The organism is Pseudomonas sp. LBUM920, assembly GCF_003852315.1.
GTDB lineage: Bacteria > Pseudomonadota > Gammaproteobacteria > Pseudomonadales > Pseudomonadaceae > Aquipseudomonas.
The window spans coordinates 1,128,826-1,186,496 of the sequence record NZ_CP027762.1 but is presented as its reverse complement, the minus strand read 5'-3'; the positions used below and the strand labels follow the sequence as shown (position 1 = coordinate 1,186,496).

Here is a 57,671-nt window from a genome sequence, read left to right as displayed (position 1 = left end):
GAGCGCCAGGGCGATCCGCACGCGGTATGACGAAGTGGAGCGGTAATAAGTGTAGAGTTCCATCGCCCTGCCCTCTTAACGCGCCGCGACGACGGTGCCACGGCACTCGCCGAACCCGATGGAGGCAAACCCTTCGCGGCTGCAACGCGCGCGCAGGATGATTTCGTCGCCGTCTTCGAGAAACTTACGGACCTCGCCCGAGGCCAGTTCAATCGGCTTTTTACCGCCTTCGGTAATCTCCAGCAGGCTGCCGAACTGCCCCGGCTGCGGGCCAGACAATGTGCCCGAACCAAACAGATCACCGGCCTGCAATTGGCAGCCGTTGACGCTGTGGTGCGCAACCATTTGCGCCACAGTCCAGTACATGTGCTGGGTGTTGCTCAGGGTCAGGCGATGGGCCGGCAGGTTTTGCTCACGCATCGCGGCGGTGGTCAGCAGCACTTCCAGTTCGATGTCGAAACCGCCTGCGGCCTGGTCACGCTTATCCAGCAGGTACGGCAGCGGTTGCGGATCGCCCTCGGGGCGTGCCGGTTGGTCTTTGCGGAACGGCTCCAAGGCTTCGGCCGTCACCACCCAGGGCGAAATGCTGGTGATGAAACTTTTCGACAGGAAAGGCCCCAGCGGCTGGTATTCCCAGGCCTGGATATCGCGCGCCGACCAGTCATTGAGCAGGCAGAAACCAGCGATGTGCTCGGCCGCATCGCCAATCGCGATCGCGTCGCCCATGGCATTGCCCTGGCCGATCCAGATGCCCAGTTCCAGTTCGTAATCCAGGCGCGCGCAAGGGCCAAACGTTGGCTCGGTTTGGCCGGCCGGCAGCGTCTGGCCTTTAGGCCGACGCACCTCGGTGCCCGACGGGCGAATGGTGGAGGCACGGCCGTGATAACCGATCGGCACGTATTTATAGTTGGGCAGCAGAGGGTTGTCGGGACGGAATAATTTGCCAACGTTCTGCGCGTGTTCGATGCCGACGTAAAAGTCGGTGTAATCATTGATTTTTGCCGGCAAGTGCATCTGGCAATCAGCGGCGAAGTGCAGCACCTGCGCCTCACGGGTTTGCAGTTTGCTGCCTTCGGCAAGCAGCTCCAGCAGGCGTTCGCGCAAGGCCAAACGCGGGCCACGGCCAAGCTCGAAGAACGCATTCAACTGGCCGCCGACAGTCGCCTCGACCGCGCGGCGGGCTTCGCCGTCAAACTCATCCAGGGCCGCGTGCAGGTCGAGAATGCAGTCGCCAATCGCCACGCCGCTGCGCGGTGCCGAGCCATTGATACTGAACACGCCCAGCGGCAGGTTCTGCAGGGGAAAGTCCTGGTGACCGTTGGCGGAGGCCACCCAACTGCGGGCTAGGGTTGGTTGAGTCATGGGTTATCTCCGGTTCGGGTTGAAGGTGGCAGGCAGTGAGGCCCAGCACGCGTCGTAAGCGGGTTGCAGTTGCGGGCATTCCAGGGCGAACTGTGTGGGGCGCAGCACTTGGCTGGTCTCGAACATGAAGGCCATGGTGTTATCAATCTTGTGCGGCGCCAGCTCGACATTGATCGCCTTGGTGCAGGTTTCACCGTCCGGGCCGTGCGCGCTCATGCAGCTGTGCAGCGAGGCGCCGCCGGGCAGGAAGCCTTCGGCCTTGGCGTCGTAGGCGCCCTGGATCAGGCCCATGTATTCGTTCATCAGGTTGCGGTGGAACCACGGCGGCCGGAAGGTGTTCTCGGCCACCATCCAGCGCGGCGGGAAGATGACGAAGTCGAGGTTGGCCAGGCCGTGCACGCTGGTAGGCGAGGTCAATACGGTAAAAATCGACGGATCCGGATGATCGAAGCTCACGGTACCAATGGTGTTGAAACGGCGCAGGTCGTATTTGTACGGCACGTTATTGCCGTGCCAGGCGACCACGTTGAGCGGTGAGTGATCGAGTTCGCAGCCCCACAGCTCGCCGAGAAATTTCTGCACCAGCGTTGTCGGCTTTTTGAGGTCTTCGTAGTGGGCAACCGGTGTGAGGAAGTCACGCGGGTTGGCCAGGCCGTTGCTGCCAATCGGGCCAAGGTCGGGCAGGCGCAGCGGCGCGCCGTGGTTTTCCGCGATGTAGCCGCGTGCGTGCGCGTCCAGCAGTTCGACGCGAAATTTCAGGCCCCGCGGCAGTACGACAATTTCCAGCGGCTCCACGTCCAGCACGCCCAACTCGGTGGCGATGCGCAGGCGACCCTGCTCGGGGACGATCAACAGTTCACCGTCGGCGTTGAAGAACACGCGCTCCATCGAGCGATTGGCGCGGTAGGTGTAGATGCTGATGCCAGATGGCTGTTGCGACCCGGCGTTGGCGACCATGCCCACCAGGCCGTCGATGAAATCGGTGGGCTCACTCGGAATATCCAGAGGGTTCCAGCGCAAGCGGTTGGGCGTCACTGCGCCCAACGGCCCACCGGCCAACTGCCGCTCAAGCTTGACGAACGCCGGGTGATTGGCCGACGGCTGAATGCGGTACAGCCAGGTGCGGCGGGCTTCGCTGCGCGCCATGGTAAAGGCTGTGCCGGAGAACAGTTCGGTGTACAGGCCGTACGGGGCTTTTTGCGGGGAGTTCTGGCCAATGGGCAGCGCGCCAGGCAGGGCTTCGCTGGCGAATTGATTGCCAAAGCCCGATTGGTATTCGAGGTTCATGGAGCATCCTCTGAGCGGAAGTTGTTTTTATCGTAATCCAGTTACGCATAACGTAATTTGATCACTGTCGACCGTCAAGCTATAAAGACGCCCATTCCCCCTCTCGGATTCTCGCTCCTCCATGGAAAAGCCCCGCGACACCGGTAAACAGAAAGTCCGCTCGGCCGAAGTGGGCACCGATATTCTCAAGGCCCTCGCCGAACTGTCGCCGGCCACGTCGCTGTCGCGCCTGGCCGAGCATGTGCAGATGCCGGCGAGCAAGGTTCACCGCTATTTACAGGCGCTGATCGCCTCGGGTTTTGCTGAACAGAACACCGCCACCAACCATTACGGCCTGGGTCGCGAGGCGTTGCGCGTGGGGCTGGCCGCGCTGGGCAGCATGGATGTGCTGAAAGTCGGCGCCCTGCCCCTGGCCGAACTGCGCGATGAATTGAATGAAACCTGCTTTCTGGCGGTGTGGGGCAACCAGGGCGCGACTGTCGTGCACATCGAGCCGGCTGTGCGCGCGATCACGGTGGTGACGCAGCTGGGTTCGGTGTTGCCGCTGCTCAGCTCGTCCACCGGGCTGGTGTTCAGCGCTTACCTGCCATCGAGGGAAACCGTGGAATTGCGCGAGCGCGAGATCCAGGCGGGTATCGCCCATGCGTTGGCGGACGATCAGGCTTACGCCACCGCGTGCGAGCAGATCCGCAGCCGTGGCCTGCACTTTGTGCACGGTTTGCTGATGCCCGGCGTCGACGCGTTGTCGGCACCGGTGTTCAACGCGGTCGGCCAGGTGGCGGCGGTGATGACCGTGGTCGGCCCGACCTCACTGTTCCACGCCGATGAAGATGGCCCGGCGGCGCAGCGCTTGCTGGCGGCGACCCGGGCGGTGAGTTGGCGGATGGGCTATCAGCCCTGAATCAATCGTCCCAGCGTGACAGGGCCACGGCCACGCGGTTCTCCAGCGCCTTGACCTGCGCACCGGCCACCACGTAGTTATTGCTCAGCATCGAGAACACCAACATGCGCCCATGGGCGTCGTTGAGGTAGCCGCTTAATGACGAGACGCCGCCCATGGAGCCGGTTTTGGCATGCAGGTTGTTTTCAGCAGGCGTGCCGCGCAGGCGATAGCTCAGGCTGCCGCCGGTCATGCGGTCAGTGTTGCCGGCAATCGGCAGCGCGTTGTACCAGGCGTTGAACCACGGCTGTTTGCGCGCGGCCAGCAGCAGGTCGGTGAGGGTTTGCGACGACACCAGGTTCTGCCGTGACAGCCCGGAGCCGTCGACCTGGCGCAGCGCCGTGGTGTCCAGGCCCTGGCGCTTGAGGAAACCGGCGACAGCCACCACACCCGCCGCCGCCGTGCCGCTATTGGCGGTCTGACGGCCCATGGCCTTGAGCAAGGCTTCGGACATGTTGTTGTTCGAGAGTTTGAGCAGCGGCGTGATCAATTCCTGTAACGGCGCCGATTGATGCTCGGCCAGCACGGTCGCCGCAACCGGGCTTGCACCGCCCATCACCCGCCGCCCGAGCACCGTGATGCCCTGCTGCGCCAATGCGTGTTCAAACAGGTTGGCCACCAGTTGCGTCGGCTCCCATACACTGACCAGCTGCGGGCTCTGCCTGCCCGGCGCCACCGCGCCGCTGAGCTGCAGAAGATTGGTGCCATGGCGGCGGTTGATGCCATACGTATTGCCCGGCCCACTGACGGCGCGGTTGCTCAATTGCAGGTAGTCGGTGGGCGGAAAGATCTCGACACTCACCGGTTGGCCGACACGCGCCGGTGCCTTGGCCGTGACCAGTACGCTGCCCGCATCAAAATCCGCATTGGGTGACACGGTCAGCGCCGAAATCTGCGCGCCATAGTAGGTGGTCTCATCATCGTGGGACCAATCGACACCGAGCCGCTCGGCGTCAAACCAGGTGTCGTCAAACACCAGTTCGCCCTGGACCTGACGCACGCCCTGGCTGGCCAACTGCGCGGCCAGGGCCTGGTAGTCGGCGAATTGGATCGTCGGGTCGCCGAGGCCACGCAGGTACAGATTGCCAGTCAGGCGATCGCCCTGGCCTATGCCGTTGCTCAGCAGTTGCGTGGAGAACCGGTATTGCGGGCCCAGCACGTCCATCGCCGCCGCCGTGGTCAGCAGCTTGAGATTGGACGCGGGGACCAGACGCGTGCGCGGGTTGTGCTGATAAAGCGTGGCGCCACTGCGCGCGTCACGCACCGTCAGCGAAACCGTGGCGCCGTGCAGCGCCGGGTCGGCCAGCAGTTGGTTCAGGGTCGCCTGGGTGGAGGTCTGCGAAACGCTCGCGCAGCCGCCCAGCAAGAAGCTCAAGCCAACCAGCATCGCGCTGGTGTGTATCCATCTGCCCAAGTGCATCAGTAGCGTTTTCCCGCGAAGTTTTCAGTGGCGGCAACGCTACCAGCTCAATGCCGTTGTGGCGAGCGGGGCTGTCGTGGCCAGTGGGCTTGCTGCGGCCACCGGGTTTGTTGTGGCGAGCGGGCTTGTTGTGGCGAGCGGGCTTGCCCCGCGATGGGCTGCTAAGCGGCCCCTGGCAAGGCCACCGCGTATTTCCTGGCACACCGCAGTGCTTGGTTTTGGGGCTGCTTCGCAGCCCTACGCGGGGCAAGCCCGCTCGCCACAGCAGCCCGCCCGCGACTGAATGCCCGCCTGGCACGTTAAAACTGCAGCGTGCTGGACACCGACACCTGCCGCGCATCGCCGAGCGACACAAACACCCGGCTCGCGGCCGAGGTGTAGTACGTGCGGTCGAACAGGTTCTTCACATTGAGCTGGAACTTGACCTTCTGGCCTTCGATCTTGGTGTCGTAGGTGGCAAACGCGTCGGCAACGGTGTAGCCCGGCAGGTTGAAATCGTTGGCGGCATCGCCTGCACGCTCGCCGACATAGCGGGCACCTGCGCCCAACCGCAGCTGATCACCACCAAAAATAGTGCCGAAATCGTAGACCGCCGACAGCGAGCCCGTGTGCTTGGCCACGTTTTGCAGGCGGTTGCCCTCAAGCGTCGGGTCTTTGTCCTTGGTGTCGAGTGCATCGGTGTAGGCGTAGCTGCCGATCACGCTCCATTGGTCGGTCAACTGGCCGGTGGCGTCCAGTTCCAGGCCACGGGAGTGCACCTGACCGGCAATGCTGTAAACGGTGTTGGCCCCTGATCCCACCGAGACCAGCACGTTGCGTTTATCGATATTGAACAACGCCGCGCTGGCGGTAATACGCCCTGGGATGTCGAGCTTGGCCCCCAGTTCCCACGACTTGGATTCCTCAGGCGTGAGGTCGCCGGTCAAGGTGCTGCCGTCAGCCAAGGCGGCGATGGTGGAGTTGGGTTTGAACGACTCGGTATAGCTGCCGTAGAACGACAACTCATCCGTGTAGCGGTACACCAGGCCGGCGCGCGGCACCCACGCCTGGCCATTGCCGTTGGTGTTGGCCGTGAATGGCACACCCTTGCCGGCGTACTGGTCGTACATCTGATAGCGCACACCGCCCACCAGGATCCACTGATCGGTCAGGTGAATGGCGTCCTGGAAAAATAGTGAGTCGCTGCGCAGCAGGTCCGTCTGGGCGCTGTCCTTGGCACTGACGGTGGTGCCTTGCACGTCCTTGCCGTAGACCGGATCGAGGTAGCTGAAGGCGCTGCGTTGCGCCTGGCGGATCAAGTCGGCGCGGTAGATCTTGCGGTACTCATCGTCCAGGCCGAACACCAGGTCATGCTGCATGCCACCGACGTTGACGCTGCCTTCCAGGCTCATCGTGGCGAAGCGATCGGTGGTCAGCGCACCCCGTGTGCCGTCCATGCTGCGGGTCAGGGTGCCATTGGGATTAACCGAAACCGTGCGCACCTGGCTGGCGTCATAGGTCTCGCGATTCCAGCTGTAGCCGAAGTGCGCCTTCCAGTCGTCGTTCAAGTCGTGGTCGACTTCCAGGCGATACAGGTCGGAGCGGCCTTCCATAGTGTTGAACGGCTCATCCAGGCGACGGGTCGTGGGGATGTTCAGCGGGTGATTGGTCTTGGGGTCGATGGCGGTGCCCCGGTCGAACGGCGAGAGGAATTCGCGGTGCTCGTAGGCGAAGACCACTTTGGTGGTGTCGCCGTACCAGGCCAGGGACGGCGCCACCAGCGTCTCGCGGTGGGTGCCGAAATTGCGCCAGTAATCTTCGTCTTCATGGTCGACGATCAGTCGGTACGCCAGGCCGCTGTCGCCAATCGGGCCGGTGGTATCGAGGTTACCGCCACTGCCGTTCTTGCCATCGCCGAAGGTCGAGCCACGGGCGGTCAGGGAGGTGGATTGGGTCAGTTCCGGCTTTTTGCTGACGATATTGACCACGCCGCCCGGGTCCTGAATACCGTACAACAATGAAGATGGCCCCTTGAGCACTTCAACGCGCTCAGCGGTGGAGTTCAGCGCACGCCCCTGCACCACGGGCATGCCGTCTTGCATGATCGAGCCATTACGGTTATCGCCAAACCCGCGCAGCATCACCGCGTCCTGGGTACTGGCCAAGGTGTTGGCCTGGGTGATGCCGCTGATATTGGCGAGAGCGTCGTCCAGGTTACGCGGGGTCTGGTCGCGCAGCGCCTGGGCGGGCACCACGTTGACGGTTTGCGGGGTTTCCAGCAACAGGCCATGGGAGCGCATCACCGAACTGGTGGGTGGCGGCTGGTAACTGGTGCTGTCCTGGGCCTGGCCGGCGCCGCTGATGGTGGTGGCGCCGAGGTTGACCGCGCCGTCGGTGGGCACAGGTTCAAGGGCCAAGGTGCGGGCGTCGATCTGGCGGAAGGTAAAGCCTGAGTGGCCGAGCAGGCGTTGCAGGGCCTGGGTCGCGCTCATCTGCCCGCTGACGGCAGGGGCGCTGAGACCGTAGGGCGCTTCATCGGTATAGATCACGCTGATTCCGGTGACGCGGCTGAAATCACTCAGGGCCTGAGGCAGTGGCTTGGCTGCCAGCGCAAAATTGAACTGGGCGCTTTGCTGCTCCTGCGCCTGCGCGACGGCCAGGGGCAGCAACGCCAGCCCCGACACCGCCAGTACCGAGGCTCCCAGCCACTGTTTTACCCAACCGCCCGCCGTCGATTTCATGCTCTGAGAACCCGTGTAGAAAACGCTGTTAATGCGAATAGATCGCAGTTTCAAGCACTACACGGATGGGCGGTGGATTTACCTCACGTTATTTTGAAAATAATTTGGTTTACTGCGCCTGAATGCGAAACCCCAACCGTGGGAAATGCACATGCACGGTGCCGCCGCGTTCGTCGGTACGCCGCAGGATCAATTCCTCACGCCCGGCGAACAGCAACTCGCCGGCCACCAGGTCGGTGCCGTAATCGGTGGCGCAAATGGTCACCTGCTGGCCAGGCTTGAAGCCGTTCAAGTCCTCGAACAGTTCATCCGGCAAGGCCGCAGGTGTTGCGTTACGCGCCACGTCCAAGGCCTGTTCGGCGCTCATCTCGCTGGCGGTGCCATGGCCAAAGCTCAGTACACGGTCCAGCCAGGCAGCGACGGCGGGATAGGCATCCACCAGCGGCGCCGTCACCGTGGAGCCCTTGAGGAACCACAACGGATGCGCCAGGGCGAAGTCGGCAATCGACGGCTCGCCGAACAGGAAATCCCCTGCCTGGTGCTGCAATTGCTGATCGATGCGGCTGATGATCGTCGGCCATTGGTGCTTGGCCCGATCCAATTGCACGCGGGTCGCAGTGCCGCCGCTGAACAGTTTGGCGCGGTCCGCCACCAGCACGTCAAGCATCTGCGGCGGTACCTTGGCGAACTTGACGGCCAGGGATTCGGGCTGGAACACCAGCGCAACGGCATGCGAGAACACCAACGAATCGGCCCACGCGGCGACGCTTTGCGTGACCAGCTCCAGGCCTTGGGGAAACAGCGCCGGCGCGGACTTTTCCTGCTCCAGGCGGTGGGCGATTAAGGCAGTGTCGCAGTAGATATCGGCGCCGACTTGCAGCACCGGCGTCTTGCGATAACCGCCGGTGAGGGCCGTGAGGTCAGGCTTGGGCATCACCGGCGAGATAAACACCGAGCGCCAGGACAAGCCCTTGAAGCCCAGCATCAGGCGGGCTTTTTCAGCAAAGGGGGATTGCGGGTAGTGGTGCAGGATCAACTCAGACATGCCAGGCTCCGCTCAAGTAAGTGAGCCGCTAGCTTAGCCTGCAACACCCCACGTGCGGGCGATGGGAACCCATCAGTCAAATCAATGAACCGCTCGCCGCCAGGCACTCCTTGGCACTCTTCTTGAGCTTTTTGATCAGCCGCTCCTGGCGCAGCGCCTCGCCCTTGCTCGCGCATTGCTCGGTGTACACCAACGCCACCGCAGGGCTGGACAAAAAGAACCGCGCGCCCTTGCCGCTTTGGTGAGAAGCAAATCGGCGCACCGGGTCATTGCTGATGCCGCAATACAGCGAGCCATTGGCGGCGCGCACCAGGTACACGAACCAGGGTTTGAGTTCAGTCGATTCAGTCACAGGGCAATTCGGCAAACCAGAGGAGCGCCAATCTTATCAACGACCGGCCTGAAATGCCTTCAGGCCTTTAAGCGCCTGGGCGCGCACGGCGTTTTTCAACGCAGGCGACCAACCCAGCAACAACCCCTTGAGGCCCAGCGCCTGGCGCGACCAGCGCCACAGGTCGAAGTGATCGTGGTGCTCGCAGATCCTGCCATCGCGAAACACAAACCGCGCGCCAATGTCGTTGACTACCGTGTTGCCGGTGGCGCTGAACAGGTACGTCGCCACCCAATGCGCGCTGCCGGTGGTTTCATCGCTGCGCACATGGTCGAAGGTCAGGGAAAAATTCTTCGCGCGGGTGGTGAGCATGCGCCACATGTCACCTGCGTCACGGCCACGCAGCTCGCCGAACGCGGGGTCGCTGAACACCACATCGTCGGTGTAGTAGGCGGCCATGGCTTCGGCATCCAGGCGCTGGAAGGCACTGTAGAACTCGGTGATCAGGGCGTTGTGGGCATCACTCATGGGCAGGCTCCGCAGGCGTCGAAAAGGTAGGCGCACGATAAGCCGCCAGCGCCGGTAAGGCTACCGACATTCGCCGCGCAAATGACCACGCTTACGGCACCATGCCACTGCTGCGGGCATAGGCGAACAAATCCACGTCGGTGGAGATGCACAACCGGCTCATGGCCGTGCTTTTTTGTTTGCTGATGGTCGAGATGCTGCGATTGACCCGGGCGGCAATCTGGCTGACGGTCATACCGCTGGCGAGCATGCGCACCACCTCGCGTTCTTTGCCGGACAACTGCGGCACGGCTTGCTGGTCGCCGGGGCCAGCTTCCACCAACTGCACCCGCAGGCTTTCGCTGACGAAGGTATGGCCTTCGCTCACCGCCTTGATGGCCTGGGGCAACTCCCTGGCCGAGGCACTCTTGGCCACGATGGCCCGCGCGCCCTGTGCGAAGGAAGCGCGCAGCGTGGCGATGTTGGCGAACATGGTCACCAGAATCACAGGCAATCGCGGGTATTGACGTTGCATCAGGCTCAACAGGCCGTACCCATCAGCCTGCTGATTGCCCGGCATGGCAAAGTCGGTCACCAGCAGGTCACACGGCGTGCTGTCGAGCACCGCCAGCAGTTGATCGGGGCCATCGGCCTCGCCGACCACCTTGCACTTTCCACTGGCCTCGATCACGACTTTTTGGCCGATACGCACAATCGGATGATCGTCAGCAATTATTACGCGAAGCATGAGACCCACCATGATGGCAACTTGACCTACGCAAAATAGCGCCGGATGTGGCCGGCAACAACCGCCAAGAAAAGCAGCCAGGGCAGCCCGTGCAGCATTCTTGGCTACCGAGATTTATACCTACAAAACAAACAGAGCAGGCCGTCAGAAAGGAGCTACAGCTCAGGGCGAAATCTTCCTTCACCCCAGATGAAAGCCTGCGTCTTCACAGTGCCGACAAGTACGCCAGGTAACGCATCAGGTCCTGGCGCAACCGGATCAAGTCGCGCGCATGCGTGGCTACGCCGTCGCCACTTACCCGTGTCATCAGTTGCAGGCCGCGTTTTTCCAGCGAGGTGACGCCCAGAAAGGCCACGCTGCCAATCAACCGGTGCAGGTGTTGAACGGTGTCGGCGCCATCGAGGCGCACCACCGCGCCCGAGAGCGCGCGCAGGTCTTGCCGGGCTTCATGGATCAGGCTGCCAAGCATGCTGTCCACCACTTCGCTGCGGCCAAACATCTGCACCAGCGTCGTACGGGTTGGCCAGCCTTTTTGCCCGACCAATGCCTGTGCCTTCGTGCCCTGCTCGAATGCGCCCACGTGGGCTTGGTCCAGCCAATAGACCAGGACGTGGTGCAGCTGCAAAAAAGTCAGCGGTTTGATCAGCCACGCGTCCATGCCGGCTTCCAGGCATAGGCGGACTTCGTCAGGGCCCAGGTTTGAGGTCAGGCCGATGATGGGCAGTCGCGTCGACAGCGCCTCACGTTCGCGGCGGCGGATTTCGCGCGTCATGGCATAGCCGTCCATGAGCGGCATCTGGCAGTCGGTCAGGATCAGATCAAAGTGCTGCACGTCCATCGCAGCCAGTGCGGCACGCCCATCCCTGCACGCTTTGTGGCCCAGGCCGAGGCGGTCGAGAATTCCGCTCATCAGCAGGCAGTAGGCCGGATGGTCGTCAACGACCAACACCTTGAGCCGTTGCCAGCAGGCAGGCGCGGTGGTCAACGCCCGCGGCTCATCCCCACCCATGCTGCCTGGGGGAGTGCCTGATGACATGACTACCTCAACTTACCGTATCGACGGACGATGATGGCACGCCATGCGTGCAGGAAACGGCCGCGCTCTGGCCGATCGGGCGCGGCATTCTGAAGCATCTTTTTGATGTTTTTATGACGGTTCAGCGGCGCAAAACGTATTCGAATGACTGCGCCTGGACGATACAAAAACTACGAAACTTCACAATTCCTACGTAAACAAAAGCCGGTTCTGACATGAGCGAATACTCCTTTGCCCTATCCGCTTACTCTCGTATTTGTTGTATTTCCCCAACTCGCCCCCCTCTATAAATTCGCCGCACCCCAACAAGGGGCGCGGCCTGTCCTCTCCATGGGTCGCAACACACATGGCTGTTTGCCCCAAGGCACAGTCAGCAATCCTTGCACCGGAACCTCACGACATGAATAAGTCCCTAGCAGCACTCGCCCTCTTTTTAGTGGCCGCTCATCAAGGCCAGGCTGTTGCCGCAAGCTCGGTGGAGTTGATCGTCAAAGGCCTGATCACCCCGAGTGCCTGCACACCGACCTTGTCCGCCAACGGCATCGTCGATCACGGCAAGCTTTCCGCCAAGGACCTCAATCAAGGCACCCCCACTGATCTGCCAGCCGTGACCTTGCAGATGAATGTGAACTGCGATGCCCAGACCTTGTTTGGCTTGAACGGCAACGACAACCGGGCGTCCTCAGCCATCGTCGCGACGGGCTATGGGCTGGGCTTGATCGATAACACGCAGAAAATCGGCACCTACCACCTTGAGCTTGTGAACCCGGTTGCGGACAACGTCGCCGTCATACCCCTGGAGTCCAACAACGGTGGGCAAACCTGGAGCGCGATTGATGGTGAATATTGGTACAGCGGCAACCTGGCCGGTTTTGGCGGTGTTTCCGGTGGCCTGTATGTACCCGTGCCGATTCAGGACCTGACCACTGACTTGGCCGTCATGACCCAGATCGCGCCCGCGCAAGACTTGAACCTGAGCAATGAAGTGTCCCTCGACGGCTCCGCCACGATCGAAGTGAAGTACCTGTAAACAAGGCTCGCTGACCCGGTGCCACGACGCATCGGATCAGCCTCGCGCGTATCGCCCTACTTGGAGGTTTTACATGATCCATCGCACCCTCGCCCCAGTGTTCATGGCGCTGATGGCCGTCATTCCCCAGGCATTTGCCTCCAGCGCCACTGACCTTAGGATCACCGGCCTGATCACGCCCAGCGCCTGCATGCCCAACCTGTCCAGTGGCGGTGTGGTCGATCATGGCAAGTTGACGGTGAAGGACCTCGATCCCCAACTGCCTACCCGCCTGGAGACCGTCAACCTGCAATTGGAGGTCACCTGCGAGGCAGAAACCCTGTTCACCCTGACCACCGTCGACAACCGCTCCGGCACCTCGGCCATCCACCCGGCGAGCCATGGCCTGGGCCGGGTCAATGACGACCAGATGCTGGGCAGCGTGGCGTTCAACGTACTGGATGCGGTTGCCGACAATGTGCCGGTGCGCACCCTCTTATCCAGCAACGGCGGTGCCGACTGGCGTCCTTCGACGTACCTGGGCCATGCCGGGCTGACCGCTTTCGCCGCCGCCGACAACCTCAACGTCCCGATTGCGGTGAAGGTGTTGACCGCCCGACTCAGCGCCTTCACCACCCTGGTAAAAGCCACCGACCTGACCCTGGTGGATGAAATGCCCATCGATGGTCATGCCACGCTGCAAGTGAAGTACTGGTAAGCCCGACCTTGCTCTTTTACCTGCCAAATCAGGAGTGGCCCGCACGATGAAAAGCCTGCGCAATGCCCTTGCTATCGCCCTGCTGCTGGGCACCAGCACCAGTACCTTCGCCGCCTCCACAATCGACCTGACGGTCAAGGGCCTGATCACCCCCAGCGCCTGCACACCCACTCTGTCGGCCGCAGGAACCGTCGATTACGGAAAACTCTCGGTCAACGATCTGCACCCGACCTACAGCACTGACCTGCCGCAGGTCACCCTCAACCTGCAGATTGCCTGCGAAGCCACCACGCCAATGGCCTTCAAACTCATCGATAACCGCCCTGGCACCCATACCATCGGCGCCAACATGGGGCTTGGCCTGACGGACGCGGGGGAAAAGATCGGCTCTGCCTGGCTTTACTTCCAGAACCCGGTGGCCGACGGCACCCCCGCCGACGTGAGCGTTTCGCTCACCAATGGCAGCAGCTGGATCAGGGCCATCAACCTGGATACGCGTGGCCTGTATGCCCCCAGCTCTGCCGCCGATTTCAGCGTGCCGATCGCCGTCAAGCACTTCGCCACTGAACTGCAAGTGGGCGGCGTCATTGCGCCCACCAGCAGCATGACGTTAACCCGCGAAGTGGTCATCGATGGCAATGCCACCGTTGAAGTGCTGTACCTGTAACTGGCGCCACCCAACCCCCACGGTGATAACGACGCAATGAACCCATCGACCATCACCCGGGCGCTCACGCTGTTCGCCTTGCACCTGACGCCGGCCTTCGCCGCGTCAACCGTGGACCTGAGCGTTACCGGCCGGATCACGCCCCAGGCCTGCACTGTGTCGCTGTCCGACAGCGGCCTGATCGATTACGGCAAGATCCCGGCGCGCACCTTGAGACCGAGTGAGTTCACGCCACTGCCCAGCCGGCAAATGGGCCTGGGCATCAACTGTGAAGGGCCGACGCTGTTTGCACTGGTGGGTATCGACAATCAGCCGGATTCCTCTGTGAACCCCGAGGTTCTGTACGGCTTGGGCATGAACATTCACGCGCCGAGCGAACGCCTGGGCTCGGTAGGTTTGTCATTGCGCGGGCCGGTGGGCGACGGCAGCGCCCTGCAGGTGATCAGCTCCGCGGACGGCGGGAGCACCTGGCACCCAGAGCCCAATGCACATCCCAGGCACTACATGGGTTTCGCCCGGCTCGACACGCTGCTGCCCATCCCCATCAGGCAACTGGTTGCCAGCCTGCGGGTGGACACCGCCATCAGCCCGGCCAATAGCCTGACGCTGAAACAAGAAGTGCCTTTGCAAGGTTCGATCACCCTGGACCTCAAGTACCTGTAACCCTTAGTGAATGAGTCCTCAGATGACGATGCATGTTTCCTGGATACGCGCCGGTTGTGCCGGCCTCGCTGTATGGTGCTCCGCCGCGGCGCTGGCCGATGGAATGGTGCCAGACACCTCGGTGGTGATCGTGCACGAGGCGGACGGCGAAGCGGCCGTGTCTGTGACCAATACCGACAGCAAGCTGGCCCTGTTGCACGTGACCCTCGAAGACGTCCCCGAAGACCGGGCCACCTTGCTGTTCGTCACTCCGCCGCTGTCACGGGTGGAGCCCGGCAAGCGTCAGCTGGTGCGGTTCATCCTGCAATCGGACGAGCCGCTTAAAACCCAACGGCTCAAACGGGTGGTCTTCGAAGGCATGCCCCAGCAACGCACCGGCGCCGAAGCCGGGCGTGCCCAAGTGGGCGTCACGGTGCGCCAGAACCTGCCGGTGATCCTGCACCCCAAGGGTCTGGCACCCAACCGTGAGCCGTGGCTGGGCCTGACCTGGCACCTGGACGGCGACCGGCTCAGCGTGCGCAACCCCACACCGTACGTGGTGCGCCTTGCGCAGGCGTTGCGGCTGTTGCCCGGCAACGGCTCGACCTTGCTGCCGCGCACGTATGTGTTGCCGGGAGAAACCCTGACGGTCGCGGCCCAGGGGACGGGGGCGACGTCAGTGCGCCTGCAGCCGGCCACGGTGTATGGCTTTGCTGTCGCGCCCTACGAGGCCCCCATCACGCCTTGATCCAACCGCGTCGAACCCTGCCGACGCCTCTATAAAACGAAGTGACCCCTGCGAAGGTCACCGGGAAGGCCGCCTGGCGCGTCCGCAAACCTTGCCTCGGGCTTCCCTCAAAAGAGTGTAATTGTGTGAACACAGTCATGAATTACCGTGACGGCGAAGCCCTGTCCGGCGTTATGCCGCGCCCGTCACTCGTGCAACTGGGCGGCATCGCCTGGGCGCTCAGCCATCTGCTGCTGGCCGAAAAGGCCTGGGCAGACGACGCGCCGTCAACCGGTTCGTTCGACCACCAGACCCTGCACCAGCGTGGCATCGACCCGCAACTGGCCAGCCTGCTGCTGGAAACGCCACGCTTTACCCGCGGCCGCCACGCCGTCAACCTGGAGGTCAATGGCCAACGGCGCGGTCGGGTCGACGTCAGCTTCGATGACCACGGCGCGGTGTGCTTTGACGCTGCTTTATTGCAAGCCGGTCAGCTGGTCGCACCGCCACGCCGCGTCGACGCCTGCCACGCCTTTGTCGAGCACTACCCGCAAACGGTGATCGAACCCGACCCGGCCAGCCTGGCCCTGTCACTGGTAGTGCCTACGCAGGCGTTGCGCATTGCGCCGCAGGACGTTTCCGGCTACAGCACCGGCGGTTTCGCAGCCTTGCTCAACTACGATGTGACCGGCCTGCACAACGAATACGGCGACAGCAGCAGTCGGTTCGGCTCGGCCAACACCGAAGTCGGCTTTAACGCCGGCGACTGGATCGTGCGCAGCCGCCAGGTACAGACCTGGCAGGACGGCGTCTCGCGCAGCAACCACCTGGATGCCTACGCCCAACGGACCTTTGCCAGCCAGCAGGCGGTGTTGCAGGCCGGGCAGATCAACCTCTACAACCCGGTGCTGGCGGGAGCCCCGATCACCGGCGTGCAAGTGCTCACCGAGCAGGCTCTGCAAGACCAGGATCAGGGCGCGACGATCGATGGCATCGCCAACGGCCCGGCCCAGGTGGAGGTGCGGCAAAACGGTGCGTTGGTTCACTCCACAGTGGTCCCCGCGGGGCCGTTTTCCCTCAGCCAAGTGCCGCGCTTGAACGGGCGCTCCGATGTCGAAGTGACGGTCAAGGAAGCGTCCGGCGAAGAACGGCGCTTCAGCGTGCCGGCGGCGATGCTGGGGCTGGGTCTGCCGGCGCCGGGTTACGCCGTGGCCGCCGGCACAGTGCGCAACATCGGCGACAGCAATGGCGCCGACCCCTGGGTGGTCAGCGCCGGGTGGACGGCTGCAGTCCACCCACTGATCACGCTGGGCAGCGGCCTGCTGATGGCCCAAGACTATCGCTCGGCCGGGGCCAACCTCGGTGTGCTGCCCTGGCAGGACAGCCAGTTGCAATGGGCGGTGGTCGCCGCCGAGGCAACTCGCCAGGCGCAAGCGCGCGGCGTGCAGGTGGACCTCTCGTGGTCCCAGCAAATAGGTGAACGCTGGGCCATCAGCGCCGCCAACACGTGGCGCAGCGAAGGCTATCGCGACCTCACCGAATCGACCTACGCCGCCCATACCCGCGAGCAGCAGCGCTCACGCTACCGCGACCAGCAAAGCGCCACGGTCTCCTGGGCGCATCCATGGCTGGGAGCCTTCAGCGCCGGCGTGTCGCGCGCCGCCTCCTTTGCCGGCGACAGCAGCCGTCGCGCACTGGCGTCGTGGGGCACGCAAGTGGGCGGCGTATCGCTGTCCGCCACCGCCGAATGGCAAATGGGCGGCCGCCGTTACAACGATGACAGCCTGTACCTGAACCTCAGCCTGCCCTTGGGCGAAAACCGTCGAGGCCGCGCCTGGGTGCGAAACTCCGGGGGCGAGCACCGCATCGGCATCGGCGTCAACGAACCGCTCAACGATCAACTGGCCTATCGGGTGGGCGTTGAACATGACAGCCGCGACCGCGAGGTGGAGTCATCCCTCGGAGTTTCGGCCCTGCCGTTCTACAGTCAGCTGGACTTCAACTACAGCCGCTCCAGCGACGCGCGTTCCAGCTACCAGGGCGGCGCGCGCGGCGGTGTGGTGGTGCATGGCGACGGTGTGACCTTGTCGCCCTACCCGGTGCGCGACACCTTTGCGCTGCTGTCGGTGGGGCAGATGCCCGGCGTCAAGGTCAGTACGCCAAGCGGCCCGGTGTGGACCGACTGGCAAGGCCAGGCCGTGGTGCCGCAGGTCAACGCCTATGGCCGTAGCCCGGTGGAAGTGCAGACGCGCTCGTTGCCGCGCAATGCCGACATCAGCAATGGCCTGGCCGTGGTTGCGGCAGGGCGCGGCGCCGTCGACCGGCTGGCGTTCGGCGTCGCCCTGACACGTCGGGCCTTGCTGACCCTTGACCGGCCGGTGCCGCGCGGCGCGACGGTCACCACCGGCGACGGCGAGTTCGTCACGCTGGTGCAGGAAGGCAACCAGGTATTCCTGCCCAACGTGCTCGACCCTCGGCCGCTCTGGATCCAAGGCCCCGGGCAGCCGCGTTGCGCCCTGCGCTTTGACCTGCCGCAAAAGGCCGACCCCGACGTGTATTTCGAAACCGCACCCGCCCGTTGCGTGACTCTGTGAGGACTCTCTTGAAACGTCATTACTGCCTCGCCGCCCTGCTACTGACGGGCGCCGCCCACGCCCACGCCCAGGACGATTGCCGACTGGACGTGAGTGAGTCGCTGCTGGATTTTGGCTCGATCCGCCGCGCCATTGACCCGGCACCCGGCCCTGAACGGCTGCTGGGTGAACGGCGCCTGAGCATGACCTTGGACTGCCCGCAGAGCAGCGACCTGAGCGTGTTCTACCGCGGCCTGGCCGCCAGCGCCGAGCGTTTGCGCTTCACCCAGGGCGGCAGCTACCGCGTGCACGTACACGCTGGCCTGCTGGACGGCCGCGCTGTAGCGCTGGGATTGCTGGCGGCCAGCGGCCAGCCGCCGATTGCCAGCGCCCAGGCCCTGGACTGGCGCCCCGAGCATGGCATCGTACCGATGCTCAACGGCCTGCCCGCGCATGGCCGCAGTTTCTCGTTGCAACTGGCAGTCAGTGCCTATGCCGAGGAGCGCGCCACGCCTGTGCGCGATGCCGTTACCTGGGACACCACCGGGCGGATCGAGGCTGCCGGTTCCGGGCGCTCGCGGGCGCTGCGCCTGCAAGCGCATTTTGCGCCGGCGGCCTGCACGCCCGGGCTGTCCAACGGGGGTACGGTGAGCTTTGGCAAGCTGTCGATCAACGACTTGAGCCGCGATCAGGACACACGCCTGCCAGCCCGGCCGCTGACGCTCACGGTGGCCTGTGACGGGCCGACGCCGTTTGCCCTGGTCATGAAGGACAACCGCGACGGCTCCGCCACCGGCGGCCTGGATGAAACCGCCTATGGCTTGGGCGTGGATGCACGCGGGCAGAAAATCGGGCGCTACTACCTGACGGTCGACCCTGCCCAGGTCAGCGCCGACAACTTCTCCCGGGTGTATCGCACCGACTCCACCACGGGCGGCTCGGCCTGGAGCATTGCCAACAGCAGTCCCATCGACGTCGGCGCGCGCAGCCTTCTGGGGTTTACCCCGGCAGCCGGCAGCACCCAGGGCCCCGAGGCCCTGCAAAACCTCAGCGCTTTACTGAGCCTGAAGGCATTTATTGCACCACTCGACAGCCTGGACCTGAGCACTGAGGTTCGGCTCGACGGTTCGGCCACGCTCGAAATCACCTACCTGTAAGCGCTCCCGGAGCCCTCATGACCCTTCGATATCTGATTCTCGCGCCCTTGATCTTCTTCAACCCGCTGAGCCTCGCCGCTTCCAGCGTAGAGCTGAGCGTCGATGGGCTGATTACGCCGATGGCCTGCACGCCAACCCTGTCAGCCGCAGGGTTGGTCGACTTCGGCAAAATCTCCCAGCAGGACCTTAACCTCACAACCGGCACACGGCTGCCGCTCAAGTCCCTGAACCTGACCGTCACGTGCAACGGCGCCGCGCGCTACGCCTTGCGCATGCGCGACAACCGCGACGGCACGGCGCACGTCAACAGCGAAATTTACTACGGGTTGGGCCTGGACGGCAGCGGCAACAAGGTCGGTGTGTATTCGGTCAAGTTCGACCCCAAGCAGACCGTGGCCGATGCCGTGCCTTATCTGTACGGCACCGAGTCCACCACCGGCGGCGTGGCCTGGCGCACCTCCAACCGCAACCCGATCGACATCGGCGCCAACAGCCTGTTGGGCTTTACCGATCTGGAAGGCAGCACCGCGGGCCCCTCCGGCATCCAGACCCTGAACAGCACACTGACCCTGGAAGCGGTGATCAACGCCAAGCAGAACCTGGACTTGAGCAGCGACATTCGCATGGATGGCTCCGCCACCCTGGAAGTGACTTATCTGTAGCACCGACGTTTTCCAACCCAAGGAGTACCCGCTAAATGAACAAGCTTTTCCCTGTCTTGACCACCGCGCTATTACTGGCCGCCTCCACAGGTGCCTGGGCGGCATCCACTGCCGAGTTGACCGTCAAAGGCCTGATCACGCCCAGCGCGTGTACGCCGAGCCTGTCCAATGGTGGGGTGATCGACCACGGCAAGATTTCCGCCAAGGACCTGAACCCGACCCAATACACCATCATCGGCAACCATACGCTGAGCCTGACCGTCACCTGTGAGGCCGCAACGGCATTCGCCCTGTATGGCGTGGATAACCGCGTCGGCTCGACCGACAACCCCAGCGACTACGGCCTGGGGTTGATCAATGGCGATCAGAAGCTTGGGCATTACGTTTTGATGCTGAGTAACCCGCTCGCCGACAATGTGCCGGTGCAGACTATCGGCTCCACTGACCAGGGAAGTTCGTGGAACAAGGAAAGGTTCCTCGATCCGGGTCTGTACATGTCCATCGCCGCCATGAGCGACGCCAGCCAACCGCTGCCGACCAAAGACCTGGTCGCCGACCTGGAGGTGCAAACCCTCATCAACCGCACCGACGGGATGGACCTGAGTAACGAAGTGCTCATCGACGGTTCGGCCACCCTGGAAATGCGCTACCTGTAACGCCTGAAAGCGCGGAGCTTGGGGTGACGCCCAAGCTTGCCTGGCACGGGAGCAGGTTTACTGCCCCTCACAGGCTATCTCGCTATACCTTCTCGCTGCGCACGCCCACGTACAACGCACGGCCCGCGCCCAACCCGGCGACGATGGCGCCCAGGCCGATCACGGCAAAAATCCAGCCTACGGCCGTCCAGCCGCCCGTCCAGTCATGCACCAGCCCGACCGCAAACGGCCCGAGGGATGCCAGGGTGTAGCCAAAGCCCTGGGCCATGCTCGACAGGTTGGCCGCGACATGTGAGTCGCGCGAGCGCAGCACGATCAAGGTCAGCGCCAGGCTGAAAGTGCCGCCCTGGCCTAGGCCCAGCAGGATCGCCCAGCCCCACAGACCATCAATGGGCGCGTACAGGCAGCCGAACAAGCCGCCGAGGGTCAACACCATCACCACTACAATCGCCAGCCGCTGGTCCTTGCCGCGCGTGGCCAGCCAAGGTGCGGCGAGGGAACTGGCCAACTGCACGATGACCGAGCCGGACAGCACCAGGCCCGCCTGGGTCGCCGTAAGGCCGCGACCGATCAGAATCGACGGCAACCAACCGAACACGATATAGGCCAGCGACGATTGCAGGCCCATGTACAGCGTTACCTGCCAGGCCAGCGGATCACGCAGCAACCCCCTCACGCGATACGCAACTTGATGGGCGCCGTGTTTTTGCCCCACCTGTGGCAACCAGAACGCCGCCGCCACCAGCGCTGGCAGAATCCAGAAGCCCAGGCCGATGCTCCAGCTATCCCCGAAATGCTTGCTCAGCGGCACCGTCGAGCCGGCAGCCAGGGCGGCGCCCAGGCATAGCGCCATGGTGTACACGCCGGTCATGGTGCCGGCCTGTTTGGCGAAATCACGCTTGACGATGCCCGGCAGCAACACGCCGATGATGCCGATACTTGCACCGGCAATCAGGCTACCGGCGAACAGCCCGACCTCGCCGAAAGCACTGCGCAAAATGATCCCGGCAGCCAACGTCAACAGAATCCCCAGCACCACGCGCTCAGCACCGAAGCGCCGCGCCAGGATCGGCGCCATCGGTGCGAACAGGCCCAGGCACAGCACCGGCAAGGTGGTCAGCAAACCGGCCTTGGCTGCCGACAACCCCAGGCTCTGGGAGACTTCAGCCAGCAGCGGCGACATGCTCGACAATGCCGGGCGCAGGTTCAGCGCCACCAGAATCAGGCCCAGCAGTAACAGCCACGGCCGCGCAACGACCGGCGGGGTGTGCTGCACCAGGTCGTCATCGGCTTCGGCGTCGATTAATAACTCTTCGAGTTCAGTGGCGCGTTTGGTTTCAAGGTTCATTGATCAACTGCCGGCAGAGGGATTTGGCGCGTTCCGGATCTTGCTGTTCCACGGCGTCGAGCAGGGCGATATGCAGATCAAACACGGCCTGGCGACGCGGTGAAATGTTCAGGGTCTGGCGCAACTGGGCGGCGACGATGGCAGAGAAGTACTGGTACAGCTCGCTCAATGCCGGGTTGTGCGCCGCGTCCACCAAGTGCTTGTGGAACACCAGGTCGGCGCTGATATAAGCCTCCAGGTCGCCGTGATACAGCTCGGCGCTGGCCTTGAGTGCGTCACGCATTGCACTCAGATCAGCCTCGGTACGGCGCACCGCCGCAAGCCCGATGGCCTCCACTTCGAGAATCTGCCGGGTCTCCTGCGCCTGCTCCAGGGTGCAATGGGACAACGCCCGCATTGCGCCCAGCGGATCGGTCATCGAGCGCAAATAACTGCCGTCGCCCTGACGAATGTCGATCAAGCCGGAAAACGCGAATACGCGCATGGCCTCGCGCACGGTATTGCGGCTGATGCCCAGCTCGGCAGACAGCTCGGGCTCGGTGGGCAGGCGCTCGCCGATGGCCCATTTGCCTTCAGTGATGCGCCGACGCAACTGCTCCAGGGCCTGATCGACCAGCGAGCGTTTGATCAAGGGGGCGATGTCTGTCATGGATTTTGCGCTTTCGTCCAATCATAGGATGAATTTTCCTACAGCCTATTCGGACTTGCCTACAAAGGCAACGCACTAGGGTTTTGAGGCAGCAGAAGGAACTGAATTTTCGATTGGTAAAATTACCCTTAGAGGGTAATTATTGGACTTGGGTGTCTTATGGAAAAGTACACACCTCATTACGATCTGGCGGTGATAAAAGCGGATGTCATCAGGTTGGGCGAGAGAGCATTTACGGCCAGCGCGCGCGAGGGGGCACGACAACTTGAATTGAGCATCGGCCAGATGCGGCTTGTGATCTGCGCTCTTGAGCATCGTATGTTGTACAAATCGATGACGACCTATTCAGACCACCGGGTGTGGCAGGACGTCTATTTGATCAAAATTTTCGGTACGGAGATTTACATCAAAGTGACTTACCGCCCTAGCGGTGGGGCTCCCGTAATCTCCTTCAAGGAGAACACCTTATGAAAACCCAGCAATGTATGAGCTGCGGATCTCATGACGCAATGCAGCATTTCGAAGGACGTACCTTCACGATCAACACTCGCGGCATGACCCGCGATATTCCAGGCATTGCGGGCTGGGAATGCCAGGCCTGCAAGGAAATCGAATTCGATCACGACGACGACAGCGCAGAGCGTTATTCCGTCGCCAGTGACCAATTGTTGATCGACGCGAGGAAAATCATTGCCGCCGAAATGAAGCGGATCCGCCGAAAACTGCACCTGACGCAAAAGGAAGCGGTGAAAACATTGATCGGACGCGGGCACAATGCATTTTCCCGCTATGAAAGGGCTGAGATTTTTCCGCCCGAGCCGCTGCTCACACTGATGCGCCTGCTGGATAAACATCCGCACCTGCTGGCCGAGATAAAAACCCTCAATGTCGGCGAAGACCTGAACCAATTGCTTATTGCACAAGACGCGCAACAGCTCGCAACTAAAGCCTTCGCATAAAACCAGCAGGCAAAAATAAACCCGGCACCAGGCCGGGTTTATCGTTTCAAACATCGATCAATGCAAAATTTGGCTCAAGAACAACTTGGTCCGATCATTCTGCGGGTTGTCGAAGAAGTCATTCGGCGCCGCCTGTTCGACGATCTCGCCCTTGTCCATGAAGATCACGCGGTTGGCCACGGTGCGGGCAAAGCCCATTTCGTGGGTCACGCACAACATGGTCATGCCGTCTTCGGCCAGACCGATCATGGTGTCCAGCACCTCTTTCACCATTTCCGGATCGAGTGCCGACGTCGGCTCATCGAACAGCATGATTTTGGGCTTCATGCACAACGCACGGGCAATCGCCACGCGCTGTTGCTGGCCGCCGGAGAGTTGGCCCGGAAACTTGTGGGCCTGCTCCGGAATACGCACGCGCTCCAGGTAATGCATGGCAATTTCTTCAGCCTTGCGCTTGGGCATCTTGCGCACCCACATCGGCGCCAGCGTGCAGTTCTGCAGGATGGTCAGGTGCGGGAACAGGTTGAAGTGCTGGAACACCATGCCGACTTCGCGGCGGATCGCTTCGATCTGCTTGAGGTCGTTGGTCAGTTCCACGCCATCGACCACGATGCGGCCTTGCTGATGCTCTTCCAGACGGTTGAGGCAGCGGATGGTGGTGGACTTGCCCGAACCCGACGGGCCGCACAGCACGATACGCTCGCCCTGCTTGACGTTGAGGTTGATGTCTTTCAACACGTGGAACTGGCCGTACCACTTGTTGACGCCCTGCATCTGGATAATGCCTTCAGGGCTCACAGGCTGTTTGATCGCTTCGCTCATAACAACAACTCCTAACGCTTGTGGCCTGTGTCGAGCTTGTGTTCCAAATGAATGGAATAGCGCGACATACCAAAACAGAAAATCCAGAACACCAGGGCGGCGAACACGTAGCCTTCAGTGGCCATGCCCAACCATTTCGGGTCGGCGGCGGCTTGCTTGACGCTGTTGAGCAGGTCGAACAGGCCGATGATAATCACCAGGCTGGTGTCCTTGAACAGCGCAATAAACGTGTTGACGATGCCGGGAATCACCAGCTTCAGGGCTTGCGGCAGAATCACCAGGCCCATGCTGCGCCAGTAACCCAGGCCCATCGCCGCGGCCGCTTCGTACTGCCCCTTGGGAATCGCCTGCAAGCCACCGCGCACCACTTCCGCCACGTAGGCCGACTGGAACAGGATCACGCCGATCAGCGCCCGCAGCAGTTTGTCGATGCTCATGCCCTCGGGCAGGAACAGCGGCAGCATCACCGAGGACATGAACAGCACGGTGATCAACGGCACGCCGCGCCAGAACTCGATGAAGGTCACGCACACCACTCGAATCGCCGGCATGTTCGATCGCCGCCCCAATGCCAGCACAATGCCCAGCGGCAACGCACCGGCAATACCGACGGTGGCGATGACCAGGGTCAGCATCAGGCCGCCCCACTGGCTGGTGGCTACGTTGGTCAGGCCAAAGATGCCGCCGTGCAGCAGGAAGTACGCAATGATCGGGTACAGCACCAGAAAGCTCAGGCCGTAGACCGCCTTGCGTTGAAAACGCGAGATGAACAACGGCGCCACGCCGACGATGGCCAGCCACACGGTCAGGTCCACACGCCAGCGCAGGTCGCCGGGGTAGTAGCCGTACATGAACTGCCCGAAACGCTGTTGGATAAACACCCAGCAGGCACCCTCTTTGGTGCAGTCTGCGCGCGTGGTCCCGACCCAGTTCGCGTCCAGAATCGCCCAGTGCAGGATCGGCGGCACGATCAGGTAGATCAGGTAAAACGCCAACAAGGTCAGCAAGGTATTCAGCCAGCTGGAAAACAGGTTGGCGCGCATCCATGCCATCGGCCCGAAGACTTTGTTCGGCGGCGGCATATCAGGTTTGAAAGTATGCGAAGTCATGTGCGTTTCCTCACCGCTCGATCAGCGCAATGCGCTTGTTGTACCAGTTCATCAGCAGGGAAATGCTGATGCTGATCGCCAGGTACACGCTCATGGTGATGGCAATAACCTCGATGGCCTGGCCGGTCTGGTTGAGCACCGTACCGGCAAACAGCGACACCATTTCCGGGTAGCCGATACCGGCGGCCAACGACGAGTTCTTCGCCAGGTTCAGGTATTGGCTGGTCAGCGGCGGAATGATCACCCGCAGGGCTTGCGGAATGATGACCTTGCGCAGCGTCGGCCCAGGGCGCAGCCCCAGAGAGCGCGCGGCTTCGGTCTGGCCGTGGCTGACGGACTTGATGCCCGAACGCACGATCTCGGCAATAAACGCCGCCGTGTAGACGGTAAGCGCCAGGGTCAATGCCAGCAGTTCGGGGATCAGTACCCAGCCGCCCACGAAGTTGAAGCCTTGCAGCTTGGGCATTTCCCAATGCAGTGGCGCGCCGAAGATCAGGGCGCACAGCGCCGGGATCAGAATGAACAACGCCAGACCCGCCCAGAACTTATGGAAGGGTACGCCGGTGGCTTCAAAGCGCTTGTTGGCCCAGCGAGCCATCAGCACGATTGCCACGATGGCGACCACGACGCTGACCACAAACGGCCAGAAACCGTCGGCGGCAATCGCTGCCGGCATGTTCAGGCCACGGCTGCTGACAAAGAACGTGTCACCAAAGTTATGGCTGTTGCGCGGCCCCGGCATGGTCAGGAACACCGCGAAGTACCAGAACAGGATCTGCAACAGCGGTGGGATGTTGCGGAAGACTTCCACATACACCGTCGCCAGTTTGTTGATCATCCAGTTGGGCGACAAACGCGCCACGCCGATGATGAAGCCGAGCAGGGTCGCCAGGACCACACCGATCACGGTCACCAGCAAGGTGTTGAGCAGACCGATCACAAAGACGCGGGCATAGCTGTCCGATTCGGTGTAGTCGATCAAGTGCTGAGCGATGCCGAAGCCGGCACTGCGCTCAAGAAAGTCGAACCCCGAGGTAATGCCCCGGTGTTGAAGGTTGGTCTGTGTATTGTTGAAGAGGTACCAGCCCAGCGCGACGACCGCCACAATCGTGATGATCTGGAAGAGCCACGCACGCACTTTAGGGTCGCTGAAGCTGAGCTTCTGCTTGGGTGCGCCGATTTGATTTTGCATGAAGTGCCCCGCAAATAATGGAACAGAACATCACCCGGTGGTTGGCCCACCGGGTGATAGAACCATCAGCGATCAGCGCACAGGGGGTGCGTATTGAATGCCACCGTTGGTCCACAGTGCGTTCAAGCCACGGTCGATTTCCAGTGGTGTGCTTTTGCCGAGGTTTTTCTCGAACACTTCACCGTAGTTACCGACCTGCTTGACGATCTGGACAACCCAATCTTTCTTCACTTTCAGGTCTTTGCCGTATTCGCCGTCAGCACCCAGCAGACGCGCAACGTCCGGGTTCTTGGTGGACTTGGCTTCAGCTTCGACGTTTTTCGAAGTGATACCGGCTTCTTCAGCGTTGAGCATGGCGTAGCCAACCCAGCGCACGATGGCCAGCCACTCGTCGTCGCCGTTACGCACGACCGGGCCCAGAGGTTCTTTGGAAATGGTTTCCGGCAGCACCACGTAGTCTTTCGGCGAGGCCAGCTTGCTGCGCTGTGCGTAGAGCTGGGACTTGTCGGAGGTCAGCACGTCGCAACGACCGGATTCCAGCGACTTGGCGCTTTCATCGGAGGTGTCGAAGGTGATCGGGGTGTATTTGAGGTTGTTGGCGCGGAAGTAGTCCGACACGTTCAGCTCAGTGGTGGTACCGGCCTGGATGCAGATGGTTGCACCGTCCAGTTCCTTGGCACTTTTCACGCCGAGCTTGTTGTTAACCAGGAAGCCAACACCGTCGTAGTAGGTGATGAAGCCCGGGAATTTCAGGCCCATGCCGGCATCGCGAGAGCTGGTCATGGTGGTGTTGCGCGACAGGATGTCGACTTCGCCGGACTGAAGCGCGGTGAAACGCTCCTTGGCGTTCAACTGGCTGAATTTGACCTTGGTCGCATCACCGAAAACGGCAGCGGCCACAGCGCGGCAAACGTCAGCGTCGATCCCCAGGATCTTGCCGCTGGCATCCGGCACCGAGAAACCCGGCAGGCCGTCACTCACGCCACATTGCACGAAGCCTTTCTTCTGCACAGCGTCCAGGGTTGCGCCGGCTTGGGCGAAACCACTGACACCCAATACGGCGGCCGCGCACACGATGGCCAGGGTGGATTTCAATACCTTCATTCAAACCTCCAGTTTTGCTCTTGTTGTGTCGGAGCTCGAACCTCAGCGCACCCTTATGAGGCGATATCGACCCGTGTTGGCTTTTTTTAGGGTCAAGCGGCATGAAGTTGTCGCAGTAATTCCAGTTGCTATCCCCCAAGCGGCAGTCACTGATAGTGTTACCGTCGTGAGTTAGTCCTGACATCGACCTACACATAGCAAGGCCCGTACCAGAGTGATGGCTGAGTCGTTTCAGCCCATGGTCAATAGGAAAAGATTCAACCTTGCGACATTCTCTTAACAGATCAACCCGTCACGCACCGTTCCGACGCACCCAATCGGAGCGCACGCACATTAATGGAGCAGACATGACCGAACCCTTGATTCTTCAGCCCGCCAAGCCCGCAGACGCCTGCGTAATCTGGTTGCATGGCCTGGGTGCCGATCGCTACGACTTCCTGCCGGTGGCCGAGGCGCTGCAGGAAAAATTGTTGACCACCCGCTTTGTGTTGCCTCAGGCGCCGACGCGTGCGGTGACCATCAATGGCGGCTACGAGATGCCCAGTTGGTACGACATCAAGGCCATGAGCCCGGCCCGTTCGATCAGCCTGGAAGAGCTGGAAGCCTCCACCACCATGGTCACGGACTTGATCGAGGAGCAGAAGAGAACCGGAATAGACGCCTCGCGTATTTTCCTTGCCGGTTTTTCCCAGGGTGGCGCCGTGGTATTCCACACCGCTTTCCTTAAATGGCAGGGCCCGCTGGGCGGCGTCATTGCCCTCTCCACCTACGCCCCCACCTTTGGCGATGAGCTGCAATTGTCCGCCAGCCAACAACGCATTCCCGCGCTGTGCCTGCACGGCCAGTACGATGATGTGGTGCAGAACGCCATGGGCCGCAGCGCCTACGAGCATTTGAAGAGCCGTGGTGTCACCGTGACATGGCAGGAATACCCAATGGGGCACGAAGTGTTACCCCAGGAGATACACGACATCGGAACCTGGCTGACCGCTTGCCTGGGCTGAAAACCGCACATTATGTAGCCGTGTGACCAACGCACTACGCCGCGCCCGATTCTTGCATTACACTGGCCGGCGTACATTCCTTAACCAATTAATGAGATGACCGTGCTCAAAGCACTCAAGAAGATGTTCGGCAAAAGCGAGGCTGAGCCGCTCGCGCCTGCTCCCAGTGCTCCTGTCCCCTCATCCGGCAGCCGCAATGACGGTAAACAGCCAGACCGGACCGCACCTGTTGCCTCACCGAAGAAGCCACCGGTGATCGCGCCTGAACCGGCAAAATCCGCCGAGGCCGAGCCTGCACCTGCGCCCAAGGCACCCCGCCGCGAACGCGCGCCCAAAGCGCCCGTGATTGCGTGGAAACTTGAAGACTTCGTCGTCGAGCCACAGGAAGGCAAAACCCGCTTCCACGATTTCAAACTGGCGCCGGAACTGATGCACGCCATTCAGGACCTGGGGTTCCCGTACTGCACGCCGATCCAGGCGCAGGTGCTGGGTTTCACCCTCGCCGGCAAAGACGCCATCGGCCGCGCACAGACCGGCACCGGCAAGACCGCCGCGTTCCTGATCTCGATCATCACCCAGCTGCTGCAAACGCCGCCGCCCAAAGAACGCTACATGGGTGAGCCGCGCGCACTGATCATCGCGCCGACCCGCGAGCTGGTGGTACAGATCGCCAAGGACGCCGCCGACCTGACCAAGTACACCGGCCTCAACGTCATGACGTTCGTGGGCGGCATGGACTTCGACAAGCAGCTCAAGCACCTCGAAGCTCGCCATTGCGACATCCTGGTTGCCACCCCGGGCCGCCTGCTCGACTTTAACCAGCGTGGCGATGTGCACCTGGACATGGTCGAAGTAATGGTGCTGGACGAAGCCGACCGCATGCTCGACATGGGCTTCATCCCGCAAGTGCGTCAGATCATTCGCCAGACCCCGCCGAAAAACGAGCGCCAGACGCTGCTGTTCTCCGCGACCTTCACCGAAGACGTGATGAACCTCGCCAAGCAGTGGACCACCGACCCGTCCATCGTCGAGATCGAGGCACTGAACGTTGCCAGCGAAAACGTCGAACAGCACATCTACGCCGTGGCCGGCGCCGATAAGTACAAGCTGCTTTACAACCTGATCAATGACAACGGTTGGGAGCGCGTGATGGTGTTTGCCAACCGCAAGGACGAGGTGCGCCGCATCGAAGAACGCCTGGTACGCGATGGCGTCAACGCCGCGCAACTGTCGGGCGACGTGCCGCAGCACAAGCGCATCAAGACCCTGGAAGGCTTTCGCGAAGGCAAGATTCGCGTGCTGGTGGCCACCGACGTGGCCGGGCGCGGGATTCACATCGACGGCATCAGCCACGTGATCAACTTCACCCTGCCGGAAGTGCCGGACGACTACGTCCACCGCATAGGCCGTACCGGGCGTGCCGGCGCTGCGGGCGTGTCGATCAGTTTTGCAGGCGAGGATGACTCGTATCAGTTGCCTTCGATCGAGACGTTGCTGGGCCGCAAGATCAGCTGCGAGACGCCGCCGACGCATTTGCTGCGCGCTGTGGAACGTAAACGCCCGTAAGCTGAATGCGATTAAATATGTGGGAGCTGGCTTGCCTGCGATGCAGACACCTCGGTGAGTCAGTCCCACCGCGGTGATGCTTTCGCAGGCAAGCCAGCTCCCACATTGGGTTTTGCATCAACCTTACTTCCAACGATCCGCCGCCGCGTGATCGCTGCCCCGCCCTTCCACCCAACGCGGCCCTTCAGGCGTGTTTTCCTTCTTCCAGAACGGCGCCCGCGTCTTCAGGTAGTCCATCACAAATGCACAGGCCTCAAACGCGGCCTGGCGATGCGCGCTGGCGGCAGCCACAAACACAATCGGCTCGCCCGGTTCAAGCGCGCCGATCCGGTGCAGCACTTCCAGCTTGAGCAATGGCCAACGCTGTTCGGCCTCGACCGTTATCTTGGCCAAGGCTTTTTCGGTCATGCCCGGATAGTGCTCAAGAAACATCCCCGACACGTCGCGACCATCATTGAAGTCGCGCACATAGCCGACAAAACTCACCACCGCGCCGACGCCGACATTGGCTGCGTGCATCGCATTGACTTCGAAGCCCGGATCAAACGCCTCGGCCTGTACGCGAATGGCCATGCTCAGCCTCCCGTCACGGGCGGGAAAAACGCCACTTCGTCGCCGGGCTGCACCGGCTCATCAAGGCCGCACAGTTCTTCGTTACGCGCGCACATCAAGCTGGACTCATTGAGCACGGCAAACTCCGGGTCATTGGCCAACGCGAGGCGCACCGCATCGACGGTGGCGAAATCGCCTTCCATCTCCAGCGAATCAAAGCCCACCGCTTCGGCGTAGCGGGCAAAAAACAATACGTTGATGCTCATGCCTGGTCCGCCTTGAAATGCCCGCTTTTGCCGCCAAGCTTTTCCAGCAGGCGGATACTTTCGATGGTCATGCCGCGGTCCACGGCCTTGCACATGTCGTAGATCGTCAGCGCCGCGACGCTGGCGGCGGTCAGCGCCTCCATCTCCACGCCGGTCTGGCCGCTGAGCTTGCAGCGCGCAAGGATATGCACGGCGTCCACGCCGTCGGCGCGCAGCTCAACCTTTACACCGGTCAGCATCAGCGGGTGGCACAGCGGAATCAGATCACTGGTTTTTTTCGCCGCCTGAATCCCGGCAATACGGGCCACGGCAAACACGTCGCCCTTGGGGTGGGCGCCGTCGACAATCATTTTCAGGGTGTCGGGCAGCATGCGCACCCGCGCTTCGGCCACGGCCTCGCGGAACGTCACGGCTTTGTCAGTGACGTCGACCATGTGGGCGCGACCTTGGGAATCGAGATGAGTCAGCACAGGGATACTCCTGATCAGGAGCGGCAATTGTAAACCCGTGAGTCAAATTTGCGCAGAGCTGTTTATCCCATGAATAAAGGGGCGCAATGCGCCCCTCTATGCATGACAACACCAGGTTAGAAGCGGAAGGTGAATCCGGCATTGATCCCGTTGTTGTTACCGCGGTTGGACAGCAAACCGCTGTAGTTCAAGGACACCAGCGTGTCCTTGGTCAAGGCCATTTCCGCGCTGGCCTTGATCACCGCGCCATCACGCGCCACGGGCACGCTGTTGACAGCGAAGGCGGTGTCGCTGCCGGCAAACTTCAGCGAGGCGTCACGATCGGTGTCGCCAAACTGATGCTCCCAACCCAGCTCGCCGCGCAAGGTGACGGCCGAGGTCGAGCTGACCGGCAATTGGGTATGCGCGCGCAGGCCCAGGGTGGACAGCGTGGCGTCCTGGCTTTGCTTGCTGGCATGCAAAGCGGCGGCGCCGCCCTTCTCTTTGAACGAATCACTTTGGTAGTTCAGGTACGTCAGGTTGGCGAAGGGTTCGAACAGGTTCCATTGGGTGTAGCCGATCTCGGCAAACACCTGGTCGGTCCGCGCGTTGTAGTCGGCCTTGTCGTAGTCCGACTGGTTGGCGTAAGCCACGCGGCGCGAAGTGTCCAGGCGATGCCAGGTGGTGGCGCCACCCAAGCGCAGGGCAATCGCCTCGAAGCGTTTGCCGCCATAGACCGACAGGTGATAGTTGTCGCTGTCCGCCGAAGCCGACTCACCATTGAGATGGCTCTGGGTGTAGCCGGTCGCTGCGCCCACACGCCAGCCGTCGCCAACCTCGGTGTCCAGCCCCAGCAGCACACCACTGGTGGACGAGGAATAACCGCTGGCATTGTTGTCGCCGCTGACGTTGTTGCGACCACCCAACAGTTGCACCCAGCCGCCGTTGTCGCGGGCGTCGATCTGCGCACTGGAGTCCAGTGACTGAGCCTGTTGCAGCCGGCCGTTGACCGCCTCACGAAGGTAGCGGCTGTCAGCCATTTGCGCTGCCGCCACATCCGAATGCAGTTGCCCTGACAGCTGCTTGAACGCCGCCTGCGCCTGGGCTGCCGAGTCTGAAGCGAGCAGGCTTTCATACACTGGGCTACCCGCGCCCAATGCCTCGGCCGCCGTCGCCACGGCGCGCTCGTTACGGGTTTGCGCAACGCTGGCAAAGGTCGTCTGGTTGCGTTCTACGGCCAGGGTCAGCGCGTTAGGCTGGTAATTGAGTTGAGTCCCGATGAACAGATAATTAGGCGAGATCGCCGCAAACTGTCCGTTGATACCCTGGGTGGCGGTGAGGATGTTGAACGGCTGGCCCAACAAGCTACGCGCCTCGGTGGCGGACAACAGGTTAGGGCTGTTCTCCAGAGACACGGTCACCACACCGCCATTGAGGGTGGCGACGCCGCTGCTCTGGATCTGGTCGCTTCGCCCGTTGGGGCCGACTTCGACGGCATATACCGAGCCCGGGTTGAAGGTCACGTCGCCCGTGTGCAGCGTGCCAATCGAGTGACCCGGTGCCACACGGCCACCGCTGTTGACGGTCAAGGCACCCACCGTGCCGTTGCCGGCCAGCGTGCCGCCCAGCGTGGTTATCACGCCGTTATCGGCATTGCGCGTGCCCACAGCGCTGTCATCCACGGTTACGGCGGACGTCAATGAACCGTCCACCGACAGCTTGCCGCCGCGCACCCACGTGCTGCCGGAGTAGGTGTTCTGGCCTTCCAGCACCAGTTCGCCATCGCCGGACTTGGCCAGACTGCCGACATAGGTCGTGCCGGTGAGCAAGTCTTTGCCACGGGCCAGCGTTGCCTGTTCGCGCGCATGGCCGATTTCGTATTCAAACTGATCATCGTCAGAGGCATTCGCCGGCAAACCGTTGAGCCAACCTTTTTGTTGCTGGGTGGCGGCCCAGGTCGCCTGCTCGGTGGCGTCCTCTACACGGCGGGCGCGAATGGCTTCATCGGAAATCGGGTTAGCCCAGATATCGCGTGTGCCGGTAGGCAATGCCACCGCCACCGAACCCAGGAACTGCCCCGGCCCCTGCATGGCTTTTTGCAGGTTGGGCAAGCCCCATCCGCTGACCACGCCGGGCACTTGCGGGGTGCCTGGCGCGGCATCGTGCACCGGTTGCAGGTTGTCGTAGGTACGGCCGCCAGTCAGGGTGCCCACGGGCGTGTCCGGACCGTCCGGCGCTTGCAGGCTGGAAGTGGTCAGCAACACATCACGGGCTTGGCTGGCGGTCATGTAAGGGAAGCGCTGGATCACCAGCGCCAACGCCCCGGAGACGCTCGGTGCTGCGGCCGATGTACCGTTGGCATTCGGGATGATTTCACCTTCTGGCCCGGTGGACGGAATCCCCGAGACGCCCATCACGCACCACCACTTGGAGGTGCCGCAACGGTTGTAGACCTGCGCGCTGGTCTCGTCGTAACCGGTGATCGAGAGGAATTTGCCTTCGATGTCCGGCTTGAAAAACGGCAGGTTGGCGTTGGTGTCCGGGTTGGCACCGTGGCTGTCGTTACCCGCCGAGATGATCTGGATAAAGGTGTTTTGCCGCGCCGCGTCGGCCATGGCGTCCATCCAGGTTTTCTGCCCGGCGTGGGCCTTGTCCCAGAACGGGCGATAGGCAGCCTTCATGTCGCGCAAGTTGTCCGCCGCACTGTCGCCGACATCGCCGAAGTGGTTTTCTACGTCGTTGCGCGAGTTCTGCCCCCAGCTCTGGTTGACGATCGACACATTCTTCGCGGCGAGCGCGTTGTAGCTGGCCATGAACGCGTTGTAGTCCAGATCGTTTGAGCCCTGGAAGCGGTTGTCGTCGGTGCCGCCGGTATTGGCGACAAAAATATTCGCGTCAAACGCGATGCCGTGCATGCCGGTGCCGTTGCGGCTGGCGCCAAGTACACCGGACATTTCCGTACCGTGGCCGTCGTTGATGGTGGGGTCGTACTCACCGGAAATACTGAAGTGCTCGCCTTTTTGAAACTCGCCGTCCGGGGTGTCGTGGAGATAGCGCGGGTGGGTGGCGTAGTACTCGCCGGTGGACGTCACCGCCTGCACGCGGTCCTGGCCCTGGGCATTCTTGCCCTGGAACTCGAAGTGCTCGGTGAGAATGCCCGAGTCCAGCACGCCCACGTTCACACCTTTGCCGGTCATGCCCAAGGCATAGGCGTAGTACGCGTTGGTGCGGTCCAGGCCGGAGTTGACCTGGGCTTCGGGGGTTTTCCAGGTTTGCGCGTTGGCGCTCCAGTCACGGGTAGCGGCGGCCCAGGATTGGCCGGCGTTCAGCTGCGCGCTGAGGTTGCTGCTGACGCCCGGCTCTACGTAGGTGTAGGGCTTGGCAGCCGGCAGGTTGGCGAGGATAGCCTTGGAAAAATCGAGAATATTGGTGGTGTAACGTCCGCTGTTGCTGAAGAGCCGGCTGCGGTAGTAATCCAACCGCGAGGCGTAGTCCAGCGGGCGCTTGGTGTCGCCGAGCATGGCGCCGATGGTCAGGTTTTCGGGTTGCAGCTCGTAGTTTTGCTTGAGGGCTGAATCGAACTTGCCGGACTGTGCGGCGAAGTCCTTGGCGGCCAGATCGACGATGTCTGCGTAACCAAAGCGCAGGTTCTTGTAGACATCGGTGTTGGGGCCAAACGATGCCACGGCTTTCCTGAAGGCCGACTCCAACACCTGGGCGGTGTAGGGGTTGCTGTCATCTGCCCAGGCCATTGGGCCCTGACTCAGCCATAAGGCCAGGCCGAGTGCGATGGGCGTGAGAGGTATCGACCTGAAACCTGAGGCGCGCTTACGTTGAGACAAAGTGGAGCCATTACCTGCTACTTCCATGTTCCTTTCCCTTTGGATATGTGCGTCGTCAATGAGCGATGTATCGGGCTTTTTGTAATAGGCAGGGTCACGCAGAAAACCCACACGGGTCTTCAAAACGTCGTCGAATCAATGAGCTGGATTTCCGACGGGGGTCACGCAATGTTCTTATGGTTTTTGCGGCGAGAAAAAATGTAACAAAATAATTACAAAGTCCACAAGCACCCACGGCGCTAAATCGCAGGCAAATGTCGCACATAACAAAAACCCCGGATTTCGTGAGAAATCCGGGGTGGTTCGTGGCATTTAGCCACCAACTACGACAGGGTCATGTTTTTACAGGTGGGACTCGGCGTACTCGGCCAGGATCGAACGAGGCACCCCTTGCAGCGCGATATGCACGCCGTTCGGGAAGTCCTTGAAGCGTTCCGTCAGGTAAGTCAGCCCGGAGCTGGTCGCGGACAGGTAAGGCGTGTCGATCTGTGCCAGGTTGCCCAGGCACACCACTTTGGAACCGGCGCCGGCGCGCGTGATGATGGTTTTCATCTGGTGCGGCGTGAGGTTCTGGCATTCATCGATCAAAATCAGACTTTGCTGGAAGCTGCGACCTCGGATGTAGTTGAGGGATTTGAACTGCAACGGCACTTTGCTGAGGATGTAATCGACGCTGCCATGGGTGTTTTCGTCATCCATGTGCAAGGCTTCGAGGTTGTCGGTGATCGCGCCCAGCCACGGTTCCATTTTTTCTGCTTCGGTGCCGGGCAAGAAGCCAATTTCCTGGTCCAGGCCCTGCACACTGCGGGTGGCGATGATGCGGCGATAACGCTTGGTCACCATGGTCTGCTCGATGGCGGCGGCCAGGGCGAGGATGGTTTTCCCCGAACCTGCGGCGCCGGTCAGGTTGACCAGGTGGATGTCCGGGTCGAGCAGCGCATACAGCGCCAGGCTCTGGTAGATGTCACGCGGTTTCAGGCCCCAGGCTTCTTGGTGCAACAGGGGTTCCTGATGCAGGTCGAGGATCAGCAGTTTGTCGACCTGGATTTCTTTGATCCAGCCCACAAACCCCTGTTCGTCGATGATGAACTCATTGATATGCACGGCCGGCAGGTTGTCGGTCAGCTGTACCTGGTGCCAGGTGCGGCCGTGGTCCTGACGGGTTTCAACTTTGCTGACGCGGTCCCAGAACGAGCCGGTCATGGTGTGATAACCGCGCGACAACATCGACACGTCGTCGACGAGTTGGTCGGTACTGTAGTCCTCGGCAGCGATCCCACACGCTCGTGCCTTGAGGCGCATATTGATGTCTTTGGTCACCAGCACCAGGCGCAAGTCCTTGTCACGCGCGTGCAGGTCGATCAATTGGTTGATGATTTTATTGTCGTTCAGGTTTTCCGGCAGCAGGCTGTTGGGCTCGCTGCGCTTGTTCATCAGAATCGACAACAAGCCCTTGGGCCCGCTTTTGCCACGCTGGATCGGCACGCCGACTTCAACGTCCTCGGGCGAGGCTTCGCCCAAGGTCTTGTCGATCAGGCGAATGGCCTGGCGGCATTCAGCGGCAACGCTGTGGTGGCCACTTTTGAGTTTGTCGAGCTCCTCAAGCACGATCATGGGGATGGCGACGTGGTGTTCTTCGAAGTTAAGCAGTGCGTTTGGATCGTGAATCAATACGTTGGTATCAAGCACATAAAGGATTGGCTGGTCGGAAGAAGGGTTACGTCCATGATCATCCATACTCGGTCACCTTTGTGGGAGCCAGTCGACGCAATACCACAACAGTGCTGCGCCTCGATTCGACCACCGACTGCACCGTAGTGACGTCAAGTGCAGTGCCCACATGAGGAGTCTTGGAAGACGCCACCTGTGTTGCAGGTTTCGGCGATCTGACTTCGTAATACCGCAAAAGCGATGACAGGAAAAAGCACTTTGACGCTTTTTTGAAGTTTATTTTTCAGGATGACGAATAGCACTAGCCGAGTGCCAGCCACCCCGTTAAAGTCGGAAGTCCGCCTGCATCGAAATGTCGCACAAAATCACCCCAAAAACGCCTCATCCCCAACAGGGCCGGGCACTTGCGCTTTTTCAGCGAAACGCCTCCCGGCAGTCCTGCCAACCCAGCCCACTTTGCGCCGTTGCCTGCAGCAACATCGGCAACGCGACCCGTGCCTTGTCCTGGGTGTCGTGAAACACAATTACGCCTTTGCGCCACAGCAACATCAATGTCAGCACCCGCTGCGCGGACTCATCAGCCTTGAGTTTGCCCGGTTCGTCCTGGGAATCGATGTCCCACAGCGCCACCTGTAAACCTTGCGCCTGGAAAAAGCCCTGGCTGTCGGCGCGACGCTGGCCATAGGGCGGGCGAAACAGCGGCACGTAGTTTTCCGGCATCAGGTTCTGCGCCAGCGCAGCACTGCGGGTGATCGAGCTTTGCCAGTCGACCCAATGGCTGTGGGACCGGTACTGCCAACCCTGGGTGCCTACGCACTGGCCTTGGTACAGCGCCTGCACATCGGCGGCGGAACTGCGCTCCACACGGGTTTGCAGGCTGCTGCCGAGGGCGAAGAAAGTGGCGTTCATCTTTTGCTTGCGCAGGTAGTCGGTGAGCCAGTCGGTATTGCCGCTGACCGGCGCAGGGCCGCCGTCGAAGGTCAGCAGGAACAGGCGGTCGTTGAGTTCATCGCCATTGCGTTCGTGGTCGCCAAAACGCAGGACTTCACTGCTGATTTGTGGGAACAGTGCGGCTTTGCGCAGCAGTTCGTCGAGGTAGCGTTCGTGGAAATTGTGGCTGGGGTTGGCCCAGCCTATATAGAAGGAGTTGTCGCTGACCTGGAATTTGCCGGCTTGCTCGCGCAGGTCGTCCATGCTTTCGACCAGGTAGCAGAATGAGGCGTCTTCTTCGCAGCTTTGTTGAGCGAAGGTGTAGTTTTCCAACAGGCGCTGCCAGAGCTGGCGGCGCAGGTCGTCGATGGCGGCCAGGTTGATGATCTTCAGCCCCAGGCGTTGTTTGAGCGCGGCTTCGTCCTGGGCTTCGCTGGCGATTAAGCTGTGGGCGAACATCAGGATCTCGGCGCGAGAAGCGACATCGAACAGCGCGGGGCTGCTGAGCTTTTCAGGCCAGGTGGTGCGGTCCAGACTGGCTACGTCAACCGGCGCCGCCTGGGCGCCCAGGCACAGCAAACAAGCTGACAGTAAAAACGCAATTCGCACACGGGGTCTCCCTTTCCAGAGTTGTCGGGCACTATAGCCGATCGTCCGGGCTGGGTTATTGGGTTGGTGGGCATATCCGTTATTTGGGTGATGGCCGAAATGGAAGCCGAACTCAATCGAATGTGGGAGCGGGCTTGCCTGCGAGGGCATCAACCCGGTGTACCTGATTGACCGAGTTGTCTGCATCGCAGGCAAGCCAGCTCCCACAGAAAAGCCAAGCACTGCGGTGCTGGCAGTTGAACTCGGTCAACGTGTGGGAGCGGGCTTGCTCGCGAAGGGGGTGGATCCGTCAGCTCATGGGTAGCTGGCACACTGCCTTCGCGAGCAAGCCCGCTCCCACATTTGGAGCTCAGCGCATCAGATAGAGGTGTGTTGCTGTGCGCTTGATCCGCTTCTACCACTCAGGTCGGCTACCAGGTCGCCGTGCTCTGCTTTTGATCTGACAGGCCCCGTCAACCAGCTGGCCGAACGCAGGCGAGGCGCCGAGTGGTGAGTGGTTACCTTTGGCTGGGCCGGCATGCCGGGCGTTTGCCAAAAGCGACCCGCCGTCAGCGCGCAACCACCAGCCGCCGTTACCGCGGCAATGGATATACGCACACCCACAGCAGCCCCCTATCACCATCATAGGTGGAGTCAAACCCCGCGACCCCCTAGAATCCCCCCCACGATTACAGGAGCCAACTTCATGCTGATGGTGATTTCCCCCGCCAAAACCCTCGACTTCGAGTCCAAGCCGGTCACCCCGCGCTTCACCCAGCCGCAATACCTGGACCACTCCCAGGCGCTGATCGAACAACTGCGTGAACTGAGCCCTGCCCAAATCAGCGACCTGATGCACGTCTCCGACAAGATCGGCGGCCTCAACGCCGCGCGCTTCGGCAGCTGGACCCCAGCCTTCACGCCAGAAAACGCCAAGCAGGCCTTGCTGGCCTTCAAGGGCGACGTCTACACCGGCCTCAACGCCGAAACCTTCAGCGACGCCGATTTCACCTACGCCCAGGACCACCTGCGCATGCTCTCGGGCCTGTACGGCCTGTTGCGCCCGCTGGACCTGATGATGCCGTACCGCCTCGAGATGGGCACCAAGCTGGCCAACGCCCGCGGCAAGGACCTCTACGCCTTCTGGGGCACCCGCATCAGCGAGTGGCTCAACGAAGCGCTTGCCGAACAAGGCGATGACGTGCTGCTCAACCTGGCCTCCAACGAGTACTTCTCGGCGGTCAAACGCACGGCCCTGAACGCGCGGATCATCAACACCGAGTTCAAGGACCTGAAAAACGGCCAGTACAAGATCATCAGCTTCTATGCCAAAAAAGCCCGCGGCATGATGAGCCGCTTTGTGATCCAAGAGCGCATCAACGATCCGGCCAAGCTCAAGCAGTTCGATCTGCAGGGCTATCGCTTCAACGCCGAGCAGTCCAAGCCGGACAACCTGGTGTTCCTGCGCGATCACGCACCGGAATAAAGCCGTACCCGCTCTAAAAAACACTGAAATCCAACTGTGGGAGCGGGCTCGCTCGCGAAGACTGGTCGAGTCAGAACATCGGTTACTGACAGACCGCCTTCGCGAGCAAGCCCGCTCCCACATTTTGTGTGCGCATTTCAGGCCCACAATCGTCATTAATCTGGCGCCAAAAAATATCCTGTCGCATTCCTAACGAATCTTTCACTCGACATTTCTGAATTTTTTTCGTAGTGGCACCACTTTTTTAAAACACTAGTGGCACAAAACTATCCCTTCGTGCCAACTACCTGTAACTACTGGCCCAAATTGCAAGTGCTATCAATATAGTACCAGTGCCATCTTTTCTAATATTTCAAGAAATTTCAGAAAACAGGATGAGTGGCCAGGAACTTCACCTTAAAGCACCGCTCATACCACCGGTAACGAAATTCTCTGTTGCTGTAAGAGATGACTTACATGGCGACCAACGGAAGTAGCAAAGTTGTCACATTTAACTTTGACTCAGGGGTCATATTACAAACAGATTAGTTAAGCGCGGCGACAAGGATGCATTGCCACCCACTATAAGGCCAAGGCTCAGCTTCCCCTAATGGGTCAGTGAGACAACCCAAGGCATTGATACTTAAAGGCTTACAGCCTCTATCAAGGCTCTGCGGCACTGGCGCCAGGCCCTTCTCCCAGGAAGGCCGGCTGCATTACAGGGCAAGCCCCAATAACAAGGCCACGTTTCGCACAACTTGAGTGCAATAGTTAGTCACTCGTTATTCAACATGCCTGTACGCGGCAAGTCGGCGTCTATTCGCCCAACTTTCGCGGCATCAGTGACGCTTGCAAACATGAACTCCGGCCATCTAATTGGCATGATTAATATCGTCTTCAATGACAAAGAGGTAAATGCGATGCGCATCAGCATATTTGGTTTGGGTTACGTTGGCGCAGTGTGTGCCGGTTGCCTGTCTGCCCGTGGCCACGAAGTGGTCGGCGTGGACATCTCCAAGGAAAAGATTGACCTGATCAATGCGGGCAAATCGCCAATCGTTGAACCGGGTCTGGGCGAACTGCTGAGCCAGGGTATCGAGACCGGGCGGCTGCGCGGCACGACCAATTTCGCCGAGGCCATCCGCGATACCGACTTGTCGATGATCTGCGTGGGCACGCCCAGCAAGAAAAACGGCGACCTGGAACTCAACTACATCGAATCGGTATGCCGCGAGATCGGTTTTGTCCTGCGTGACAAAACCACCCGCCACACCATCGTGGTCCGCAGCACCGTATTGCCGGGCACCGTGGCCAATGTGGTGATCCCGATCCTCGAAGACTGCTCCGGCAAGAAAGCCGGCGTCGACTTCGGTGTTGCGGTCAACCCGGAATTCCTGCGTGAATCCACCGCCATCGCCGACTACGACCTGCCACCGATGACCGTCATCGGCGAGTTCGACAAAGCCTCCGGCGATGTCCTGCAGTCGCTGTACGAGGAACTCGACGCGCCGATCATCCGCAAGGACATCGCCGTTGCCGAAATGATCAAGTACACCTGCAACGTGTGGCACGCCACCAAGGTGACCTTCGCCAACGAAATCGGCAACATCGCCAAGGCCGTCGGCGTCGATGGTCGCGAAGTGATGGAAGTGGTCTGCCAGGACAAAACCCTCAACCTGTCCCAGTACTACATGCGCCCAGGCTTCGCGTTCGGCGGTTCGTGCCTGCCCAAAGACGTACGCGCCCTGACCTACCGTGCAGGCTCCCTGGACGTGGAAGCGCCGCTGCTCAACTCGCTGATGCGCAGCAACGAATCCCAGGTGCAGAACGCCTTCGACATCGTCGAAAGCCACGACAAGCGCAAAGTCGCCCTGCTGGGCCTGAGCTTCAAGGCCGGCACCGATGACCTGCGTGAAAGCCCACTGGTGGAACTGGCGGAAATGCTGATCGGCAAGGGCTACGACCTGAGCATCTACGACAGCAACGTCGAATACGCCCGTGTTCACGGCGCGAACAAAGACTACATCGAAGGCAAGATCCCGCACGTGTCGTCCCTGCTCAACTCGGACTTCGACGCGGTGATCAACAACTCCGACGTCATCATCCTTGGCAACCGCGACGAGAAATTCCGTGCCCTGGCGCATAACGCACCACACGGCAAGCAAGTGGTCGACCTGGTGGGCTTCATGTCCAAGGCCACCAGCGTGAGCGGCCGCACCGAAGGCATTTGCTGGTAACAGCAACAGCAAGTTCCGGGCTGCAAGCGTACCAATCCCCAGCGCTTGCAGCCTGGAGCCTTCTTCACCTTCGGATGACGCTTATGTCCAAGTTAAAACACGTACTGCTCCAATCCGCCGGCTGGCTGTTGTTTTTGAGCCTGCTGATGGGACTCGCCCTGCTGCTACCGGCGAGTACGTTCGACTCCGAGTCGAAGAATTTTATTTTCCTGATTGGCGCCGTCGGCATCTGGCGCTACTCGATGGGTGCTACGCATTTCTTTCGCGGCATGCTGTTTCTGTACGTGGTCTACCCACACCTGCGCCGCAAAGTGCGCAAGCTGGGCAAAGCCGCCGACCCCTCCCATGTATTCCTGATGGTCACAAGCTTTCGTATCGACGCGCTGACCACCGCCCAGGTGTACAGCTCGGTGATTCGCGAGGCCATCGAATGCGGCTTCCCGACCACCGTGGTCTGCTCGCTGGTGGAAATGAGCGATGAGCTGCTGGTGAAAAGCCTGTGGGAACGCATGAACCCGCCGGACCACGTGAAGCTTGATTTTGTGCGCATCGCCGGCACCGGCAAACGCGACGGTCTGGCCTTTGGCTTTCGCGCCATCTCCCGCCACCTGCCGGATGACCGCGCCGTGGTTGCGGTGATCGATGGCGACACCGTGCTCGCCGAAGGTGTGGTTCGCAAGACCGTGCCGTGGTTCCAGCTGTTCGGCAATGTCGGCGGCCTGACCACCAACGAGTTCTGCGAAGTGCGCGGCGGCTACATCATGAGCGAATGGCACAAACTGCGCTTCGCCCAACGCCACATCAACATGTGCTCCATGGCCCTGTCCAAGCGCGTGCTGACCATGACCGGGCGCATGTCCGTGTTCCGTGCCAGCGTGGTCACCGACCCGGGCTTTATCGCCGACGTTGAAAGCGACTCGCTGCAACACTGGCGGCTGGGCCGTTTCAAGTTTTTGACCGGCGATGACAAGTCCAGCTGGTTCAGCCTGATGCGCCTGGGCTACGACACGTTCTACGTGCCGGACGCCGCGATCAACACCGTGGAACACCCGCCGGAAAAGAGCTTTATCAAAGCCAGCCGCAAGCTGATGTTCCGCTGGTACGGCAACAACCTGCGCCAGAACTCCCGTGCCCTGGGCCTGGGTGTACGCCGGCTCGGCCTGTTCACCAGCGTGGTGCTGTTCGACCAGCGTGTGTCGATGTGGACCTCCCTGCTTGGCCTGACGGTGGCCTTTATCGCCACCTTCAAATACGGCGGCGCATTCATCCTCGCGTACCTGCTGTGGATCGGCATCACCCGCCTGATCCTGACCCTGCTGCTGTCGTGCTCCGGCCACAAGATCGGCCCGGCCTACCCGGTGATTCTCTATTACAACCAGATCATGGGTGCGCTGGTGAAGATCTACGTGTTCTTCCGCCTTGATCAACAGTCCTGGACCCGCCAGGACACCAAACTGACCCGCGATTTGGCCAGCTTTCAACGTTGGTTCAACACCTGGTCGTCTCGGACCATGACCTTCTCCGCCGGCAGCATTTTCGTCGCCGTGTTGCTGATGATGGTCTGACCCTGCCAAGCCTGAATTAACTAGGAACTACACACCATGAATAGCCAAGTAAACGCCAACGTTGTCCACGAATCCGAAGCCCAGCGCCAACATGCCCGGGTGAAAATCCCGGCCAAGCTGCGCTTCTTCAACACCGACCGCACCCAGACCGAAGCACGGGTGATCGACCTGTCCGCCGGCGGCCTGGCGTTCACCGCCACTCAGCCGTTGACCGTCGGTGAAGTGCACAAGGGCCGCCTGCAATTTGTCATCGATAACCTCGGCCTGGCGATGGACGTAGAGCTGCAGATTCGCTCCTATGACCGCCAGACCGGCCGCACCGGTTGCCAGTTCCAGAACCTGGACGCCCAGGATATTTCCACCCTGCGCCACCTGATCACCTCGCACTTGTCCGGTGACATCGTGACCATGGGCGACGTGCTGGCGACCCTGCAGCGCGACAACTTCACCAAGGCGCGCAAGGTCAAGGACGACGGCAGCAACATGAGCGCCGCGGGCCGCCTGCGCGCCGTGGTGTTCAGCGCAGGTATCTTCATCGTCGGCCTGGCAGCGTTCGGTTTCATCTTTAAATCGGTGTACGGCATGTACTTCGTCAGCCACGCTCAGGCTGGCCTCGTCAGCGTGCCGGGCATGAACGTGACCATGCCGCGTGACGGCACCGTGCAAAGCCTGCTCAAAGGTGACGCGGTCGCCGCCAAAGGCGCGCCACTGGCGACCTTCAGCACCAGCATGCTCGATGTGCTCAAGGGCCATCTGGACGAAGACCAACTGCAACCGGCCAAGGTTGAGGAGCTGTTCGGCAAGCAAATGACCGGCACCCTGACCTCGCCTTGCGATTGCGTGGTTGCCCAGCAACTGGTCGCCGACGGTCAGTACGCCAGCAAAGGCGATGTGATCTTCCAACTGGTGCCACGCGGCAGCCTGGCCAATGTGGAAGCGCGCTTCACCTACCGCCAGTTCGCCGACGTTCGCCCAGGCACACCGGTGAGCTTCCAGGTGGCCGACGAAGAACAGATCCGCACCGGCACCATCGTCAGCAGCACCAGCCTGAACAGCGCCGACCTGTCTTCCGACATCCGCGTGCAGATCAAGCCGGATGCGCCGCTGGACAGCACCTACGCCGGTCGCCCGGTAGAAGTGACCAGCGACCGCGGCCCATCGCTGAACTGGTTGATCGATAAAGCCACGGCTCACGGTCTGTAAGCGAGGACATGCCTGTGACGACTCCTATTCCGACTACTCCACAATCCTTGTGGGAGCGGGCTTGCTCGCGAAGGGATCAGCGCGGTATGCCTGATGTACCGCGTCGCCTGCTTCGCGAGCAAGCCCGCTCCCACATTGGATCTCTGTGCACACTGGCATTGGCGATCTCTTTGACTGGTTGCGCCGGCCTGCCCGACCAGCGTCTGGCCAACGAAGCCCTCAAGCGTGGCGACACGGTCACCGCCCAGCAAAATTACCAGCAGCTGGCAGACCTGGGTTACAGCGAGGCCCAAGTAGGCCTGGCCGATATCCAGGTGACCACCCGTGACCCCGAGCAAATCCGCCAGGCCGAAGCCACCTACCGCGCGGCCGCCGATACCTCGCCACGCGCCCAGGCCCGTCTGGGTCGCCTGCTGGTCGCCAAGCCCGGTGCCACCGAGGCCGAGCAGCACGAGGCTGAAGGCCTGCTGAAAAAAGCCTTTGCCAATGGCGAAGGCAATACCCTGATTCCGCTGGCGATGCTGTACCTGCAATACCCGCACAGCTTCCCCAACGTGAATGCCCAGCAACAGATCAGCAAGTGGCAGGCGGCGGGTTACCCGGAAGCAGGTTTGGCTCAGGTGCTGCTGTATCGCACCCAGGACACCTACGACCAGCATCTGGATGACGTGGAGCGCATCTGCAAGGCCGCGCTGAACACCACCGACATCTGCTACGTCGAGCTGGCCACGGTCTACCAGAAAAAAGCCGAGCCGGAAAAACAGGCCGAGCTGCTCAAGCAAATGGAAGCCGGCTACAGCCGTGGCACCGTCACCGCACAGCGTGTCGACAGCGTGGCCCGCGTGTTGGGCGATGCAACCCTGGGCAAGACCGACGAGAAAACCGCGCAAGCCCTGCTGGAAAAAATCGCCCCCGGCTACCCCGCTTCCTGGGTCAGCCTGGCGCAACTGCTCTACGACTTCCCGGAACTGGGCGACGTCGATCAAATGATGAAGTACCTGGACAATGGCCGCGCCGCCGACCAGCCGCGCGCCGAGCTGTTGCTGGGCAAGCTCTATTACGAAGGCAAGTGGGTCCCGGCAGATGCCAAGGCCGCCGAAGCACATTTCGAGAGAGCCGTGGGCAAGGAAGTGGCCGCCGATTACTACCTCGGCCAGATCTACCGCCGTGGCTACCTGGGCAAGGTCTATTCGCAAAAAGCCCTCGACCATTTGCTCACTGCTGCGCGCAACGGCCAGAACAGCGCCGACTTCGCCATCGCGCAATTGTTTTCCCAAGGCAAGGGCACCCAGCCCGACCCATTGAACGCCTACGTCTTCAGCCAGTTGGCTAAAGCCCAGGACACGCCAGAGGCCAATGACTTGGCCACGCAGCTCGAAGCCCCGCTCACGCCAGAGCAACGCGCCGAAGGCCAACGCCTGGTGCAACAGGAACTGGCCGCGCGCGGCACCCTGGCCCAGAGCACGCTGCAACTGCACGCCCTGCAAGAAGAAGACGGCGAGGAATCCCTATGAAGCTCAACCCATTCGTCAAGGCCGGCATCGGCCTGACCTTCGCCCTGCTGTGGTCGTGCCCGACCCTGGCCGCGCTGACCGAAGCCAAGAACTTCGGCCTGGAAGTCAAAGCCACCGCGCAATCGGAAGATGACCGCGACCTCGGCACGCAGAAAGGCGGCGACGTCAACGGCATCGGCCTTGACCTGCGCCCGTGGGTCTACGGCGAAAGCGGCGCGTGGAGCGCCTACGCCATGGGCCAGGCGGTCGTGTCGAGCGACATCATCGAGACCGACACGCTGCAACAGTCCTCCGATGACACCACCGAACAATCGAGCAACGACGACCGCAAAGCCAAAAAGAACTACCTGGCCCTGCGCGAGTTCTGGGTCGGCTACAGCGGCTTTACGCCCTACCCTGGCGAGATCCTCAAGTTCGGCCGCCAGCGCCTGCGCAATGACGACGGCCAATGGCGCGATACCAACATCGAGGCGCTGAACTGGACCTTCGACACCACCTTGCTCAAGGCCAACGTCGGCGCTGCCGAACGCTTCAGCGAATACCGCACCGACCTCAAGGAACTGTCGCCCAAGGACAAGGACCGCCAGCACTTCTACGCTGACGCCGCCTACCAGTGGACGCCAGGGCAGTGGATCGGCCTGCGCGGTCACCACACCCACGACGACGGCAAGCTCGACTACGCCGAACCGGGCGTGGCCACCGACCCGTTGGACAAGCGCGAAAACGGCGACCTGACCTGGCTCGGCATCGAAGCCAACAGCGACGCCTACAACTGGCGCAACACCAACACCGTTAACTACTGGGCCAGCGTCACCGGCATGAAAGGTGACCGCGACACGGTCAACGCACTCAACGCCGACGGCACCCGCCCCACCCAGGCCAAGCGCAGCGATGACGTGAGTGGCTGGGCCACCGACCTGGGCGTGCGCCTGCGCCTGGACCCGCAATGGCAAGTCGGCGCGGCGTACTCCCGCGCAAGTGCCAACTACGAGCAGAACGGCCTGCAAAGCAACCGTTCGAACTGGACCGGCACCCAGTCGCGCGTGCACCGCTTCGGCGAGGCGTTTCGCGGCGAGATGAACAACATGCAGTCCATGAGCCTGTTCGGTTCCTGGCAGCTGCGCGAGGACTATGACGCCAGCCTGGTCTATCACAAATTCTGGCGCGTGGACGGTAACAAACCGGTGGGCAGCAACGGCATCGATGCCGTGCAGAACAACACCGATGACGTGACCGGCGCGATCCTGTCCAGCACTTCCCTGCCGCTTGAAGACGGCAAGAAAGACCTGGGCCAGGAGATGGACCTGGTGGTCACCAAGTACTTCAAGAAAGGCCTGTTGCCGGCGGCGCTGAGCCAGTCGATCGACGAACCGTCGGCCCTGGTGCGCTTGCGTGCCGGTGTGTTCAAGCCAGGTGACGCGTATGGCAGCCAGGTCGACTCGTACATGCATCGCGCCTTTGTCGACGTGATCTGGAAGTTCTGATGGGAGCCTGCGCAATGATTCCTCAAAAAATGCTGGTTGCCGCGATGCTGATGGCCAGTGCCACAGCCTTCGCCGACACCCCGCAGCAGGGCAAGGCGCCGACCATCGCCAAAGAACTGCAACAGGCCAAGACCTACACCATCTCCAGCCCGCCGACCGCGCCGCTGGAAATGGCCAAGCCTGCCCTGCCGGACCTGTCGGGCTACACCGCCGCGGCGATGGAAAAGAAGATCGTCAGAAGCAAACCCGGCAAGGTCAGCATCCGCCGCATGATGCAGGAGGACGCGCTGAAGGACTTTATCGGCGGCGATAACAAGATGGCCGAATGGGTGGTGCGCCAGCACGGCATTCCTCAGGCGATCTTTGTCGACGACGGCTACCTGAACCTCAAGGACCTGCTCGGCAAAGTGCCCAAGCAATACCTGAGCGAAACCTCACCGGGTGTGTTTCTGGCCAAGCTGCCGATCGTGGTCGGGCGCAAGGGCATTCTGGAAATCGACAAGAAGACCCAGGAGCTGCGCCTGTCCCAGCAAGCCGGTTCGTTCCTGATCAACGACGGCCAGTTGTTTGTGCGTGACACAAAGATCACCGGCTGGAATGAAAAGACCAATGGCCCGGCGCTGTTTCAGTCGCCCAAGGAGTTTCGCCCGTTCCTGCTGGCCTGGGGCGGCACCGAGACTTACGTCGCCAACAGCAAAATGGCGAGCTTCGGCTACGCCAACAGTAAGTCGTACGGGGTGAGTATTTCCCAGTACACGCCGAACATGGCCAAGGTGCTCAAGCGCCCTGAGCCGACCGGCTGGATCGTCGATTCCGAGTTCTCGGACATGTGGTACGGCTTCTACTGCTACGAAACCACCGGCTTTGTGCTCAAGGGCAATACCTACAAAGACAACATCGTCTACGGCATTGACCCGCACGACCGTTCCCACGGCCTGATCATTGCGGACAACACCGTCTACGGCACCAAGAAGAAGCACGGCATCATCATTTCCCGGGAAGTGAACGACAGCTTCATCTTCAACAACCGCAGCTACGACAACAAGTTGTCGGGCCTGGTGATCGACCGTAACAGCGTGAACAACCTGATTGCCGACAACGAGATCTACCGCAACCACACCGACGGCATCACGCTCTATGAGAGCGGCGACAACCTGCTGTGGGGCAACAAGGTGATCAGCAATCGTCGCCACGGCATTCGCATCCGTAACAGCGTGAACATTCGCCTGTACGAAAACACCTCGATGGCCAACGGCCTGACCGGCGTGTACGGCCACATCAAGGATTTGACCGACACCGACCGCGACATCGCGCTCGACCCGTTCGACGCCAAGGTTTCGCTGATCGTGGTCGGCGGTGAACTGGCCGGTAACGGCAGCGGGCCGCTGTCGATCGACTCGCCCTTGAGTGTCGAGCTGTACCGCGTGTCGATGCTGGCGCCGACCAAATCCAGCGGCATCAGCTTCAACGGCGTGCTGGGTGATCGGCAGGAAGAAATTCTCGACCTGTTGGTGCGCCAACAGAAAGCCGTGCTGATCGACCCTGTCGAACGCCAGACCGAAATGCAGGACTGAGGATGACCCTTATGCACCCACACATGATCAAATTGCTGAGCCTCTCGGGTCTGACCCTCGGCCTGCTGGCGGCCAGCCAAGGCGTGCGCGCCGATGACGTCAAAGCGCCGACCTTTACCGCCGAACCGTGCTGCAGCCTGTGCCCCGCGGCCCATGACGCGAAGAACTACACCACGCGTTATCAGCAGAACTTCACCACCCTGGTGCAAGCCCAGGGCGACTGGCTGTTCCGTACCCAGGAAGACCTGCGCACCGAATTTGACACCAGCCCCGCCGGCTACAAACGCATGCAACAGCTGCACGATGCGTTCAAGGCCAAGGGCGTGGAACTGGTGGTGGTTTACCAGCCGACCCGTGGCCTGGTGAACCGCAACAAGCTCAACCCCGAAGAGAAAGCCAAGTTCGATTTCGACAAGGCACTGGGTAACTACAAAACCATGCTGGGTCGTTTCGCCAAGATGGGTTACGTGGTGCCGGACTTGTCGCCGCTGACCAACGAGCAACTCCCGGATGAATTGCCGGCCCACGATTTCTATTTCCGCGGCGACCAACACTGGACGCCCTACGGTGCCCAGCGCACCGCGAAAATCGTCGGTGCCAAAGTGCGTGCGATGCCTGAGTTTGCGGACATTCCCAAGCGCGAATTCGAAACCAAGCGCTCCGGACGCATGGGCAAGACCGGCACCCTGCACAACATGGCCGGGCAACTGTGCGGCACCAGCTACGCGATCCAGTACATGGACCAGTTCACCACCGAGCCCAAGGGCGAAGCGGGCGACGGCGACTTGTTCAGCGATTCGGGCAACCCGCAGATCACCCTGGTCGGCACCAGCCACAGCGGCAAGAACTACAACTTCGCCGGCTTCCTGGAACAGGAAATCGGCGCCGACATCCTCAACGTCGCCTTCCCCGGCGGTGGCCTCGAAGGCTCGATGATCCAGTACCTGGGCAGCGACGAATTTCAGAAAACCCCGCCGAAAATTCTGATCTGGGAATTCTCGCCGCTGTACCGCCTCGACCAAGAGACCATCTACCGCCAGATGATGTCGCTGCTCGACAACGGCTGCGAAGGCAAGACCGCGCAGATGAGCGCCAGCACCACGCTCAAACCCGGCAAGAACGAATTGCTGGTCAACAGTTCGAACAAAGACCTGCGTAACAGCAGTCACCAGGTCGACATCCGCTTCGCCGACCCGTCGGTGAAAACCCTGCAAGCCACCCTCTGGTACATGAACGGGCGCCACGAGGACATCAAGATCGAGAAACCCGAAACATCCGATACAGACGGGCGTTTCGCCTTTGAACTGCGCACCGATGAAGACTGGGCCTCGCAGAACTTGCTGGCCGTGGAAGTGCAGGGTCCCGAAGCGGGCGCTGCCGCGCAGAAAGTCGAAGCGAAAATTTGCACACGCAACGTGTTCCCTGCCGGTGGTCAACAGACCGCATCGGCCGGGCAATGAGGTTACCTATGCAGAAGTTATTGATTCCAACGCTGCTGGGCCTGGCGATGTTCGCCGGTTCAGTCAACGCCGCCGCGCCACTGCGTCCACCTCAGGGCTATTTCGCCCCGGTGGAAGCGTTCAAGACCGGCGACTTCAAGAATGACTGCGACGCCATGCCGGCGCCGTACACCGGCTCGCTGCAATTTCGCAGCAAGTACGAGGGTTCGGACAAAGCCCGTTCCACCCTGAATGTGCAATCCGAAAAAGCCTTTCGCGACAGCACTGCCGACATCACCAAGCTGGAAAAAGACACCAGCAAGCGCGTGATGCAGTTCATGCGCGACGGCCGTCCGCAGCAGCTCGAATGCACGCTCAACTGGCTGACCAGCTGGGCCAAGGCAGATGCGTTGATGTCCAAGGACTTCAACCACACCGGCAAGTCCATGCGCAAATGGGCGCTGGGCAGCATGGCCTCGGCCTATGTGCGCCTGAAGTTCTCCGACTCCCACCCGTTGGCCAACCACCAGCAGGAGTCGCAGGTGATCGAAGCCTGGTTCAGCAAAATGGCCGACCAGGTCGTCAGCGATTGGGACAACCTGCCGCTGGAAAAAACCAACAACCACTCCTACTGGGCCGCCTGGTCGGTGATGGCGACGTCCGTCGCCGTCAACCGTCGCGACCTGTTTGATTGGGCCGTGAAGGAATACAAGGTCGGCGCCAACCAGGTCGATGACCAAGGTTTCCTGCCTAACGAATTGAAGCGTCAACAACGGGCGTTGTCGTATCACAACTACGCATTGCCGCCGCTGTCGATGATCGCAAGCTTTGCCTTGGTCAACGGCGTGGACTTGCGCCAGGAAAACAACGGCGCGCTCAAACGCCTGGGCGACAAAGTGCTGGCCGGGGTCAAAGACCCGGAGATCTTCGAGAAGAAGAACGGCAAAGAGCAGGACATGAAGGACCTCAAGGAAGACATGAAATTTGCCTGGCTTGAACCCTTCTGCACCCTCTACACCTGCGCCCCGGATGTGCTCGAACGCAAGCATGGCATGCAGCCGTTCAAGACCTTCCGGCTCGGCGGTGACCTGACCAAGGTCTACGACCCGACGCATGAAAAGGGCAACAAAGGAATCTGACGGAACCCGGTTACAAATGTGGGAGGGGGCTTGCCCCGATAGCAGTGTGTCATTGAACACAGATGGCGGCTGTTAGACCGCCATCGGGGACAAGCCCCCTCCCACCGTTTGAGCCGGTTTCGCCAGTAGCAATGTTGTACGGCCTCCCCCGAAATCGTGGGGGGGTTTGGGGGGGCTCTGGCCCTTGACTGTCTGTTAAACATGGAGAGATCGGGATGGTTTTCTCGTCCAATGTGTTCCTGTTTCTGTTCTTGCCGATCTTTCTCGGCTTGTACTACTTGAGCGGGCAACGCTATCGCAACCTGCTGCTGCTGATTGCCAGCTACGTGTTCTACGCCTGGTGGCGAGTGGACTTCCTGGCGCTGTTCGCCGCTGTAACGCTGTGGAATTACTGGATCGGCCTCAAGGTCGGTGCAGCAGGCGTGCGCACCAAGCCGGCCCAGCGCTGGCTACTGTTGGGCGTGGCGGTCGACCTGTGCATCCTCGGCTACTTCAAGTACGCCAACTTCGGCGTCGACAGCATCAACGTGATGATGAAGTCGGTGGGTCTGGAGCCGTTCATTCTCACCCACGTGTTGTTGCCGATCGGGATCTCGTTCTACATCTTCGAGTCCATCAGCTACATCATCGACGTGTACCGCGGCGACACCCCGGCCACCCGCAACCTCATCGACTTTGCGGCGTTCGTGGCGATCTTCCCGCACTTGATTGCCGGCCCCGTGTTGCGCTTTCGCGACCTGGCCGACCAGTTCAACAACCGCACGCACACCCTCGACAAGTTCTCCGAGGGCTGCACGCGGTTCATGCAGGGTTTCATCAAGAAGGTGTTCATCGCCGACACCCTGGCGGTGGTCGCCGACCATTGCTTCGCCCTGCAAAACCCCACCACGGGCGATGCCTGGCTGGGTGCGCTGGCGTACACCGCGCAGCTGTACTTCGACTTCTCCGGCTACAGCGACATGGCCATCGGCCTGGGCTTGATGATGGGTTTTCGCTTCATGGAAAACTTCAAGCAACCGTACATCAGCCAGTCGATCACCGAGTTCTGGCGGCGCTGGCACATCAGCCTGTCCACCTGGCTGCGTGACTACCTGTACATCACCCTGGGCGGCAACCGCAAAGGCACGCTGATCACCTACCGCAACCTGTTCCTGACCATGCTGCTCGGTGGTCTGTGGCACGGTGCGAACATCACCTACATCGTGTGGGGCGCCTGGCACGGCATGTGGCTGGCGATTGAAAAAGCCATCGGCCTCAACACCGCGCCGCGCAGCTTCAACGTGGTGCGCTGGGCCTTCACTTTCCTGCTGGTGGTGATGGGCTGGGTGATCTTCCGCTCCGAGAACCTGCACGTCGCCGGCCGTATGTACGGCGCAATGTTCAGCTTTGGCGAATGGTCGCTGTCGGAACTCAACCGCGCCAGCCTCACCGGCCTGCAAGTGGCAACCCTGGTGGTGGCATACGCAACGTTGGCGTTCTTCGGTCTGCGCGATTTCTACACCAACCGCCCCGCCGAGAAAGCCAAGCCGGCCGACCCTAGCCTGATCAAGGCCGTGCCGGGCGACAACCCGGACAGCATCCACCAGCCAGGTTTCACCGTCGGCCAGGACGCCGCCGTGCAGCCGGCCTACTGGACCGCTGACTGGCCACGCTACGCCATGCGCGGCGCTGTACTGCTGCTGTTCGTGGCGTCGATTCTGAAACTGTCGGCGCAGAGTTTCTCGCCGTTCCTTTACTTCCAATTCTGAGGGGAGCCGACCATGACCCGTTCATTCCGCGTCCTCTATATCGCGCTGTTCCTGCTGGTGCTGCTGGCCCTGGGCGCCTGGTCGATGCGCAGCTTCTTCGGCTTCAGCACCAATGCCGACGCGACCGTGCTTAACGGCCGCTGGACCAAGGCCGTCGAGACGCACTACGACGACCAGTTCCCGATCAAGCGCATCGGCACCAACCTGTGGGCCGCGCTGGACTACAAACTGTTCAACGAAGGCCGCCCTGGCGTGGTGCTGGGCCGCGATCACTGGTTGTACAGCGACGAGGAATTCAACCCGATCGTCAACGAAGACCAGAACCTGCAAGGCAACTACGCGCTGGTCGAAGGCGTGCGCCAGAAGCTCAAGGCTCAGGGCATTGAGTTGGTCATGGCGATTGTGCCGGCCAAGGTGCGCCTGTACCCGGAACACCTGGGCGAAGTGAAACCGGCGAGCATCCACGCCAACCTGTATGAGGACTTCCACGCCCGTGTCGCCGCCGACAAGATCATCGCGCCCGACCTGCTTGGCCCGCTGCAACAGGCCAAGCTGGGCGGCACGCAAGTGTTCCTGCGCACCGACACCCACTGGACCCCGGACGGCGCCGAAATTGCCGCCAAGCAACTGGCCAAGGTGATCACCGAAAAGGCCCCGCTCAGCGGTGAGCCGCAGCGCTTTGTCACCGAAGCCGAAAAAACCGAGCCGCATAAAGGCGACCTGCGTCTGTTCCTGCCGCTGGACCCGCTGTTCGAAAACCTGATGCCGCCCAAAGAGCCGCTGCAAAAACGCGTCACCCACCTGGCTGAAAACAAGGGCGACGATGGCCTGTTCAGCGACAGCGAAACCCCGGTGGCACTGGTCGGCACCAGCTACAGCGCCAACCCTAACTGGAACTTCGTCGGCGCCCTCAAGCAAGCCTTGCACAGCGACGTCATCAACTACTCCGAAGACGGCCACGGCCCGATTCTGCCGATGCTCAGCTACCTCAAAAGCGACGACTTCAAGAACAGCCCGCCACAGGTGCTGATCTGGGAGTTCCCTGAACGTTATCTGCCCGTCAACAACGAAATCGGTGATGCCGACCCGCAGTGGGTTGCGCAGCTTAAACAAGCCGGTTCGCGCCAACAGAACATGGCACTGAACACCCCAGCTAAAACCCAAAAATCCGAGACGCCCGACCGGGCGCAAAACTGAAAGAGAGGTAACTCACATGACTTTCACTACTACTCCGCGTCGTCTCGCCAAGACCCTGGCCATTGCTGCCGGCTTGAGCTTCGTATCGATGTCCGCCTTCGCCGGGGGCGACGCCGCCCTTTACGGCCCAACCGCGCCGAAAGGCTCAAGCTTTGTACGTGTGTACAACGCCAGCAACCAGGAAGTCAGCGCCACCGTCGGCGCCACCAACCTGAGCGACGTTGCGCCACTGGCCAGCAGCGATTTCAGCTTCATGCCCGGCGGTGACTACAGCGCCAAGGTCGGCAGCCAGACCGTGCCGGTCAAACTCGCCGCCGACCACTACTACACCCTGGTCAACAGCGGCAGCGGCCAGCCCCAGCTGATCGAAGAACCGCCGTTCAAGAACAAGCAGAAATCCCTGGTACGCGTGCAGAACCTCAGCGACAAGGCCCTGACCCTGAAAACTGCCGACGGCAAGACCGATGTGGTCAAGTCGGTGGCCGCCAAGGGCCGTGGCGAGCGCGAAATCAACCCGGTGAAGGTGAGCCTGGCGTTGTATGACGGTGACAAGAAAGTCGGCGATGTGAAGCCGGTGGCGTTGGAACGTGGTGAAGCGGCGGTGCTGTATGTCACCGGTTCCGGTTCGAGCATTTCGCCAGTCTGGGTGAAACGCCCAGTGTCGACCCGCTAATGATTTCTCTGTGGGAGCCGGGCTTGCCCGCGATGGCATCACCTCGGTGTCACTGACAGACCGAGTTGCCTGCATCGCAGGCAAGCCAGCTCCCACAGAGACCGAGACAAAAACAAGAGTGGAACGACAAACCTTCGTAGCTCTGACCCAAATCGATTCAAGGAGAAACCCCCATGATTCCAGTAATCCTTTCCGGTGGTAGCGGCTCACGTCTTTGGCCGCTTTCGCGTAAACAGTTCCCTAAGCAATTCCTGGCCCTGACCGGCGAGCACACCCTGTTCCAGCAAACCCTGGAGCGTCTGGTGTTCGAAGGCATGGACTCCCCTATCGTGGTCTGCAACAAGGACCACCGTTTCATCGTCAACGAGCAACTGAGCACGCGTAAGCTCGAATGCCAGCGCATCCTGATGGAGCCGTTCGGTCGCAACACTGCGCCGGCCGTGGCCCTGACGGCGATGATGCTGGTCAACGAAGGCCGCGACGAGCTGATGCTGGTGCTGCCGGCCGACCACGTGATTGACGACCAGAAAGCCCTGCAACGCGCCCTGGCCCTGGCCACCGTGGCCGCCGAGCGTGGCGAGATGGTACTGTTCGGCGTACCGGCCACCCGTCCGGAAACCGGTTATGGCTACATCAAGTCCACCAACGATTCGCTGCTGCCCGAAGGCGTGAGCCGCGTTGAACAGTTCGTCGAAAAACCCAATGAAAAACGCGCCGTCGAGTTTGTCAAAAGCGGCGGTTACTTCTGGAACAGCGGCATGTTCCTGTTCCGCGCCAGCCGCTTCCTCGAAGAGCTGAAAAAACACGATCCGGACATCTACGACACCTGCCTGTTGACCCTGGAACGCAGCGAGCAGACCGCCGACACCGTGACCTTCGACGAAGCCACCTTCGCCTGCTGCCCGGACAATTCCATCGACTACGCCGTGATGGAAAAAACCCAGCGCGCCTGCGTGGTACCGCTGAGCGCCGGCTGGAGCGATGTGGGTTGCTGGGCCTCGCTGTGGGCGGTCAACGACAAGGACGTTCACGGTAACGTCAGCAAAGGCGACGTGGTGATCCAGGACAGCCGCAATTGCATGATTCACGGCAACGGCAAGCTGGTGTCGGTGATCGGCCTGGACAACATCGTGGTGGTGGAAACCAAGGACGCGATGATGATTGCCCACAAGGACAAGGTCCAGGGCGTCAAGCAGATGGTCAGCACCCTGAACGACCAGGGCCGCAGCGAAACCCAGAACCACTGCGAAGTCTATCGTCCGTGGGGCTCTTACGACTCGGTGGACATGGGCGGCCGCTTCCAGGTCAAGCACATCTCGGTCAAGCCGGGCGCGTGCCTGTCCCTGCAAATGCACCACCACCGCGCCGAGCACTGGATCGTGGTCAGCGGCACGGCCGAAGTCACGTGTGACGAGAATGTGTTCCTGCTCTGCGAGAACCAGTCCACCTACATCCCGATCGCCTCGGTGCACCGCCTGCGCAACCCGGGCAAGATCCCGTTGGAAATCATCGAAGTGCAATCGGGCAGCTACCTGGGCGAAGACGATATCGAGCGGTTCGAAGATATCTACGGACGCTCCACCCCGGTAGAACGTGGCGTGTCGGTGAAAACTATCGCGCAGTAAAACAGTCGTAGAAAGAAGCCCTCATCCAGCCCATTGCGTCCCCTATCCGCAGTGGGTTGGGTGGGGGCTTTTTTTGTGGGTTTTGGGGTGAATGTGCAGGCCTCATCGCAGGCAAGCCAGCGCCCACAGTTAACCGCATTTCAACGGATGTACCCGGTCAACTGTGGGAGCTGGCTTGCCTGCGATGGCGTCCGAAAGCACAAAAACACTCATGCACTGAACACCCGAGCTACCTGAACGGGACCAGCCTGCAATTGGCCGAAACCGGTTTGGTCTTGGTTCAGGCGTGCACCGAAGGATTGCAGGCGGATTCTTCTGCTCAGTCAGTCATCGGGGGCAAGCCCCCTCCCACCTTTTGATTGGTGAATGCAGTCCAAGGTGGGCGCTGGCTTGCCTGCGATGGCGGCCGCCCAGCCAACACACCGCTCAAGCTCGCCAATCCCACCTACGCTTAAGTTAGGATGCTCGTTCCCTATTCGAGGTGGTCTCCATGTTCTTCGGCGTTCTCCTGATCATCACCTGGCTGATCCTGCTGCTGCGCTACCCGGCC

At 61.2% G+C, this 57,671-nt stretch carries 50 protein-coding genes (2 of these 50 only partly in view); 28 read left to right on the top strand and 22 right to left on the bottom strand.

Annotated features, from left to right (window positions below):
* The 3 genes in view from maiA to hmgA are tightly spaced (at most 12 nt apart) and all read right to left on the bottom strand, a layout consistent with a single transcriptional unit that may run on beyond the window.
* Nucleotides 1-63: the 5' portion of a maleylacetoacetate isomerase gene (gene maiA / locus C4J83_RS05330; RefSeq protein WP_124416498.1), read on the bottom strand. Its footprint begins 582 nt before the window's first position; 63 of the gene's 645 nt are visible here — the first part of the coding sequence; the start codon lies at nucleotides 61-63; its stop codon lies beyond the left edge, outside the window.
* Between the two features lie 12 nt (nucleotides 64-75).
* Nucleotides 76-1,362 carry a fumarylacetoacetase gene (fahA, locus tag C4J83_RS05325; RefSeq protein WP_124416497.1) on the bottom strand — a complete coding sequence of 429 codons (1,287 nt, stop codon included), beginning with the start codon at nucleotides 1,360-1,362 and terminating at the stop codon, nucleotides 76-78.
* A 3-nt stretch (nucleotides 1,363-1,365) separates the two neighbouring features.
* Entirely contained in the window at nucleotides 1,366-2,649 is a 1,284-nt protein-coding gene (hmgA, locus tag C4J83_RS05320; protein WP_119738481.1) for a homogentisate 1,2-dioxygenase, read from the bottom strand.
* A gap of 121 nt (nucleotides 2,650-2,770) precedes the next feature.
* Between hmgA and C4J83_RS05315 the strand changes: the two genes are divergently transcribed.
* Nucleotides 2,771-3,550, top strand: a complete 780-nt coding sequence (locus C4J83_RS05315; protein ID WP_106579499.1) for an IclR family transcriptional regulator — start codon at nucleotides 2,771-2,773, stop codon at nucleotides 3,548-3,550.
* A gap of 1 nt (nucleotide 3,551) precedes the next feature.
* Here the strand turns inward: C4J83_RS05315 and dacB are convergent, their stop codons facing one another.
* The 7 genes from dacB to C4J83_RS05280 all read right to left on the bottom strand — a co-directional run bounded on the left by dacB (nucleotide 3,552) and on the right by C4J83_RS05280 (nucleotide 11,396).
* Nucleotides 3,552-5,009, bottom strand: coding sequence for a D-alanyl-D-alanine carboxypeptidase/D-alanyl-D-alanine endopeptidase (dacB, locus tag C4J83_RS05310; protein ID WP_124416496.1), 1,458 nt, complete (start codon nucleotides 5,007-5,009; stop codon nucleotides 3,552-3,554).
* Nucleotides 5,010-5,308: 299 nt separating this feature from the next.
* Nucleotides 5,309-7,729, bottom strand: a complete 2,421-nt coding sequence (locus tag C4J83_RS05305) for a TonB-dependent siderophore receptor (RefSeq protein ID WP_124416495.1) — start codon at nucleotides 7,727-7,729, stop codon at nucleotides 5,309-5,311.
* 109 nt (nucleotides 7,730-7,838) lie between these two features.
* Nucleotides 7,839-8,774: a glutathione S-transferase family protein gene (locus C4J83_RS05300; RefSeq protein WP_124416494.1), complete on the bottom strand. Its 936-nt coding sequence runs from the start codon at nucleotides 8,772-8,774 to the stop codon at nucleotides 7,839-7,841.
* Between the two features lie 76 nt (nucleotides 8,775-8,850).
* Nucleotides 8,851-9,126 carry a GIY-YIG nuclease family protein gene (locus C4J83_RS05295; RefSeq protein WP_124416493.1) on the bottom strand — a complete coding sequence of 92 codons (276 nt, stop codon included), beginning with the start codon at nucleotides 9,124-9,126 and terminating at the stop codon, nucleotides 8,851-8,853.
* 36 nt (nucleotides 9,127-9,162) lie between these two features.
* Entirely contained in the window at nucleotides 9,163-9,633 is a 471-nt protein-coding gene (locus C4J83_RS05290) for a nuclear transport factor 2 family protein (protein WP_124416492.1), read from the bottom strand.
* A 91-nt stretch (nucleotides 9,634-9,724) separates the two neighbouring features.
* Entirely contained in the window at nucleotides 9,725-10,360 is a 636-nt protein-coding gene (locus tag C4J83_RS05285) for a response regulator (protein WP_106579504.1), read from the bottom strand.
* Between the two features lie 205 nt (nucleotides 10,361-10,565).
* Complete coding sequence (locus C4J83_RS05280; protein ID WP_256660649.1) at nucleotides 10,566-11,396, bottom strand: response regulator; 831 nt, start codon at nucleotides 11,394-11,396, stop codon at nucleotides 10,566-10,568.
* 400 nt (nucleotides 11,397-11,796) lie between these two features.
* On the opposite strand from C4J83_RS05280, the gene C4J83_RS05275 reads away from it, so the two are divergent.
* From C4J83_RS05275 to C4J83_RS05235, 9 genes are all read left to right on the top strand, one after another.
* Nucleotides 11,797-12,426, top strand: a complete 630-nt coding sequence (locus C4J83_RS05275; protein WP_106579505.1) for a DUF1120 domain-containing protein — start codon at nucleotides 11,797-11,799, stop codon at nucleotides 12,424-12,426.
* A gap of 73 nt (nucleotides 12,427-12,499) precedes the next feature.
* Nucleotides 12,500-13,123 carry a DUF1120 domain-containing protein gene (locus C4J83_RS05270; protein WP_119738468.1) on the top strand — a complete coding sequence of 208 codons (624 nt, stop codon included), beginning with the start codon at nucleotides 12,500-12,502 and terminating at the stop codon, nucleotides 13,121-13,123.
* Between the two features lie 46 nt (nucleotides 13,124-13,169).
* A complete protein-coding gene (locus C4J83_RS05265) occupies nucleotides 13,170-13,790 on the top strand; it encodes a DUF1120 domain-containing protein (protein WP_124416491.1) in 621 nt (206 codons plus the stop codon).
* Between the two features lie 36 nt (nucleotides 13,791-13,826).
* Complete coding sequence (locus C4J83_RS05260) at nucleotides 13,827-14,453, top strand: DUF1120 domain-containing protein (protein WP_106579508.1); 627 nt, start codon at nucleotides 13,827-13,829, stop codon at nucleotides 14,451-14,453.
* 28 nt (nucleotides 14,454-14,481) lie between these two features.
* Nucleotides 14,482-15,180 (top strand): fimbria/pilus chaperone family protein, encoded by a 699-nt coding sequence (locus C4J83_RS05255; protein ID WP_371924193.1) that lies wholly within the window; start codon nucleotides 14,482-14,484, stop codon nucleotides 15,178-15,180.
* A gap of 125 nt (nucleotides 15,181-15,305) precedes the next feature.
* On the top strand, nucleotides 15,306-17,753 hold the full coding sequence (locus C4J83_RS05250) for a fimbria/pilus outer membrane usher protein (protein ID WP_256660648.1): 2,448 nt from the start codon (nucleotides 15,306-15,308) through the stop codon (nucleotides 17,751-17,753).
* A gap of 8 nt (nucleotides 17,754-17,761) precedes the next feature.
* Nucleotides 17,762-18,889: a DUF1120 domain-containing protein gene (locus tag C4J83_RS05245; protein WP_124416490.1), complete on the top strand. Its 1,128-nt coding sequence runs from the start codon at nucleotides 17,762-17,764 to the stop codon at nucleotides 18,887-18,889.
* Nucleotides 18,890-18,906: 17 nt separating this feature from the next.
* Entirely contained in the window at nucleotides 18,907-19,551 is a 645-nt protein-coding gene (locus C4J83_RS05240; protein ID WP_119738458.1) for a DUF1120 domain-containing protein, read from the top strand.
* Between the two features lie 35 nt (nucleotides 19,552-19,586).
* Nucleotides 19,587-20,207 (top strand): DUF1120 domain-containing protein, encoded by a 621-nt coding sequence (locus tag C4J83_RS05235; RefSeq protein ID WP_119738456.1) that lies wholly within the window; start codon nucleotides 19,587-19,589, stop codon nucleotides 20,205-20,207.
* Nucleotides 20,208-20,289: 82 nt separating this feature from the next.
* Here the strand turns inward: C4J83_RS05235 and C4J83_RS05230 are convergent, their stop codons facing one another.
* A complete protein-coding gene (locus tag C4J83_RS05230) occupies nucleotides 20,290-21,555 on the bottom strand; it encodes a CynX/NimT family MFS transporter (protein WP_124416489.1) in 1,266 nt (421 codons plus the stop codon).
* The gene (locus C4J83_RS05225; RefSeq protein WP_124416488.1) at nucleotides 21,545-22,204 is read right to left on the bottom strand and encodes a FadR/GntR family transcriptional regulator; all 660 of its coding nucleotides are present in this window, start codon (nucleotides 22,202-22,204) and stop codon (nucleotides 21,545-21,547) included. Before C4J83_RS05225 ends, C4J83_RS05230 begins: the two co-directional genes overlap by 11 nt.
* 159 nt (nucleotides 22,205-22,363) lie before the next feature.
* On the opposite strand from C4J83_RS05225, the gene C4J83_RS05220 reads away from it, so the two are divergent.
* Both C4J83_RS05220 and C4J83_RS05215 read left to right on the top strand, forming a co-directional pair.
* A complete protein-coding gene (locus C4J83_RS05220; protein ID WP_119738450.1) occupies nucleotides 22,364-22,675 on the top strand; it encodes a type II toxin-antitoxin system MqsR family toxin in 312 nt (103 codons plus the stop codon).
* Nucleotides 22,672-23,163, top strand: coding sequence for a type II toxin-antitoxin system MqsA family antitoxin (locus C4J83_RS05215; protein WP_124416487.1), 492 nt, complete (start codon nucleotides 22,672-22,674; stop codon nucleotides 23,161-23,163). Before C4J83_RS05220 ends, C4J83_RS05215 begins: the two co-directional genes overlap by 4 nt.
* Nucleotides 23,164-23,220: 57 nt before the next feature.
* Here C4J83_RS05215 and C4J83_RS05210 read toward each other — a convergent pair whose 3' ends face one another.
* The 4 genes from C4J83_RS05210 to C4J83_RS05195 form a co-directional block, all read right to left on the bottom strand.
* Nucleotides 23,221-23,985, bottom strand: coding sequence for an amino acid ABC transporter ATP-binding protein (locus C4J83_RS05210; protein WP_003171943.1), 765 nt, complete (start codon nucleotides 23,983-23,985; stop codon nucleotides 23,221-23,223).
* 11 nt (nucleotides 23,986-23,996) lie between these two features.
* Entirely contained in the window at nucleotides 23,997-25,094 is a 1,098-nt protein-coding gene (locus tag C4J83_RS05205) for an amino acid ABC transporter permease (protein WP_124416486.1), read from the bottom strand.
* Between the two features lie 10 nt (nucleotides 25,095-25,104).
* Nucleotides 25,105-26,286, bottom strand: a complete 1,182-nt coding sequence (locus C4J83_RS05200; protein ID WP_106579518.1) for an amino acid ABC transporter permease — start codon at nucleotides 26,284-26,286, stop codon at nucleotides 25,105-25,107.
* Nucleotides 26,287-26,358: 72 nt separating this feature from the next.
* Nucleotides 26,359-27,390 carry an amino acid ABC transporter substrate-binding protein gene (locus tag C4J83_RS05195; RefSeq protein WP_106579519.1) on the bottom strand — a complete coding sequence of 344 codons (1,032 nt, stop codon included), beginning with the start codon at nucleotides 27,388-27,390 and terminating at the stop codon, nucleotides 26,359-26,361.
* A gap of 347 nt (nucleotides 27,391-27,737) precedes the next feature.
* On the opposite strand from C4J83_RS05195, the gene C4J83_RS05190 reads away from it, so the two are divergent.
* Both C4J83_RS05190 and rhlB read left to right on the top strand, forming a co-directional pair.
* A complete protein-coding gene (locus C4J83_RS05190; RefSeq protein ID WP_124416485.1) occupies nucleotides 27,738-28,394 on the top strand; it encodes an alpha/beta hydrolase in 657 nt (218 codons plus the stop codon).
* Nucleotides 28,395-28,490: 96 nt separating this feature from the next.
* Nucleotides 28,491-29,960: an ATP-dependent RNA helicase RhlB gene (gene rhlB / locus C4J83_RS05185; protein WP_124416484.1), complete on the top strand. Its 1,470-nt coding sequence runs from the start codon at nucleotides 28,491-28,493 to the stop codon at nucleotides 29,958-29,960.
* 123 nt (nucleotides 29,961-30,083) lie between these two features.
* On the opposite strand, the gene moaE is transcribed toward rhlB, so the two are convergent.
* The 6 genes from moaE to C4J83_RS05155 all read right to left on the bottom strand — a co-directional run bounded on the left by moaE (nucleotide 30,084) and on the right by C4J83_RS05155 (nucleotide 38,279).
* Nucleotides 30,084-30,533 carry a molybdopterin synthase catalytic subunit MoaE gene (gene moaE, locus C4J83_RS05180; protein ID WP_106579522.1) on the bottom strand — a complete coding sequence of 150 codons (450 nt, stop codon included), beginning with the start codon at nucleotides 30,531-30,533 and terminating at the stop codon, nucleotides 30,084-30,086.
* Between the two features lie 2 nt (nucleotides 30,534-30,535).
* Nucleotides 30,536-30,778 (bottom strand): molybdopterin converting factor subunit 1, encoded by a 243-nt coding sequence (moaD, locus tag C4J83_RS05175; protein ID WP_124416483.1) that lies wholly within the window; start codon nucleotides 30,776-30,778, stop codon nucleotides 30,536-30,538.
* Nucleotides 30,775-31,248: a cyclic pyranopterin monophosphate synthase MoaC gene (gene moaC, locus C4J83_RS05170; RefSeq protein WP_056858942.1), complete on the bottom strand. Its 474-nt coding sequence runs from the start codon at nucleotides 31,246-31,248 to the stop codon at nucleotides 30,775-30,777. Before moaC ends, moaD begins: the two co-directional genes overlap by 4 nt.
* A gap of 116 nt (nucleotides 31,249-31,364) precedes the next feature.
* Nucleotides 31,365-35,096, bottom strand: coding sequence for an autotransporter domain-containing protein (locus C4J83_RS05165; RefSeq protein ID WP_124416482.1), 3,732 nt, complete (start codon nucleotides 35,094-35,096; stop codon nucleotides 31,365-31,367).
* Between the two features lie 315 nt (nucleotides 35,097-35,411).
* Nucleotides 35,412-36,806 (bottom strand): PhoH family protein, encoded by a 1,395-nt coding sequence (locus C4J83_RS05160; RefSeq protein ID WP_053254513.1) that lies wholly within the window; start codon nucleotides 36,804-36,806, stop codon nucleotides 35,412-35,414.
* A 348-nt stretch (nucleotides 36,807-37,154) separates the two neighbouring features.
* Nucleotides 37,155-38,279 carry a polysaccharide deacetylase family protein gene (locus C4J83_RS05155; protein ID WP_124416481.1) on the bottom strand — a complete coding sequence of 375 codons (1,125 nt, stop codon included), beginning with the start codon at nucleotides 38,277-38,279 and terminating at the stop codon, nucleotides 37,155-37,157.
* A gap of 685 nt (nucleotides 38,280-38,964) precedes the next feature.
* On the opposite strand from C4J83_RS05155, the gene yaaA reads away from it, so the two are divergent.
* The 14 genes from yaaA to C4J83_RS05075 form a co-directional block, all read left to right on the top strand.
* Complete coding sequence (gene yaaA / locus C4J83_RS05150) at nucleotides 38,965-39,744, top strand: peroxide stress protein YaaA (RefSeq protein WP_106579528.1); 780 nt, start codon at nucleotides 38,965-38,967, stop codon at nucleotides 39,742-39,744.
* Between the two features lie 899 nt (nucleotides 39,745-40,643).
* Nucleotides 40,644-41,960, top strand: coding sequence for a nucleotide sugar dehydrogenase (locus C4J83_RS05145; protein ID WP_106579580.1), 1,317 nt, complete (start codon nucleotides 40,644-40,646; stop codon nucleotides 41,958-41,960).
* 83 nt (nucleotides 41,961-42,043) lie between these two features.
* A complete protein-coding gene (gene alg8, locus C4J83_RS05140) occupies nucleotides 42,044-43,525 on the top strand; it encodes a mannuronan synthase (protein WP_164487910.1) in 1,482 nt (493 codons plus the stop codon).
* Between the two features lie 36 nt (nucleotides 43,526-43,561).
* A complete protein-coding gene (locus C4J83_RS05130; protein WP_124416480.1) occupies nucleotides 43,562-44,728 on the top strand; it encodes an alginate biosynthesis protein Alg44 in 1,167 nt (388 codons plus the stop codon).
* Nucleotides 44,729-44,814: 86 nt separating this feature from the next.
* A complete protein-coding gene (gene algK, locus C4J83_RS05125; protein ID WP_256660647.1) occupies nucleotides 44,815-46,242 on the top strand; it encodes an alginate biosynthesis TPR repeat lipoprotein AlgK in 1,428 nt (475 codons plus the stop codon).
* On the top strand, nucleotides 46,239-47,726 hold the full coding sequence (locus C4J83_RS05120) for an alginate export family protein (protein WP_119738436.1): 1,488 nt from the start codon (nucleotides 46,239-46,241) through the stop codon (nucleotides 47,724-47,726). The genes algK and C4J83_RS05120 overlap by 4 nt, the downstream gene beginning before the upstream one ends.
* The gene (algG, locus tag C4J83_RS05115) at nucleotides 47,726-49,300 is read left to right on the top strand and encodes a mannuronan 5-epimerase AlgG (protein ID WP_124416479.1); all 1,575 of its coding nucleotides are present in this window, start codon (nucleotides 47,726-47,728) and stop codon (nucleotides 49,298-49,300) included. Before C4J83_RS05120 ends, algG begins: the two co-directional genes overlap by 1 nt.
* A gap of 11 nt (nucleotides 49,301-49,311) precedes the next feature.
* On the top strand, nucleotides 49,312-50,760 hold the full coding sequence (locus C4J83_RS05110) for an alginate O-acetyltransferase (RefSeq protein ID WP_106579582.1): 1,449 nt from the start codon (nucleotides 49,312-49,314) through the stop codon (nucleotides 50,758-50,760).
* Between the two features lie 8 nt (nucleotides 50,761-50,768).
* Nucleotides 50,769-51,878: a mannuronate-specific alginate lyase gene (locus tag C4J83_RS05105; RefSeq protein WP_119738432.1), complete on the top strand. Its 1,110-nt coding sequence runs from the start codon at nucleotides 50,769-50,771 to the stop codon at nucleotides 51,876-51,878.
* 215 nt (nucleotides 51,879-52,093) lie between these two features.
* A complete protein-coding gene (locus C4J83_RS05100; protein ID WP_106579534.1) occupies nucleotides 52,094-53,626 on the top strand; it encodes an MBOAT family O-acyltransferase in 1,533 nt (510 codons plus the stop codon).
* Nucleotides 53,627-53,638: 12 nt separating this feature from the next.
* A complete protein-coding gene (locus C4J83_RS05095; protein ID WP_124416478.1) occupies nucleotides 53,639-54,823 on the top strand; it encodes an alginate O-acetyltransferase in 1,185 nt (394 codons plus the stop codon).
* 16 nt (nucleotides 54,824-54,839) lie between these two features.
* On the top strand, nucleotides 54,840-55,496 hold the full coding sequence (locus tag C4J83_RS05090; protein ID WP_053254501.1) for an alginate O-acetyltransferase AlgF: 657 nt from the start codon (nucleotides 54,840-54,842) through the stop codon (nucleotides 55,494-55,496).
* Nucleotides 55,497-55,669: 173 nt separating this feature from the next.
* A complete protein-coding gene (locus C4J83_RS05085; RefSeq protein ID WP_106579536.1) occupies nucleotides 55,670-57,121 on the top strand; it encodes a mannose-1-phosphate guanylyltransferase/mannose-6-phosphate isomerase in 1,452 nt (483 codons plus the stop codon).
* 490 nt (nucleotides 57,122-57,611) lie between these two features.
* On the top strand, nucleotides 57,612-57,671 hold the beginning of the coding sequence (locus tag C4J83_RS05075) for a multidrug transporter (protein ID WP_106579538.1). It continues 405 nt past the right edge of the window; the window shows 60 of its 465 coding nt (coding positions 1-60); it begins with the start codon at nucleotides 57,612-57,614; its stop codon lies off the right edge, out of view.

What these genes read in the sequence shown, in the direction of transcription:
- C4J83_RS05255 (WP_371924193.1), top strand. Translation starts at nt 14,482, where the DNA reads ATGCATGTTTCCTGGATACGCGCCGGTTGTGCCGGCCTCGCTGTATGG.
- C4J83_RS05200 (WP_106579518.1), bottom strand. Translation starts at nt 26,286, where the DNA reads ATGCAAAATCAAATCGGCGCACCCAAGCAGAAGCTCAGCTTCAGCGAC.
- fahA (WP_124416497.1), bottom strand. Translation starts at nt 1,362, where the DNA reads ATGACTCAACCAACCCTAGCCCGCAGTTGGGTGGCCTCCGCCAACGGT.
- C4J83_RS05100 (WP_106579534.1), top strand. Translation starts at nt 52,094, where the DNA reads ATGGTTTTCTCGTCCAATGTGTTCCTGTTTCTGTTCTTGCCGATCTTT.
- C4J83_RS05085 (WP_106579536.1), top strand. Translation starts at nt 55,670, where the DNA reads ATGATTCCAGTAATCCTTTCCGGTGGTAGCGGCTCACGTCTTTGGCCG.
- C4J83_RS05195 (WP_106579519.1), bottom strand. Translation starts at nt 27,390, where the DNA reads ATGAAGGTATTGAAATCCACCCTGGCCATCGTGTGCGCGGCCGCCGTA.
- dacB (WP_124416496.1), bottom strand. Translation starts at nt 5,009, where the DNA reads ATGCACTTGGGCAGATGGATACACACCAGCGCGATGCTGGTTGGCTTG.
- C4J83_RS05225 (WP_124416488.1), bottom strand. Translation starts at nt 22,204, where the DNA reads ATGACAGACATCGCCCCCTTGATCAAACGCTCGCTGGTCGATCAGGCC.
- moaE (WP_106579522.1), bottom strand. Translation starts at nt 30,533, where the DNA reads ATGGCCATTCGCGTACAGGCCGAGGCGTTTGATCCGGGCTTCGAAGTC.
- algK (WP_256660647.1), top strand. Translation starts at nt 44,815, where the DNA reads ATGCCTGATGTACCGCGTCGCCTGCTTCGCGAGCAAGCCCGCTCCCAC.
- rhlB (WP_124416484.1), top strand. Translation starts at nt 28,491, where the DNA reads ATGACCGTGCTCAAAGCACTCAAGAAGATGTTCGGCAAAAGCGAGGCT.
- C4J83_RS05220 (WP_119738450.1), top strand. Translation starts at nt 22,364, where the DNA reads ATGGAAAAGTACACACCTCATTACGATCTGGCGGTGATAAAAGCGGAT.
- hmgA (WP_119738481.1), bottom strand. Translation starts at nt 2,649, where the DNA reads ATGAACCTCGAATACCAATCGGGCTTTGGCAATCAATTCGCCAGCGAA.
- C4J83_RS05280 (WP_256660649.1), bottom strand. Translation starts at nt 11,396, where the DNA reads ATGTCATCAGGCACTCCCCCAGGCAGCATGGGTGGGGATGAGCCGCGG.
- C4J83_RS05260 (WP_106579508.1), top strand. Translation starts at nt 13,827, where the DNA reads ATGAACCCATCGACCATCACCCGGGCGCTCACGCTGTTCGCCTTGCAC.
- C4J83_RS05120 (WP_119738436.1), top strand. Translation starts at nt 46,239, where the DNA reads ATGAAGCTCAACCCATTCGTCAAGGCCGGCATCGGCCTGACCTTCGCC.
- algG (WP_124416479.1), top strand. Translation starts at nt 47,726, where the DNA reads ATGGGAGCCTGCGCAATGATTCCTCAAAAAATGCTGGTTGCCGCGATG.
- C4J83_RS05205 (WP_124416486.1), bottom strand. Translation starts at nt 25,094, where the DNA reads ATGACTTCGCATACTTTCAAACCTGATATGCCGCCGCCGAACAAAGTC.
- C4J83_RS05230 (WP_124416489.1), bottom strand. Translation starts at nt 21,555, where the DNA reads ATGAACCTTGAAACCAAACGCGCCACTGAACTCGAAGAGTTATTAATC.
- C4J83_RS05210 (WP_003171943.1), bottom strand. Translation starts at nt 23,985, where the DNA reads ATGAGCGAAGCGATCAAACAGCCTGTGAGCCCTGAAGGCATTATCCAG.
- C4J83_RS05105 (WP_119738432.1), top strand. Translation starts at nt 50,769, where the DNA reads ATGCAGAAGTTATTGATTCCAACGCTGCTGGGCCTGGCGATGTTCGCC.
- C4J83_RS05285 (WP_106579504.1), bottom strand. Translation starts at nt 10,360, where the DNA reads ATGCTTCGCGTAATAATTGCTGACGATCATCCGATTGTGCGTATCGGC.
- C4J83_RS05110 (WP_106579582.1), top strand. Translation starts at nt 49,312, where the DNA reads ATGCACCCACACATGATCAAATTGCTGAGCCTCTCGGGTCTGACCCTC.
- C4J83_RS05130 (WP_124416480.1), top strand. Translation starts at nt 43,562, where the DNA reads ATGAATAGCCAAGTAAACGCCAACGTTGTCCACGAATCCGAAGCCCAG.
- C4J83_RS05235 (WP_119738456.1), top strand. Translation starts at nt 19,587, where the DNA reads ATGAACAAGCTTTTCCCTGTCTTGACCACCGCGCTATTACTGGCCGCC.
- C4J83_RS05300 (WP_124416494.1), bottom strand. Translation starts at nt 8,774, where the DNA reads ATGTCTGAGTTGATCCTGCACCACTACCCGCAATCCCCCTTTGCTGAA.
- C4J83_RS05190 (WP_124416485.1), top strand. Translation starts at nt 27,738, where the DNA reads ATGACCGAACCCTTGATTCTTCAGCCCGCCAAGCCCGCAGACGCCTGC.
- alg8 (WP_164487910.1), top strand. Translation starts at nt 42,044, where the DNA reads ATGTCCAAGTTAAAACACGTACTGCTCCAATCCGCCGGCTGGCTGTTG.
- C4J83_RS05215 (WP_124416487.1), top strand. Translation starts at nt 22,672, where the DNA reads ATGAAAACCCAGCAATGTATGAGCTGCGGATCTCATGACGCAATGCAG.
- C4J83_RS05265 (WP_124416491.1), top strand. Translation starts at nt 13,170, where the DNA reads ATGAAAAGCCTGCGCAATGCCCTTGCTATCGCCCTGCTGCTGGGCACC.
- C4J83_RS05315 (WP_106579499.1), top strand. Translation starts at nt 2,771, where the DNA reads ATGGAAAAGCCCCGCGACACCGGTAAACAGAAAGTCCGCTCGGCCGAA.
- C4J83_RS05095 (WP_124416478.1), top strand. Translation starts at nt 53,639, where the DNA reads ATGACCCGTTCATTCCGCGTCCTCTATATCGCGCTGTTCCTGCTGGTG.
- C4J83_RS05165 (WP_124416482.1), bottom strand. Translation starts at nt 35,096, where the DNA reads ATGGAAGTAGCAGGTAATGGCTCCACTTTGTCTCAACGTAAGCGCGCC.
- C4J83_RS05160 (WP_053254513.1), bottom strand. Translation starts at nt 36,806, where the DNA reads ATGGATGATCATGGACGTAACCCTTCTTCCGACCAGCCAATCCTTTAT.
- C4J83_RS05240 (WP_119738458.1), top strand. Translation starts at nt 18,907, where the DNA reads ATGACCCTTCGATATCTGATTCTCGCGCCCTTGATCTTCTTCAACCCG.
- C4J83_RS05270 (WP_119738468.1), top strand. Translation starts at nt 12,500, where the DNA reads ATGATCCATCGCACCCTCGCCCCAGTGTTCATGGCGCTGATGGCCGTC.
- C4J83_RS05275 (WP_106579505.1), top strand. Translation starts at nt 11,797, where the DNA reads ATGAATAAGTCCCTAGCAGCACTCGCCCTCTTTTTAGTGGCCGCTCAT.
- C4J83_RS05290 (WP_124416492.1), bottom strand. Translation starts at nt 9,633, where the DNA reads ATGAGTGATGCCCACAACGCCCTGATCACCGAGTTCTACAGTGCCTTC.
- yaaA (WP_106579528.1), top strand. Translation starts at nt 38,965, where the DNA reads ATGCTGATGGTGATTTCCCCCGCCAAAACCCTCGACTTCGAGTCCAAG.
- C4J83_RS05145 (WP_106579580.1), top strand. Translation starts at nt 40,644, where the DNA reads ATGCGCATCAGCATATTTGGTTTGGGTTACGTTGGCGCAGTGTGTGCC.
- moaD (WP_124416483.1), bottom strand. Translation starts at nt 30,778, where the DNA reads ATGAGCATCAACGTATTGTTTTTTGCCCGCTACGCCGAAGCGGTGGGC.
- C4J83_RS05090 (WP_053254501.1), top strand. Translation starts at nt 54,840, where the DNA reads ATGACTTTCACTACTACTCCGCGTCGTCTCGCCAAGACCCTGGCCATT.
- C4J83_RS05305 (WP_124416495.1), bottom strand. Translation starts at nt 7,729, where the DNA reads ATGAAATCGACGGCGGGCGGTTGGGTAAAACAGTGGCTGGGAGCCTCG.